Below are 57671 nucleotides of genomic sequence, written 5' to 3'. Positions count from 1 at the left end.
AGGAGGGGCGCAAGCGCGGTCGGGTTCCCGTCACCCGGCTACCAGGAGATCGCCATGAGTCTGTAACGTAGCGCTACACATCGGTTACACGGGGGTGGGTGACGTGGGCGGGCTCGCCGGCGAGGCGCAGCATCCCGGGACGCTGCCCGTGCAGCAGATGGGCGCCGGGGACCACGCGTTCCTGTGCTACGACGGCGACGCCCCCGGCTGGGACGTACTGGCCGCCTTCGTCTGGGCCGGACTGGTCCGCGGCGAGAAGGTCATCGTCCTCGGGCCGCCGCACCTGAGCGAGGCGGACGTCCGGGCGCGGCTCCAGGAGGCACCCGGGCTGGCGGCGGCCTCCGGCTACGAAAGGACGCAACTGGAGCTGAGCAGTATGCGGGAACTGATCCTGCCGCAGCGGCGGTTCACCGCCGACCGGCAGTGGCGGCGCATCACGGAGGAGGCCGAGGCCGCCCGCGCCGCGGGGTACAGCGGGCTGCGCACCTGCATCGACATGGGCTGGGTCGCCGATCTCGGCGCCGGACTGGACGTGATGATGGACCGTGAGCGCCGGGCCGGCCACCTGTTCGCCGACGGCTTCTACAGCGAGATCTGCGCGTACGACCGGCGCCGCTTCCCCGGGCCGGTCCTCGAAGCCATGTGCCGGGCCCACCCGCGGAACCTGCTGCCGCGGCTCGGGCAGTTGAGGTGCCTGTACGGCAACGGCACGCTGCGCGTCATCGGGGAGGCGGACCTGGCGACCGCCCCCCGGTTCGCCGAGGCGCTGTCCGCGCTGTTCCGGAACAGCGGGGCGTCCGGGCCGGTCACCGTGGACCTGCGGCGCACCGGGTTCCTGAGCGCCGAGTGCGCGGCCGAGCTCGTCCGCCGGATCGCCCGGTCCGCGCCCGAACGGCCCGTACGGGTCCGCTGCTCCGCGGGGCACGCGCTGCTGCTGCGACGCCTCGGCGTCGACCCGGCCGGCCTGGAAGTGACGGGATAGCGCCATGACCCTGCACCCGAGTGCCGAGGAAGTCCTGCTCCGTCGCCGCTTCGGCGCCGCGGACATCCCGCCGCTGCGCGTCCTGGTGGAGAGCTACGCCGCCTTCGCCGGGCTCCCCGAGCCCCGGCGCGGGGACTTCGTGGTGGCCATGGACGCCGTCGCCGCCAACGCCGTGCAGCACGGCGGCGGGCAGGGGCTGCTGGTCCTCGCCCGCGTCCCGGGCGAGCTGGAGTGCCGGATCAGCGACCGCGGGCCGGGCTTCACCGAGGAGGTCATCCCCGACCTCGCGCCCGGCCTCAACGGCTTCCGTCCCGGCCGCGGCCTGTGGCTGACCCGGCTCATCACCGACCGCCTCACGGTCGTCCCGGGCCCCGCCGGAAGCACCGTCACCTTCGCGATGAGCGTGGGCTGACGGGCCCCTGGCGGGACCCGCGCGGGGCCGGCCCGGCGGGGCCGGGAGGCGTCCCGGTGTCAGCCGGCCAGCGCCGCCGACACGACGGACTGGGCCTCCTGCTGCACGCGCGCCAGGTGCTCGGGGCCGTGGAACGACTCGGCGTACACCTTGTAGACGTCCTCCGTGCCCGAGGGACGCGCCGCGAACCAGGCGTTCGCGGTGGACACCTTGATGCCGCCGATGGGCGCGCCGTTGCCCGGCGCCTCGGTCAGGACCGAGGTGATCGGCTCGCCGGCGAGCGAGTCGGCGGTCACCTGGGCGGGGGAGAGGCGGCCCAGCGCGGCCTTCTCCTCGCGGGAGGCCGGCGCGTCGACACGGGCGTAGGCCGGCTCGCCGAACCGCTCGGTGAACGCGGCGTAGTGCTCGCTGGGCGTGCGCTCCGTGACCGCCAGCATCTCGGAGGCGAGCAGCGCCAGGACGATGCCGTCCTTGTCGGTGGTCCACACCGAGCCGTCGCGGCGCAGGAACGACGCGCCGGCCGACTCCTCGCCGCCGAAGCCGAGCGTGCCGTCGGCCAGCCCGTCCACGAACCACTTGAACCCGACGGGCACTTCGACCAGCTCCCGGCCGAGACCGGCGGCGACGCGGTCGATCATGCCGGACGACACCAGGGTCTTGCCGACCCGCGCACCGGCCGGCCACCGCTCGCGGTGGCGGAACAGGTAGTCGATCGCGGTGGCCAGGTAGTGGTTGGGGTTCATCAGCCCGCCGTCCGGGGTGACGATGCCGTGCCGGTCGGCGTCCGCGTCGTTGCCGGTGGCGATGGCGAAGCGGTCACGGGCCTCGATGAGCGAGGCCATGGCGTACGGCGACGAGCAGTCCATCCGGATCCTGCCGTCCCAGTCCAGCGTCATGAAGCGCCACGTCGGATCCGTGTGCGGGTTCACCACCGTCAGGTCGAGCCGGTGCTGCTCGGCGATACGGCCCCAGTACGCCACGGAGGCACCGCCGAGCGGATCCGCCCCGATGCGGACGCCCGCGCCGCGCACGGCGTCCAGGTCGAGGACGGACGGCAGGTCGTCCACGTAGGCGCCGAGGAAGTCGTACCGGCCCGTGGTGGGCGCCGCGAGCGCGCGGGCCCAGGGGAGGCGCCGGACGTCCTTGAGGCCACCGGTGATGATCTCGTTGGCCCGCTCCTGGATCCAGCCGGTCGCCTCCGACCCGGCGGGGCCGCCGCTCGGCGGGTTGTACTTGAACCCGCCGTCCGCCGGCGGGTTGTGCGAGGGCGTGACCACCACGCCGTCGGCCAGGCCGGAGGTGCGGCCGCGGTTGTGGGTGAGGATCGCGAGGGACACCGCCGGGGTGGGGGTGTAGCCGTCGGCCGCGTCGATGAGCACGGTCACGCCGTTGGCGGCGAAGACCTCCACGGCCGTCACCCGGGCCGGCTCCGACAGGGCGTGGGTGTCCGCCCCGAGGAACAGCGGCCCGTCGATCCCCTGCCGTTCCCGGTACTCGCAGATCGCCTGGCTCGTCGCCGCGATGTGGTCCTCGTTGAACGCCGCGGCGAGGGACGACCCGCGGTGCCCCGACGTTCCGAAAGCCACCCGCTGGGCCGGTTCGGCCGGGTCGGGATGCACGGCGTAGTACGCGGTCACCAGCCGGGCCACGTCGACCAGGTCCTCCGGTCGCGCCTGCTGTCCCGCGCGCTCGTTCGGCATGTGTTCGCTCCTCCGTATCGGTCCTGTGCGACCAGTACACGGACCATGATCGCCGGTCCGTCGTGTTCCGTGGGGATGCCCCTCCGTACGGATGTTCCCGTCGGGCATGCCCGGCGTGCGCCCCCGGCACGCCCCTCGGGGACCGATTCCGGCAAGTCGGGGCCGGGCCGGGGCGCGGGGCGCGGAGGCCGGGCGGGTGACCGCCGGGGCGGTGCACGGGAGGACACCGCCCCGGGCGGGCACCCGAACCCGCGGAGGTACAACATGCCCACGACCACGCATCCGCACGCCGCACCGCTCACCGACGGGGAGGTCACCCCCTCGACGCGCACCGACGCGCACCGGCGGGCAGGACCACAACGGTTTCTCCCGCCAGGACCTGCCCGAGGTCACCGACGGGACCTGGACGCGCTGACCCGCGCCCGGCCGTACGACCCGTCCGCACGGTCGTCCTGACTGGCTGCTCCCGCCCGGGAAGGAGCAGCATGGGGTAGAGGCGAGGCACAGCGGCACACGCTGGTGGCTTCCGCGTACGACAGGCGGTGCGCGCTTTGACCGGGCAGATCTTTGCGTCCTGCGGGGTGGAGCTCGCCGCTGTCTACGTCCCCGCCGACGGCGGTGGCGAGCTGCGGCTGGCCGAGACGGCCGGCGACACCCACGGGCCGTACGGGATCCCGCCGGCGTACGACCTCGGCGGGCGCTCCCCGGTCGCCGACGCCTGCCGCACGGGGCGGCCGCTGTGGCTGAGCGCGCAGGATCTCGTCCGCTACGGCGTGGACAGCCCGGTCTCCGTGGGCGCGCTGCCGCTCGGCGGCGGCGGGCACGGCGAGCGGGCGCTGCTGGGCTGCCTCGTCGTCGTACGGAAGGCGGAGGACGGGTTCCACGCCGACCAGCGGGCGCTGCTGGAGCTGTACGCCGACCAGACCGCCGCCGGGCTGGAGGCCGCCGCGGCCCGGGTCGCCGCCCCGGCCGAGACCGGCGCCCTCGCGGGCCCCGCCCTGCTGCCGCCGCGCGGCGGCACGTTCGCCCTCACCCTGCGCACGGGCCGCATGGAAGTGGACGCGCAGGTGCTCGCCCTGCTGGGCATCCCGCCGGGCGACTTCGACGGACAGGTGTCCACGCTGCTGGCCTGCGCCGTTCCGGACGACGTGCCCGCCCTGATGTCGGTCGTGGAACCGGACCGGCCCGACGCCCACCAGCAGCTGGCGTTCCGGATCCGCCGACCGGGCGGTGAACTGCGGTGGCTGGGACTGCGGAGCCGCGTGCTCGCCGGCCCCGACGGCCGGCCGGAGAGGATGCTCGGCGTGGTGGGCGACGCCTCCTACCTGCGCCCGACCCCCGACGAGGTCTCCCTGGTGCAGCGGCTGTCCACGGCCCTGGCCGCAGCCACGACCATCCGGGACGTCAGCCGCGTGGTCGTCGAGTCGCTGCGTGCACCCCTGCACGCCGACAGGGTGGCGGTCGCCGAGCTGGAGGGCGACCGCCTGGTGGTCACGCTGCTCGACCCGCCGGAGCCCGACGCATGGCCGGAGCTGTGGCGCTCCGAATGGCGCTCGGAGTGGCCCGACGCGTCCTGCCACTCCCTGCCGACCCTGGAGGGCGCCCTGCGGGAGGGGCACGTCGCCCTGTGGCCGCCGGGCACCGACCTGGAGCCGGGGCTCCTCGGCATCGGCCCCGGGGGCCTGGCCGTGCTGCCGCTGCCGGCGGACGGCCGCATGGTGGGCGTCTGCCTGGTCGGGTGGGACGGCGAGCACCGGTTCGGACCGGAGGAGCGCTCCCTGCTGACGGCGACCGCGGGACTGGTCGGCCAGGCGCTGACGCGCGCCCACGCGCTGAACGCGGGCCACGAGCTCGCCACGATGCTCCAGCGCAGCCTGCTGCCCCGCAAACTGCCCGCCCTGCCCGGGGGCACGGCCGTCGCCCGCTACCTGCCCGCGACGGTCGGCCTGGAGGTGGGCGGCGACTGGTACGACGTCATCCCGCTCTCGTACGGCCATGTGGCGCTCGTCATCGGCGACGTGCAGGGCCACAGTGCCGGGGCCGCCACGATCATGGGCCAGATGCGCACGGCCATCCGCGCCTACGCGGTGGAGGGCCACCCGCCCGACGTGGTCGTCGCCCACGCCAACCGGCTGCTGGTCGGCATGGAGACCGACCTGTTCGCCACCTGCTGCTACGTCGATCTGGACATGGAGGAGGGCATCGCCCTGCTCGTCCGGGCCGGGCACCTGCCGCCACTGCTGCGCCCGCCCGACGGGCCCACCGAGGAGACCGAGGTCGAGGGCGGACCGCCGCTGGGCGTGATGGCGGACGCCGAGTTCCCGCTGACCGAGGTGGGACTGACGCCCGGCACCGTCGTCGCCCTGCTCACGGACGGACTGGTCGAGTCGTCCGCCCTGCGCCTGGAGGACGGACTGCGCGCCGTGCGCGCGGTGCTCGACGCGGCGGACCCGGCCGACCTCGGACGCGTCGCCGACGAGCTCGTGGCGGGCACGCGGCGGCGCGACGACGACGTGGCCGTGCTGCTGCTGCGCTACGACGGCATGCGGGTGCGGCCGGTACGGGCCCGATGGGCGGTGTGGCGGCTGCCCGACGCGGTCATGCACGCACGGCGCTTCACCGGGCGCACGCTGCGCGCCTGGGGCGTGGAGGAGGAGGTCGACATGGCGCTGCTCGTCGTGTCCGAACTGGTCACCAACGCCATCGCCCACACCCGGGGCGAGGTGCGGCTCGACCTCACCCTCGCGGGGGACCGGCTGAGGATCGCGGTGAACGACGCGTCGCCCCGGGCCCCGGTCAAGTCGGCGAGCGTGGACTGGGAGGCCACCGGCGGACGCGGGCTGCTGCTGGTCGAGGCGCTGTCCACGTCATGGGGATCGGTGCCGCTCAGCGGCGGCAAGCAGGTGTGGAGCGAGCTGGCCCTGTCCCCCCGCGCACCGCTCGACGACGCCGCCGCGGACGGGCCGGGGAGGTGAGGGCCGTGCGAATGCCCCGCCGGCGTTCGTCCGGCGTCCTCGCGGCCGGGCTCGTCCTGGCCTTCGGTCTGGCGGCCTGCGGCCAGGCGGGCGAGGTGGACGACCGGGACGCGGAGGTGCCCCGCGACACCCGGGCGATCGGCCTGCTGTTCCCGGACAACACCAACCGCTTCGACCGGTTCGACCGCCCCCTGATCGAGCAGCGCATCGCCGAGCTGTGCCCGGAGTGCACCGTGGAGTTCGCCAGCGCCCAGGCCGACGTGGCCACCCAGCAGCAGCAGGTCGACGCCATGATCACCAAAGGCGTCGGCGTGCTGATCCTCGACGCCGTCGACTCCAGGTCCCTCCGCTCCTCGGTGGAGCGGGCCCGCGCGGCCGGCATCGAGGTCGTCGCGTACGACCGGCTGGTGGAGGGCCCCATCTCGGCGTACGTCTCCTTCGACGGCGAACGGGTCGGCAGGCTCCAGGGCGAGGCGCTGCTCGCAGCCCTCGGTGACGAGGCCCGCGGCGGCCAGATCGTGATGATGAACGGATCGGCGACCGACCCCAACTCGGCATGGTTCAAGAAGGGCGCCCTCGCCGCCCTCGAAGGCAAGGTCAGGATCGGCAAGGCGTACGACACCGCCGACTGGCGGCCGCTGAACGCCCACATCAACATGTCCGGCGCCATCGCCGCGCTGGGCGCCGAGAGCATCGACGGCGTCTACTCCGCGAACGACGGCCTCGCCTCCGGGATCATCTCCGCCCTCAAGTCCGCGAAGATCGACCCGCTGCCGCCGGTCACGGGGCAGGACGCCGAGCTCGCCGCCCTCCAGCGGATCGTCGCGGGCGACCAGTACATGACCGTCTACAAGCCGTTCCGGCTGGAGGCCGGCGCGGCCGCGGAGATGGCCGTCGCGCTGGTGCGCGGCCAGGCGCCGGACCGCATCGCGACCAGCACGGTCACCAGCGCCACCACCCGCGACATACCGGCGGTCCTGCTCACCCCCATCTCCGTGACCGTCGGCAACATCGAGGACACCGTCGTCGCGGACGGGATGTACTCGGTCGAGCAGATCTGCACCCCCAAGTACGCGTCCGACTGCGACAAGGCCGGTCTCACCCCGTGACAGCGAGGTGCCGCCGGAGGGAGTGGTTGACATGTCAGCACCGCCTCTGCTGGCGTTGCGGGGCATCTCCAAACGGTTCGGAGCGGTGCAGGCCCTCGCGGACATCGATCTGGAGGTCCGCGCCGGCGAGGTCGTCGCGCTGGTGGGCGACAACGGCGCCGGCAAGTCCACCCTGATCAAGGTGGTCGCCGGGGTGGACCCCGCCGATCACGGCACGATCGAGTGGGACGGACGGCCCGTCCACATCGGCCGCCCCCACGACGCCCAGCACCTCGGCATCGCGACCGTCTACCAAGACCTGGCGCTGTGCGACAACCTCGACGTCGTCGGGAACCTCTTCCTCGGCCGCGAGATCCACCGCGTCGGCATCCTCGACGAGGTGGAGATGGAGCGCCGCACGCTCGGGTTGCTGGACACCTTCTCCATCCGCATGCCCAGCGTGCGCCTGCCCGTCGCCTCCCTGTCGGGCGGGCAGCGGCAGACCGTGGCCATCTCCCGCTCGCTGCTCGGCGAGCCGAGGCTCGTCCTGCTGGACGAGCCCACCGCCGCGCTGGGCATCGAGCAGACCGCCCAGGTCCTCGACCTCGTGGACCGGCTGCGTGAAGGGGGGCTCGGCGTGCTGCTCATCAGCCACAACATGGGGGACGTCAAGGCCGTCGCCGACTGGATCGCGGTGCTGCGCCTCGGCCAGAACAACGGTTTCTTCGACGTGACGACCACCTCGCACGAACAGATCATCTCCTCCATCACCGGCGCCACGGACAACGCCGTGACCCGAAGGGCGTCGCGCGAGTGGGAGGCGGACCTGTGAGCGGGCCGTCCCCGGCCGACGGACGGCACGGCTTCGTGCGCCGCCTGCGCGACCGCGCCGACCGCTCCGCCGGGGCGTTCGCGGACCGGCTGCGCAGCGGGGAGCTCGGCTCCCTGCCGGTGCTGCTCAGCCTCGCCTCGATCTGGCTCATCTTCGTGAGCCTGAACGAGAAGTTCCTCTCGCCCCGCAACCTGTCCAACCTGAGCGTGGACATCGTCGGCACCGGGATGATCGCCGTCGGCATCGTCTTCGTCCTGCTGCTGGGCGAGATCGACCTGTCGGTGGGCTCGGTGAGCGGCCTGGCCGCGGCCGTGTTCGCCGTGCTGAACGTCCAGCACGGCATGTCGGAGGGCCTCGCCGTCGTGGTCGCGGTCGTGATGGGCACGGCCATCGGCGCCCTGCACGGGTTCTTCCTGGCGAAGGTCGGTGTCCCCGCGTTCGTGGTCACCCTCGCGGGACTGCTGGGCTGGAACGGCCTGATGCTCTGGATCCTCGGGTCGAGCGGGACCGTCAACCTGGACGAGGAGGGTCTGGTCGCCCTGCTGACCGGCTACTACTTCCACGACGTGGCCGTCGCGTACGGGGTGGCGGCGCTGGGCGTCGCCGGGTACTTCCTCGTCGCCCTGAAGGACGCACGGCGGCGCGTGGCCGCCGGGGTGCCGTCCCGGACGCCGGCCGGGATCGCCGTCCGCACCGCCGCGCTGGCCCTGATCGCTTTCGCCGCCGCGTTCGTGCTCAACCGGTTCCAGGGGCTGCCGCTGGCCCTGCTGATCTTCATGGTGGTGCTCGTCGGCCTCGACTACGTCCTGCGCCGCACCACCTACGGGCGCATGATCTTCGCGCTCGGCGGCGGGGTGGAGGCCGCCCGGCGGGCCGGGCTCGGCGTCGCCTGGATCCGTATCTCCGTGTTCATGGTCTCGGGGACCATGGCCGCGGTCGGCGGCCTCTTCCTCGCCTCCAGGGTCACCTCGGCCAGCCAGGCGTCCGGCGGCGGGAACCTCCTGATGAACGCCATCGCCGCCGCGGTCATCGGGGGCACCAGCCTGTTCGGCGGCCGCGGCAGGGTGTGGTCGGCGCTCCTGGGCGTCCTGGTCATCCAGTCGATCGCCTCCGGTGTCGCCCTGCTGGGCATCCAGGCGGCCGTGCAATACATGATCACCGGCGGGGTGCTGCTCGTCGCCGTCGTCATCGACGCCGTGTCGCGACGCGCCCAGAAGGCCCACGGCCGCGTGTGACCCTCGCGGCACCCGCCGCCGTACGGAGGTCCCGTACGGGCTCAGGCGCCGATGCGCACCACCGCGAGGGTGATGTTGTCCGGCCCGCCGGCCTCGATGGCGGCCTTCCACAGCTCGAAGGCGGCCCGGCCGTCGTCGTACACCCGCAGCAGGTTCTCCAGCTCGTCGTCGGGCACCGGATCGGTCAGCCCGTCGCTGCAGATGAGGAAGCGCATCCCCGGTGCCGCGGCGCAGGCCGCCACGTGCGGCGTGACCGCGGTGAACACGGGGCCGCCGCCGAGCGTCCGGGTGACGACCGACGTGGTGCGGCGCCCCGGCGGGGGCGGCGGGCTGTCGTCCGTGCTCACCTGGCGCAATTCCTCGCCCGAGGCGTCGTACACCCTGCTGTCGCCGACGTTGAACGCCAGCAGCGAATCCGCCAGGACCACGGCCCCGGCGACCGTGGTGCCCATCGTGAGCAACTCCGGCTCGGCCTCCGCCGTCGCGTACACCGCGCGGTTGCAGTGGTCCAGCACGCCCCGGACCGACTCCTCGTCCGCCAGCGTGGTGCCGAGCGCGGCGAGCCGGCGGACCACCAGGGCGCTGGCCACCTCACCGGCCGGCTGCCCGCCGAGCCCGTCGGCGACGGCCACGACGAGGGGCGTGCCCAGCGGGAACACCAGCGTCTGGGGGCTCTGCGTGACGGTGCCGCACAGCGTCCACGGGCCGATGACGAGGCTGTCCTCGTTGTGCTCGCGGACCAGCCCGGCATGGCTCAGGGCGGTCACGGCCGCGTACGCCACGATCGGTCGCCCCCTCTCTGTCGCGGTGCGCCGTGGGGGCGGGCGCTGTTCACCTCCCATTGTGACGCCGCGCGAAGAGGTGCACCGTGGTGCCATGGCAGAGGTGGCCGAACTCGTGCGTGCGCTCACGCCGCGGGCCGATCCGCTGCGGCTGCGCCGGGACGTGGAGCGGCTCGCCACCGGCCCCCGCAGCCGGACCCGCGCCCCCCTGGCCATGCTGCGGGCCGAGGCGTACGTGGCCCGGGAGCTGGCCGCGGCGGGCTGGCGCACCGAACGGCAGCCGTTCGACGTGCGGTGCCGCGTCGGTTCCACCGACGCACGCGGCCACCGGGCGCTCCCGCTGGAGTTCCGGCTGCACCGGCGGCTGACGGGCGCCAACATCCTGGCGCGGCTGCCGGGCGCGGACCACCGCCGCACCGTGGTCGTCGGCGCCCACCTGGACACCGTCGACGCCAGTCCCGGCGCCGACGACAACGCCTCCGGGGTCGCCGCACTGCTGGAGACCGCCCGGCTCCTCGCCGGGCTGCCGCGGCCGCCCGCCGTCACGCTCGCCGTCCTCGACATGGAGGAACTCGGACTGATCGGCGCCCGGTACGCGGCCCGCCGGCTGCGGCGCGGCGGGCGGGCCCTGGGGATGATCTGCCTGGAGTCGGTCGGCTGCTTCTCGCCCGAACCCGGCAGCCAGCTGATGCCGATGGGGTTCGACGCGGCTTTTCCCGGGGTGGCCGCCGAGGTGCGCTCCACCGGGCAGCGGGGCGACTTCACGCTGGTCGTGCACCGCCGCGCGACGGACGACGCGGCCTTGCTGTGGCGCCTCGCGGCGCACGCGGCCGACCCGCCGCTGCGCTGCGTCACCCTGCGCGACCCCCGGCCGCACGGCCCGCTGGGCGCACTGGCCGGTCTGGCCGTGCCCGCGCTGGCCCACCTGGACCGCAGCGACCACGCCGCCTTCTGGAACGCGGGCATCCCGGCGCTGATGCTCACCAGCACGGCGAACTTCCGCAACCCGCACTACCACCAGCCCACCGACACACCGGACACCCTCGACTACGAGCGGCTGACGGCGGTCGCCGTCGCCACCGCCGCCACGGCCGTCTCCTGGCCCGTGTCCACGGCCGGGACCAGGGCGGCCTGAATTGTCGATTAATCGATCACAACAGCCCGATGGGCGCAACAGCACGTGCCGCTCCGGACAGCCGGACCTACGGTCGGAGCACCCTGCCCGGCCCGCGGCAGGGTCCCCGGAGGAAGGACGCCCATGTCCGCACGTACGAACCGATGCCCCCTCGGAACGCTGCTCACGACCGTGATCGCCGCTCACGCCGCGCTGCTGCTCGCTGCGCCCGCCGCCCACGCCGCCCCCACGGCCGCCCGCGTCGACTGGGACGCCATCGCCTCGTGCGAGTCCAGTGGCAACTGGAAGGCCAACACCGGCAACGGCCACTACGGCGGCCTGCAGTTCACCCAGTCCAGCTGGGAGGCCGCAGGAGGCCGCAGGTACGCGTCCCGGGCCGACCTCGCCACCAGGAAGGAGCAGATCGCGACCGCCAAGAAGCTCGCCGCGCTGCAGGGCATGGGTGCCTGGAGCTGCGCCCGGCGGCGCTAGGGGGTGCCTCGTCGATCAGGCCGGGCGTCGCGAGCCCGGCCTGATCGACGAGACATCCCCTGGGCCGCGTCCTGTCATCGGTGCCGGCCGGGCCCACCGGACTCCCGCCGGACCCGCCGGGTCACCACGACAGGTCGTCCAGCAGCAGACCGGGCACCGGCTGCGGTCCGCCGTTCAGCGGCTGCTCGGTCCACATCACCTTCCCGGTCGGCGTGTACCGGGTTCCCCACCGCCCCGCGAACTGGGACACCAGGTACAGCCCGCGCCCGCCCTCGTCCGTCGTGGCGGCGCGCCGCAGGTGCGGGGAGGTGCTGCTGCCGTCGGACACCTCGCAGATCAGGTGGCGCTCGCGCAGCAGCCGCACGTGGATCGGCTCGGAGCCGTAGCGGATCGCGTTGGTGATCAGCTCGCTGAGCATCAGCTCCGTGGTGAAGCCGATGTCCCCCAGGCCCCACGCCGCCAGCTGCCTGCCGCACGCGGCGCGCACGGGGGCGACGGCCGAGGGGTCGGCGGGGACGTCCCAGTCCGCGACCCGGTCGGGATCCAGCAGGCGGGTACGCGCCACCAGCAGCGCGATGTCGTCCCTGCGGTGCGGGGGCAGCATCGCGCTGAACACGGCCCGGCAGGTCTCTTCCGCCGTCCGGTTCCCGTGGTCGGCCAGCGTGTCGTGCAGCAGGCGCAGCCCGGTGTCGACGTCCCGGTCGCGGTGCTCGATGAGGCCGTCGGTGTACAGCACCAGGCGGCTGCCCTCGGGCAGGTGCAGCTCGGCCGTCTCGAACGGCCCGCCGCCGAGCCCCAGTGGCGGGAAGACGGGCACCTTCGGAAAGTCCACGCTCCCGTCGGGCAGGACCAGCGCCGGGGCGAAGTGGCCGGCGGTCGCCACGCAGCAGTGGCCCGAGACCGGGTCGTAGATGGCGTACAGGCAGGTGGCGCCCGTGATGCCGTCCCCACCGCCGTCACCGCCCTCCTCCTGGTCGATGCGGGAGACCAGCTCGTCCAGGTGACCCAGCAACTCGTCCGGCGGCAGGTCGAGGGCCGAGAAGTTGTGCACGGCCGTGCGCAGCCGCCCCATCGTGGCGGCGGCGTGCAGCCCGTGCCCCACGACGTCGCCCACGACGAGCGCGACCCGGGCCCCGGGCAGCGGGATGACGTCGAACCAGTCGCCGCCGACCCCCGCCTGCGCCGGCAGGTAGCGGTAGGCGACCTCCAGCGCTTCCTGCTCGGGCAGCACCCGCGGCAGCAGGCTGCGCTGCAGCGTGACGGCCATCGTGTGCTCGCGGGTGAAGCGGCGTGCGTTGTCGATGGCCACGGCGGCGCGGGCGGCCAGCTCCTCCGCGAAGGCCAGGTCCTCCTCCTCGAACCGCTCCGCGCGCTCCGAACGCCAGAAGTTGGCCATCCCCATGACGACACCGCGTGCCTGGAGCGGCACCGCGATCAGCGAGTGGATGCCGTACGCCAGGGTCTCGTCGGCGCCCTCCGGGTCCTGGGCGCGCCAGCCGCGCGCGACCGTCAGGTCCGCCTCCAGCACCGCGTGCCCGCTCGCCAGCGCCGCCGCCATCGGCGTGGTCGGCTCGTCGAACAGGATCCGGTCGCCCACGGGCTGGAGCGGCGGATCCGCGCGGATGCCGCTCAGAGCGGCGCGCCGCATCTGCGTGTGCTCCTCGGTCGGCTCCTCACCGCGCAGCACCGGGTCCAGCAGCTCGACGCTGACGAAGTCGGCGAACCGCGGCACCGCCACCTCCGACAGCTCCTCGGCGGTCCGCTTCACGTCCAGCGTCGTACCGATCCGCACCCCGGCCTCGTACAGCAGCTTCAGCCGCTCGCGTGCCACCTCGGCCGTGCCCGACAGGGCGCGCAGCTCGGTGGTGTCCCGGAGCGTGGCGACCGTGGCGGAGGCCCCGCCGTACGGGGCGGTGTGGCGGGTGTTGACGGCGAGCAGCCGGTCGGCCGCCAGGTGGACCTCGTCGGTGACGGTGCGGCCGGAGGCCAGCAGTTCGGTGATGTCCTCGTCCAGGCCCAGCTCGGTGACGTGGCGGCCCTCGGCGTCGGCGGGCAGTTCGAGGAGCCTGCGGGCCTCGTCGTTGGCGAGGGTCAGCCGGCCGCCGCCCCCGACGAGGAGGACACCTTCGCGCACCGCGTGCAGCACCGCGTTGTGGTGTTCGTACATCCGGGTCATCTCGGTGGGGCCGAGCCCGTGCGTCTGCCGCCGCAGCCGCCTGCTCACCAGCGCCGAGCTGCCGACGGCCAGGGCCAGGGCGGCGGCGCCGGAGCCCAGCAGGATGGGCAGGTGGCGGTCCACCGCCGCTCCGACGTTCTCGATCGCCACCCCGGCGCCCACGAGGCCCACGACCTCGCCGTCGGCGTCGCGGACGGGGACGACGGCCCGTGCCGCGTCGTTCGGGGCGCCCTCGAAGATCTCCGCGAACGCCGTTCCCGCGGCGGCCCGCTCGACACCTTCGGCGCGCGTGCCGATCAGCGTGCGGTCGGTGTCGACGTACCGGATGCCGTCCGGCGCCATCACCGCGATGAAGTCGACGCCGGAGCCGAGGCGGGCGTCGTCGACGTGGCGCTGGAGTGCGGCCGCCGGATCGGGGGACGTCAGCGCCCGGGCCGTGCCCGGGGCGTCCGCGAACGACTCGGCGGCGGCGAGTGAACGGCTCTTGGCCTCCTGCTCGCTGCCCCGGCGGGTCTGGAACGTCACCGCGGCCACCGCGGCGGTGATCAGCAGCACCGCGACAAGGATCTGGAGCAGGAGCACCTGGCCCGCGACGCTGCGCGCGCCCAGCAGCGACCGGAACCCGTGGTCCTCGCCGGACCCCGGACCTCCGTCGCGGTCACCGTGTCCGGACCGGCCGGCGAAGGGGTGGCCCGACGCGTGCCTTGCTCGTCCGGAACGTCCGCTCATGCCCCATTTCTAGCACCGGATCCCTCGGGGCAGCGACCGTGTGGAGGCCGTGGGAGCCGCCTCCGTGTTCGCCGTGGCGGGCCCCGTCTTTTGTCATGAGCCTTGCAGTGCGACTCACCCCCTGCTATTCATCACCTCAGAAAGTTAGGAAAGTTTCCTTCCAGTCTCACGCTCCGTCGATGGCATTGGAGACCCCCCATGAGACGGATCCTTCTCCTCCCTCTGCTCCTGGCGGCCCTGCTGCTCGGGTTCGCCCAGCCGCCCTCGCCCGTGATGCACGCCGCGGCGGTCCAGCGCGCGCAGGAGCTCCGCACCCCGGTCGCGGCCAACGGCCGGCTCCGGGTGTGCGGCACCAAGCTCTGCAACCAGCACGGAGTCCCCATCCAGCTGCGCGGCATGTCCACGCACGGCCTGCAGTGGTACAGCCGGTGCCTGACCAGCGGCTCCCTCGACGCCCTGGCCCAGGACTGGAAGGCCGACGTCCTGCGCATCTCGATGTACATCCAGGAGGGCGGCTACGAAACCGACCCGCGCAAGTACACGGACCTGGTGCACTCCCTCATCGAGCAGGCGACCGCCCGCGGCCTGTACGCCATCGTCGACTGGCACATGCTCAGCCCCGGCGACCCGCACCACAACCTCGCCCGCGCCAAGACCTTCTTCACCGAGATCGCCCGGCGCCACCGCGCCAAGAACAACCTCCTGTACGAGATCGCCAACGAGCCCAGCGGAGTCGGCTGGTCCCGCATCAGGAGCTATGCCGAACAGCTCATCCCCGTCATCCGTGCCGAGGACCCCGCCACCCCGGTCCTCGTCGGCACGCGCGCGTGGTCGTCGTTCGGCGTCTCCGAGGGCTCCGACGAGCGGGAGGTGGTGGCCGCCCCGGTGCGCGCCGCCAACATCATGTACACCTTCCACTTCTACGCCGCCTCGCACCGCGACGAGTACCTCGCCACCCTCTCCAGGGCGGCCGACAAGCTCCCCGTCTTCGTCACCGAGTTCGGCACCCAGGACTATGCGGGGGAGGGCGCCGACGACTTCGCCATGGCGCAGCGCTACCTCGACCTGATGGCGAGCAAGAAGATCAGCTGGTCCAACTGGAACTTCTCCGACGACCACCGCTCCGGCGCCGTCTTCCGCAGCGGCACCTGCGCCACCGGCGGCCCCTGGGCCGGCACCGGCTCCCTGAAGCCCGCCGGTGTGTGGGTGCGCGAGCGGATCAGGTCCGCCGACGCCTTCGGCGGACGCTGACCCGGTGCCCCCGCCGCGTGTGCCGCACCGGCGGGGGCATCGCCACGCCGGGCGGGGCGCGGAACCGGCACGAACCTGTCCGCACGGGCGGCCCCCGCTCCCGAACCGCATCCTCGCGCCGGTGACGCGGTGACGCGGTGACGCGGTGACGCGGTGACGCGGCGAGGTGGTGAGGTGGTGAGATGGCGAGGCGGCGACGCCTTTCTCCCACCCGGGCGATACGGCCACGGAGTTGATCACCGCGCCCGTATCCTGCGGCCATGACCGATCACCTGACCGATCAACCGGCCGACCAGCTCCGGCCGATGCCCGAGGACTGGCAGCGTGCCCTCGCCGTGGTCGCCCACCCCGACGACCTCGAATACGGGTGCTCCGCGGCCGTCGCCGCCTGGACCGACGCCGGCCGCGAGGTCGCGTACCTCCTCGCCACGCGCGGTGAGGCCGGCATCGACGGCATCGACCCCGCCACCTGCGGACCCCTGCGGGAGCGGGAGCAGCGGGCCAGCGCCGCGGTCGTCGGCGTCCCGGTGGTGGAGTTCCTCGACCACCGGGACGGCGTCGTCGAGTACGGCCTCGCGCTGCGCCGGGACATCGCCGCCGCGATCCGCCGCCATCGCCCGGAGCTCGTCATCACGCTCAACCACCGCGACACCTGGGGCGGTGTCGCCTGGAACACCCCCGACCACGTCGCGGTCGGCCGCGCCACCCTCGACGCGGCGGGGGACGCGGGCAACCGCTGGATCTTCCCCGAGCTCACCGAGCAGGGCCTCGAACCGTGGAACGGCGTCCGCTGGGTGGCCGTCGCCGGATCCTCCACGCCGACCCACGCCGTCGACGCGGCGCCCGGCCTGGAGCGCGCCGTGCGTTCGCTGCTGGAGCACCGCGCGTACATCGAGGGCCTGACGGACCAGGACCCGGAGGAGTACTGCCGCACCTTCCTCACCGGCAACGCGCAGGCCGCGGCCGCGCGCTTCGGCGGTCGCCCCGCCGTGACCTTCGAGCTCTTCAGCCGCTGACCCCTGCCCCGCCCGCGCGAGCCCGGGCGGGGAGAAGCCCCGGAAGGCCCGGCGGTCTCCGGGGCCCGCCCCTTCCCTGCGAGGCAAGCGACCGCTTAGTATGTGGCCCAAGGTGGTTCTGCCCGACCCTTGTGGAGGCCCTCGATGCAGGCATGGCGCGTACACCGCAACGGCGAGCCGAGCGAGGTGATGCGGCTCGAAGAGGTGGACCGGCCCACGCCCGGGGACGGGCAGATCCTGCTGCGGGTCAGGGCCGCGAACATCAACTTCCCGGACGCGCTGCTGTGCCGGGGCCACTACCAGGTGCGCCCGCCCCTCCCCTTCACCCCCGGCGTGGAGATCTGCGGCGAGACGGAGGACGGCCGCCGCGTGATCGCCACGCCCGCCCTGCCGTACGGCGGGCTCGCCGAGTACGTCGTCGCCGACGGCGCCGCGGTCCTGCCCGCGCCCGACGCCCTCGACGACGCCGAAGCCGCGGCCCTGCACATCGGCTACCAGACCGGCTGGTTCGGGCTGCACCGCCGGGCCGGACTGAAGGAGGGCGAGACCCTCCTCGTCCACGCCGCCGCGGGCGGCGTCGGCAGCGCCGCCGTACAGCTCGGCAAGGCGGCCGGCGCGCAGGTCATCGGAGTCGTGGGGGGCGCGGAGAAGGCGGCCGCCGCGCGCGAACTCGGTTGCGACCTCGTCATCGACCGGCGCACCGAGGACATCGTCGCGGCCGTCAAGGAGGCCACCGGCGGCCGGGGCGCCGACGTCGTCTACGACCCGGTCGGCGGCGACGCGTACGCCAAGTCGGCCAAGTGCGTGGCCTTCGAGGGCCGGATCATCGTGGTCGGCTTCGCCAGCGGCGACATCCCGGCCCCCGCTCTCAACCACGCCCTGGTCAAGAACTACTCGATCGTCGGCCTGCACTGGGGCCTGTACAACCAGTACGACCCCGAGGCGGTCCGCCGCTGCCACGACACACTCACCGCGTACGCCGCCAAGGGCCTCATCAAGCCGCTGATCAGCGAGCGCGTCGCCTTCGAGGACGCGCCGGCCGCGGTCCAGCGCGTCGCCGACGGCGCCACCACCGGCCGCCTGGTCGTCCTCCCGGCCGCCACGGAAGGAGCAGCACGATGACCGACGCCGACGACCTGCGCCGCCTCACCCAGGAGCTGCTGGCCGCGCACCCGCCCGCCACAACCGGCCGCACGGACTTCCTCAAGGCCCGGTTCGACGCCGGTCTCGCCTGGGTCCACTACCCGGTGGGACTCGGCGGACTCGGCGCCCCCCGCGCCCTCCAGGCCGTCGTCGACGCCGAACTGGAGGCCGCCGGAGCCCCCGACAACGACCCGCGCCGCATCGGGATCGGCCTCGGCATGGCGGCTCCGACGATCCTCGCCTACGGCACAGAGGAGCAGAAGCGGCGCTTCCTGCGCCCCCTGTGGGTGGGGGAGGAGGTGTGGTGCCAGCTGTTCAGCGAGCCCGGCGCCGGCTCCGACCTCGCCGCGCTGGGCACCCGCGCGGTGCGCGACGGGGAGGACTGGGTGGTCGACGGCCAGAAGGTCTGGACGTCCAGCGCCCACGTGGCCCGCTGGGCGATCCTCATCGCCCGCACCGACCCGGACGCCCCCAAGCACCGCGGCATCACCTACTTCCTGTGCGACATGACCGACCCGGGCGTCGAGGTGCGGCCGCTTCGCCAGATCACCGGCGAGGCCGAGTTCAACGAGGTCTTCCTCACCGGCGTCCGCATCCCCGACGCCCACCGCCTCGGCGAGATCGGCGACGGCTGGAAGGTCGCCCAGACCACCCTGAACAACGAGCGCGTCGCCATCGGAGGCGCCCGCATCCCGCGCGAGGGCGGCATGATCGGCCCCGTCTCGCGGACCTGGCGCGAGCGCCCCGAACTGCGCAGCCACGACCTCCACCAGCGCCTGCTCGACCTGTGGGTGGACGCCGAGGTCGCCCGGCTCACCGGCGAGCGGCTGCGCCAGCAGCTCGTGGCGGGCCAGCCCGGCCCCGAGGGCAGCGCCATGAAGCTCGCCTTCGCCCGCCTCAACCAGGAGATCAGCGGCCTGGAGGTCGAACTCCTCGGCGAGGAGGGCCTGCTGTACGGCGACTGGACCATGCGCCGCCCCGAGCTGGTCGACTTCACCGGCCGCGACGCCGGCTACCGCTACCTGCGCTCCAAGGGCAACTCCATCGAGGGCGGTACCAGCGAGGTGCTCCTCAACATCGTCGCCGAGCGCGTCCTCGGCCTGCCCGCCGAGCCGCGCACCGACAAGGACGTCGCATGGAAGGACCTGGCGCGATGACCGACCTGCTCTACTCCGAGGCCGAGAGCGACCTGCGGGCCGCCGTGCGCTCCCTGCTCACCGGCCGCGCCGACCCCGCTGAGCTGGCCGGCCGCATCGAGCGCGACACGCCGTACGACCCCGCCCTCTGGCAGGCGCTCGCGGCGGACATGGGCGCGGCCGGGCTCCTCGTCCCCGAGAAGCTCGGCGGCCAGGGCGCGACCCACCGCGAGGCGGCCGTCGTACTGGAGGAGCTCGGCCGCGCGGTGACGCCGGTCCCGTACCTCACCAGCTCCGTCGTCGCGACCGGGACGCTGCTCGCCCTGGACACGAGCCGGGCCGCCGTCGACCTGCTCGGCGAGCTCGCCACCGGCAGCAGGACCGCCGTGCTCGCCGTGCCGTTCTCAGCCGGGCCCGGGTACGAGCCGGCGACCACCGGTACCGTCACCGGCGTGGCGGACGCCGCCCGCGCCGACGTGCTGCTCGTGGTGCGGCCCGACGGGCTGTACGCGGTCGACGCCGCCGACGCCTCCATCGTGCCGCAGACCCCGCTGGACCTGACCCGCCCCCTCGCCGCCGTGACCGCCGCCGACGCCGGAACCCGGCTCGCCGACGCGGACGCCGCCCGCGCGGCGGTGCACCGCGGGCTGCTCGCGGGGGCCGGACTGCTCGCCTCGGAGCAGCTCGGCGTCGCCGAGTGGTGCCTGGAGGAGACGGTCCGCCACACCCGCCAGCGCCACCAGTTCAACCGCCCGATCGGTTCCTTCCAGGCGCTCAAGCACCGCATGGCGCAGCTGTGGCTCCAGGTCGTGCACGCCCGCGCCGCCGCCCGCAACGCCGCCGACGCGCTCGCCACCGGCAGCGGCGACGCCCCGCTCGCCGTGGCCGTCGCCCAGGTGTACTGCTCACGGGTGGCCGTCCACGCGGCGGAGGAATGCGTCCAGCTGCACGGCGGCATCGGTATGACCTGGGAGCACCCGGCGCACCTCTACCTCAAGCGCGCCAAGGCCGACCAGGCCGCGCTGGGTGCGGCGGGAAGGCACAAGGAAGCGCTCGCCGAGCTGGTGGACCTCCCCGGGCCCCGGACCGGCTCGTAAGGACCGTGGTAGGCGCCCACCCCTCTACATGCTGTTTAATTGCGAATCGTTCGCAACAGCAGCTGATCTTCATGAGGGGTGTGGACCATGACCGCCCGATCCATACGCGGCATGGCCGCCGCGACGCTGGCCGGGGCCCTGGCCCTGACCGCGGCGGCCTGCTCGAACCCCGGCTCCGGCGGCAGCGGCCACGGCGCCGGCGACAGCGTGGTCGTCGGCATCGCCTACGAGCCCGAGACGCTCAGCCCCCTCCTCGGCTACGGCAAGGACGGCAACTCCAAGATCTTCGACGGGCTGCTCGCCTTCGACGGCGACATGAAGCTCAAGCCCGCCCTCGCGGTCGCGCTGCCCGAGGTGAGCGCGGACGGCCTGACGTACACCTACAAGCTCCGCAAGGGCGTGACCTTCAGCGACGGCAAGCCGTTCAGCGCCAAGGACGTCGTCTTCACCTACCGCACCATCCTCGACAAGAAGACCAACAACCCGTCCAGGACCGAGCTCGACGCCCTGAAGGACGTCAAGGCGGCCGGTGACGACACGGTCGTCTTCACCCTCAAGTACCCCTACGCGCCCTTCGCCGAGCGCACCGTCCTCGCCATCGCCCCCGAGCACGTCGCGGGCAAGCAGGACGTCAACTCCGGCCCCTTCACCACCCGTCCCGTCGGCACCGGACCGTACGTCCTCACCGGCTGGTCCAAGGGCGAGAAGATCAGCTTCAAGGCCAACCCCCACTACTGGGGCGGCGCACCGAAGGTGAAGAAGTTCACCATGGCGATCATCAAGGACGACGACGTCCGCGCCACCCGTCTGCGCTCCGGCGACCTCGACGGCGCGATCCTGCCGCCCAACCTCGCCAAGGGGTTCAGGAACGACGCCGACAAGAAGACCTACGAGGCCACCACCTACGACTACCGCACCGTGACCCTGCCGACCCACAACAAGGTCACCGGTGACACCGCGATCCGCCGCGCCCTCGACATCGCCGTCGACCGCGAGGCCATGGTCGACAACATCCTCGAAGGCGCCGGCAAGCCCGCCCACGGCCCCGTCCCCACCGGCAGCGAGTGGTTCACCAAGGGCACCGAACGCCGCCACGACCTGGCCGCGGCGGAGAAGATCCTCGACGACGCCGGCTGGAAGCGCGGCTCCGACGGCATCCGCGCCAAGGACGGCGTCCGCGCCGCCTTCCCCCTCTGGTACCTCTCCGGCGACAAGCTCCGCCAGGACCACGCCCTCGCCTACGCCTCCGACGCCAAGAAGGCCGGCATCGACATCCGGACCCAGGCCGGCACCTGGGAGGTCATCGAACCGCGCATGAAGCACGACGCGGTCCTCGCGGGCGGCGGCTCGCCCGGCGACCCCGACTTCGACCAGTACCAGCTGCTCAAGTCCTCCCTCGGCGGCGACGGCTTCAACAACATGGCGTGGTACGACAACCCTGTCGTCGACAAGGCCCTCGACGACGGCCGGAGGACCGACGACAAGGCCGCCCGCAAGGCCGCCTACGACACCGTCCAGCGCGAACTGGTGAAGAACCCCGGCTACACCTTCCTCACCCACATCGACCACGTGTACGTCGTCGGCGACGCCTGGGACGGGCTGTCCACCCAGGTCGAGCCGCACGACCACGGCCTCGCCGCCGGCCCGTGGTGGAACGTCGAGAAGTGGACGCCCAAGAAGTGACCGCCGCACGAACGGGCCGCCGCCTCCCCTGGGGAGCGATGGCCCGGATGGCGGGACGACGGGCCCTGTTCGCCGTCCCCGTGCTCCTCGTGGTGACCTTCGGCGTCTTCGCCGTCGCCGCCGCGTCCCCCTTCGACCCCGTCAAGGCGTACGCCGGCACCGCCGGGCTCACCGCCTCCCAGGAGAACCTCGACCAGCTCCGCGCCAACCTCGGCGCCGACCAGCCGCTCGTCCCGCGCTGGTGGAACTGGCTCACCGACGCCGTCAGGGGCCACCTCGGCGACTCCAGCGTGATGCGCCAGCCCGTCGCCGACGTCATCGGCGAGCGCATCGGCTGGTCCGTGCTGCTCGCGGCCACCGCCTTCGCCGTCGCCGTCCTGCTCGGCACCGCACTCGGCGTCCTGGCCGCACGGCGGCAGGGCGGCTGGCTCGACCGGTGCGTCAGCTCCGCCGCGTACACCCTGGAAGCCGCACCCGCCTTCTGGCTCGGACTGCTCGCCATCTGGTTCTTCGCCCTGGAACTCGACGTGCTGCCGGCCGGCGGACTGACCGACACGGCCAGCGACACCGTGACCCCCGGCCAGGTCGCCACCCACCTGGTGCTTCCCGCGCTCGTCCTCGGCATCTCCCAGCTGCCCTGGTTCTTCCTGTACGTGCGCCAGGGCGTCGCCCACGCGCTCGACGAGGACCCCGTACGCGGCGCACGCGCGCGCGGGCTGCGCGGACGCACCGTCCTGTTCGGACACGCCCTGCGCTCCGGGATGCTGCCGATGCTCACCCTCATCGGCTCCCGCGTCCCCGAACTGATCACCGGCGCGCTGCTCGTGGAGACGGTCTTCAGCTGGCCGGGCATCGCGGCCGCGACCGTCCAGGCCGCCACCTCCGTCGACTTCCCGCTGCTCGCCGCACTGACCGTGCTGGCCACCGCGGCGGTGCTGCTCGGCAACCTGCTCTCCGACCTGCTCTACGGACTGGCCGACCCCAGGGTGGGATTCGATGGCTGAGACGACCTTCCCCGGGCGCACCCCCCGGACCCCCGGCACCTGGACGTCCCGCGGACGCACCCGCCGCTCCACCCGCACCGTCCGCGTGCGCGTCTCCGCGGCCGTCGTCGCGGCGGTCGTCCTCGCCGTGCTCGTCGTACCGCCGCTGGTCCAGCTCGACCAGCAGGCCGTGGACCTGTCGCTGAAGCTGCGGCCGCCGTCCCCCGCGCACCCCTTCGGCACCGACGACGTCGGCCGCGACCTGCTGCTGCGCTGCGTCTACGGGCTGCGCGTCTCGCTCCTCGTCGGGCTCGTCGCGGCACTCGCCGCCACCGTCGTCGGCACCGCCGTGGGCGCGGCGGCCGCGGCCTTCGGCGGCTGGACCGACCGGCTCGTCATGCGGCTCGTCGACACCTTCGCCTCCGTGCCGCACCTCCTGCTCGGCATCTTCATCGTCGCCATGTTCCGTCCCGGCGTGTGGCCCGTCATCGTGTCGGTCGCGCTCACGCACTGGCTGTCCACGGCCCGGATCGTCCGCTCCGAGGTGCTGTCGCTGCGCTCCCGCCCGTACATCGACGCGGCCGTCTCCGGCGGCGCCTCCCGATGGCGCGTCACCTACCGCCACCTGCTGCCCGCGGTACTGCCGCAGGCCGGTCTGGCCGCCGTGCTCATGGTGCCGCACGCCATGTGGCACGAGTCCGCCCTGTCCTTCCTCGGCCTCGGGCTGCCCGCCCACCAGGCGAGCCTCGGCAACCTGGTGCAGACGGCGCGCGGCTCCCTCCTCGCCGGTGACTGGTGGCCCACCCTCTTCCCCGGCCTGTTCCTGATCATCCCGACCCTCGCCATCGCCGGCCTGGCCGGTGCCTGGCGGGAACGGCTCGACCCGCGCCGCCGATCGGAGCTGATGCTGTGAGCCCCGTCCTGTCCGTACGCGAACTCTCCGTACGCTTCCGCCTGCGCGGCGGCCGGCACATCGCCGCCGTCAGCGGCGCGAGCTTCGACCTGGCGGCGGGGGAGTGCCTGGCCCTCGTCGGTGAGAGCGGCTGCGGGAAGTCCGTCCTCGCCTCCGCGCTGCTCGGCCTGCTGCCCGGCAACGCCCGCACCGCCGGCACGGCCGTCATCGACGGCATCGACCTGCTCTCCGCGGACGAGCGCACCCTCGCCCGCACGGTCCGCGGACGGCGCATCGGACTCGTCCCGCAATCCCCGGCCGCCCACCTCACGCCCGTACGCACCGTGCGCGCCCATCTCGAGGAGACCCTGCGCGAGCTGACCGGCACGCCCCGCTCCGGCCTGCGCGCGGCGGCCGAGGCAGCGGCCGGCCGGGCCTCGTTCCCCGCCGGGCTCCTCGACCACTACCCGCACGAGCTGTCCGGCGGCCAGGCCCAGCGCGCCGCCACCGCCCTCGCACTCGTCGGCGACGCGCCCCTGCTGCTCGCCGACGAGCCGACCACCGGCCTCGACCGCGACCTCGTCGACCGCACGGCCGACGAACTGCGCCGCCACGCCGACGGCGGCCGCGCGCTGCTGCTGATCACCCACGACCTCGCGGCGGCCGAGCGGATCGCCGACCGGGTCGCCGTCATGTACGCGGGCCGCATCGTGGAACTCGCCCCCGCCGACCGCTTCTTCGGCGCGCCCGGACCCCGGCACCCGTACGCCCGCGGTCTGCTCGCCGCCCTCCCGGAACGCGACTTCACCCCCATCCCCGGCATGCCTCCCGAGCTCGGCGCCCTGCCCGACGGCTGCGCCTTCGCCGCCCGCTGCGACCGCGCGACCGACGCCTGCGGCACGCCTCCCCGCCTGGAGGACGGCGTCGCCTGCCACCACAGCGAGGAGCCCGCCCGTGCTTGAACTCGACACCGTCACCGCCGGGTACGACCCCCGCAGACCCGTCTTCCGGGGCGCCTCGCTGACCCTCCGGCCCGGCGAGGCGGTCGGACTGCTCGGCCCCAGCGGCTGCGGCAAGTCGACCCTCGCGCGGGTCGCCGCCCTGCTGCACCGCCCGGACGCGGGCCGTGTGGCCGTGGACGGCGAGCAGGTGCGCGGCTGGCGCCACCGGGCCCCGCGGGAGCTGCGCACCGCGATCGGCGTCGTCTTCCAGCAGCCCCGCCTCGCCGCCGACCCCCGGCTGACGCTGCGCGACCTGATCGCCGAGCCGCTGCGCGCGACCGGGCGCCGCGCCGGGGCCGCCGGCCGGACGACCGAGCTCGCCGCCGCGGTGGGCCTCACCGGCGACCTGCTCGCCCGCCGCCCGCACGAGGTCAGCGACGGCCAGCTCCAGCGCGCCTGCCTCGCCCGCGCCCTGGTGCTGCGCCCCCGCTGGCTGATCTGCGACGAGATGACCGCCATGCTCGACGCCTCCACGACCGCCGCCCTGGTCGCCGTCGTCGAGGCGTACCGCCGCGAGAGCGGCGCCGGGCTCCTCGCCGTCGGCCACGACCGGGTCCTGCTGGAACGCTGGTGCGACCGCACCACCGAGTGGGACGCGTGCGCCGGTACGCCGTGAAACCCGTCAACCCGCGCGATCCCGTCCCCGTACGAGCGAACCGGGTGTGAGCCCCGGGGAACCGGGCAGGCGCCGGTGAGGCCCTGCGGCACGGGCCCCATGAGCTGGAGGTACGGACCGGATGACCGACATGTTCAAGGTCGACGGACGGGGCACCGGGGACGGCTGGGAAGGATGGGAGGAACTGGCGCGGCTGCGTGACGAAGCGCGCCACCTCCGGCGGCAGGCGCGGAACCGTCCTTTGATCGCGCAGGCCCAGGGCATCCTCCGCGAGCGCTACCGACTGGAGGACGCCGAATCGGCCTTCGCGCTGCTGCAGATCGCGTCGCAGCGCTTCAACGTGAAGCTGCGGATCCTCGCCGACGCCCTCGTCCGGCTGCCGCGGCCCGACGAGGGGGAGAAGCTCTGGTTCCCCGGGCGGGTCCGGCAGGCGCCGCCGAGCCTGGACACGCTGGGCATCGACGACCCCGGCAACGCACCCCGCAGCGCCGTGCTGCGGGAGGTCCTCTCCCAGACCCTCGCCGTCACCGGTACGTACATGGGCGACGTGCAGATCGGGGACCACGAGCTCGGCGGATTGTGGATGGAGAACCACACGGGCCTCAGCGACGACTTCGTGAACTTCTTCGACTTCGTCGGCGGTGACGGCACCTCCTGCGCCCAGGCGGCGAAGGACGTGGCCCAGGTCACCGTGCGCGACGTCGCCACCGCGCCGGTGTTCACCGAGGACGCCCGCCGCACCATCCTCGCCGCCGGCAGCCGCGCCGCGCACAGCGTGCCGCTGGCCGTCGGCGGGCGCTGCGTCGGCATGGTCTCCGCCCACTTCGACCGCCCCCTCCAGGACCTGCACCCCGCCCAGCTCAAGGCCCTGGAGCTGACGGGCCGGCAGGCGGGGAGCTGGCTCGACTGGTACGACCGCACGGTCGTCCTCGACGCGCTGGAGCACCTGCACGAGGTGGCCCGCCACCCGGACGCCTCCCGCGTCCGCCGCCGCTGAGCCCCGGAGGGCCGCCCGCTTCCGGCCTGCGTCCGGTCGCTCCGGGCGGGCTGCGGGACCGGGCCGCCGGGCGGGGACAGTCGGGCGGGGACAAGCAGGCGAACACCGCACCACGCACCGGCGGCGAATCGGCCAACCCCGCTCCTGTGCGAGCGAGCTGGGGCTCACGGGGCCGCATACTCGTTCCGTCCCCCGCCCCCGCCACCCGGAGACCCGCCATGGCGCCGTTCTCCCGCCGGTCCGCCGTCGTCGCCCTCGCCGCCGCTGCCACCGCCGGCCTCGCCGGACCGGCCGAGGCACGAGCGGCCCCCACACCCCTGCGCCGCGCCCACGCCCACAACGACTACCTGCACGAGCGCCCGCTCCACGACGCCCTCGCCCATGGCTTCACCAGCGTCGAGGCCGACGTCTTCCTCGTCGGCGGCGACCTCCTCGTCGCGCACGAGCCCTCCCGGCTCGACCCCACCCGCACACTGCGCTCCCTCTACCTCGACCCGCTGCTCGCCCGCGTACGCGCCCACCACGGCAGCGTGTACCCGGGGTACCGACCCCCGTGCACCTGCTCATCGACATCAAGGCCGACGGCGCCGCCGCGTACCGGACGCTCCACCGCCAACTCGCCCCCTACCGCCGCATGCTGAGCACCTGCACCGGCGGATCCGTGCGCCCGGGTGCCGTCACGGCCGTCGTCTCCGGCGACCGCGCGGCCCGCGGCCCGATGGAGGCGCAGCGGGTGCGGTACGCGTTCTACGACGGCCGCCTCGACGACCTCGGCACCGCGGCCCCCGCCTCCTTCATCCCGCTCATCAGCTCCAACTGGACCCACGGCTTCGGCTGGCTCGGCACCGGCCCCTTCCCGCACGCCGAGCGCTCCCGGCTCCGGACGCTCGTCGCCACGGCGCACCGCGCCGGCCAGCGCGTACGGTTCTGGGCCACGCCCGACGCGCCCGGCCCCGCCCGCGACGCCGTCCGGGCGGAACTGCTCGCCGCCGGCGTCGACCACCTCAACACCGACGACCTCGCCGGGCTCGCCGCCTTCCTCCGCGCCCACCGGGACGCCCACGGCCGCCTGCCCGGCGGCCGGCGCGTCGGCGCGGGCGGTCCCGGCGCCGCGTAACGGCTCACCGTCAGGTAATACCCGTTCGGCCGACATGCCGTACGCCCGTCCGGCGCCGCCACTCCGCCAGACTGGCCGCCGAATGCCGCACGACCCACGCGGCAACGAGCCGAGGGGTGACACATGGCCGTATCCGTCTCCGTGGTGCTGCTTCTGCTGGTCCTGGCGGTGATCTTCCTCCGCAACGGAGGGCTGAAGATCTCCCACGCCCTCGTCTGCGCCCTGCTCGGGTTCTTCATGGCCAGTACGAGCCTGGCGCCGACCATCTACAACGGCGTCTCCGCCACGGCCGACGTCGTCAGCAGCCTCAAGCCATGACCTCTACGCGGCCTCCGGCCGCACGAACAGTCCGATGCCGTTCGGCACGGGGCGCTGCGCACCCCCACTGGGATGGTTGAGCACACTCACCTTCGTCGCCCCGTCCGGCCGCGCCACCAGCGTCGACGACCCTCCGCCGTCCAGGTTCACGGCGTCCGAGGCGCCCAGATCGCGCATCAGGCCCGCCAGTTCGGCGACGGTCAGTCCGCTGCGGAAACCCGCCCCGCCGTCCAGCGCGAGCAGCAGGAGCCGCGTACCGTCGCCGCCGGTCCCGGCGGCCGTCCGCACCGCGGCCGTCACCCCGTCCAGCCCGCCCAGCGGCTCACCCCCGCGCAGCACGGGATACCCGCCCACGGCGAAGCGGTACGCGACCGGGTCCGCCCCGGCCGCCGCCAACTTGTGACGGACCGTCACCAGGTTTCCGACCGTCAGCTTCCGCAACTCGCGCGCGCCCGCCTCACGCCCCACGACGACCTCGGTCCCCGCGGCGATCGCCCCGCGACCCGGTTCCTCCGCGACCGCGACGACCTTGCCGCCGCGGACCGTCACCTCGAACGTCTCCGCACTGCACGGCGCCGCGCGCCGGGTGTCCGTGCCGCAGGTCGCCCGCACCCGGGAGGCACTGCCCCAGTCCCGGGTGAACAGCCCCACGGACCCGACCGGCAACGCGTACTGATTGAGCCCGCCGAGCGGCAGCTCCCCGAACGGCGTCGACACGCTGCCCTCCAGGACCAGTTCACCGATCCGCGCCCTGCCGTCCTCGCCCACACCCAGCACCTGACGGGTGTTCGTGCCGGGGGGCAGCGCCGGCCCGAACCGCTGACCCTTCGGCACGGCGGCCTTCAGGGGGCGGCCGTCGGCGACCGCGGGACCGACCGGCGCGCCGGTCGCCTCGACGCCCGGGTGCTCGGTCTCCGTGACGTTGAAGAAGTCGCCGTTGATGCCGCCCGTGGCCCCCGCCCGGTCGGCGAGCACCGACAGCGCGGAGCGCGCCGCGACCACCCCCGGGTACAGCAGCCCCGCCGAAACCCGGGCGTCACCGAGGTCCGCGGAGAGCACATGGGCCCGCGCGGTGCCGTTCTCCGACGGGACGTCGACCGTGCGGTACTCGACGCCCGCCGCCACCCGTGACCAGACCGGTGCCGGTGTGGCGGGCGGAGCGGCTGCCAGGCCCGTGCCCAGCAGGGCGGCCACGACGAGCAACAGGAACGTGCGCATCCGCACGTGACGCACAGCAGTACCGCGCCGCATCACGCTCACGGGTCCCCCCCAGGGGTCAGGGCAACTACACAAGGTCTCCGAAGAGTTGCCCCACCCGTCGCCGCTACGAACCGACGAGCCGGGAACGGATCAGGAAACGTACGCCATCCGGGGCCTCCAGCGAGAACCCGCTGCCCCGGCCCTCCACCACGTCGACGATCAGCCGGGTGTGACTCCACACCGCGTACTGCGCCCGGGACATCCAGAACGGCACGGGCTCCGCCACCCCGGCCACCACCAGCCGCTCCAGCAGAACATCGGATTCACCCGTCCGGAACTCACCCGCCGGGTAGCACATGGGCGCACTCCCGTCGCAGCAGCCACCCGACTGGTGGAACATCAGCGGGCCGTGGGCGTCTCGCAGCCGCTTCAGCACCGCGGCGGCCGCGGGGGTCACCTCGACGCGCGGTTCGTGATCGGTCGTCACCATGCCCCCAGGAGAACCACACCGGACGTTGCGCCCACGTTGCGGCCCCCTCAGGTCCGGGCCCGGTTCCGCTCCAGCCAGACGCGGGAGTAGTCCACCGCCTCCACCAGGTCCAGCAGCCGGCACGGCGCCGCACCCACGACCCCCCGCCGTACGGCCCCGGGGCGGTCGCGCTCCAGGTCCGCTCCGAGGGCGCCGAAGTCGCCGTCGTCCAGGGCCACGTCCTCGTACGACCACCAGCGCCGCACCCCGTCCCGGCGGACCACGCAGCGGTAGGTGCGGCGCGGCGGCCGCGCCACCCGGTACTCACCGAGGTGGAAGGCCGTGCACCGGTCGTATCCCGTGCCCAGCAGCAGGATCCGCGCACGGAGCTCGTACAGCCGGGCCAGCGGCGAGTCCTCGCCGAGGTGGCAGTCCGGGCGGTGGCCGCGGACGACCGTCCCCGCGTGCGGACCCAGCGCCGCGAACGACGTCTGCGGGTGCGCGCTGCGCACCGCGCCCGCCGTCGTCCGCACGATCTCCGGCAGCACGCCCACCCCGTCCGACGGCATGGCCGCGGCGTCGTACGGTGGCATCGCCGCGCGCACCGCCGCCCGTTCCGCCTCGCCGAGCCCGCGCACCCGCTCCAGGTACGCGGCCGAGGTGTCCGAATTGCGTGCGGTGAACGCCGGCACCACGACCGTGCCGTCCGGCCCGAGCACGCCCCGCAGGGCCCGCAGCACCGCTGCGCCGCCGCCCGCGACCGGCCCCACCGCCCGCAGCGACGCGTGCACGAGAACGACCGAACCCGGTTCCACCCCCAGCGCCGCGAGCTGGCCACCGATCCGGGCCTCCGCATGCCGTCCGCCTCCGGCCACCGGCGCCCCCCCTTCTCCGCGCGACTCGTGCGGGTCATCGTAGATGCGGACCACCCGAAGCGGGACGGTTCTCCGTACCGCCCACGGGATCTCGCCGGCTCGCCTCCCGCAGGGGTGTCCCGCTGATCGGCCTGATCGACGAGACACCCCTAGGGTGATCGCATGATCAGCACACCCCCACGGACCCGGCCCGGAAGGCGTCGCGGCCGGCGCCTCGGCTATCCGGCGGCGGCTGCCGTCTTCGCCATCGGCATGGCGGGGACCACGCTTCCCACGCCCCTGTACGGCCTGTACCGCGAGGAACTGGGTTTCTCCGAGCTGATGGTGACGGTCGTGTTCGCCACGTACGCGGTCGGCGTGATCGCCACCCTCCTCCTGGCCGGCAACCACTCCGACGCGGTGGGGCGCCGCCCCGTCCTGCTGTGCGCGCTGGGCTTCGCCGCCGCCAGCGCGGTGTGCTTCCTGCTGGAGGGCGGGCTGCCGCTGCTCTTCGCCGGGAGGCTGCTGTCCGGTTTCTCGGCGGGGCTGCTGAGCGGGGCCGGCACGGTCACGGTGCTGGAGCTGGCGGCTCCGGAGCAGAAGTCCCACGCGGCCTTCGCCGCCACAGCCGCCAACATGGGGGGCCTGGGCTGCGGGCCCCTGCTGGCCGGGCTGCTGGCCGAGTACGCGCCCCTGCCCCTCACCCTGCCGTTCCTGACGCACCTCGCGCTGGTGGCGGTGGCCGGTGTCCTCGTGCTGCTGCTGCCGGAAACCGTCCGCGACCCGCACCGCCGCGCCCCGCTGCGACCGCAGGGCCTGTACGTGCCGGCGCCGATCCGCGGTGTCTTCGTCCCCTCGGCGCTCGCCGCCTTCGCGGGCTTCGCCCTGCTCGGCCTGTTCACGGCGGTGGCGCCGAGCTTCGTCTCGCAGACCCTCGGCGTGACCAACCTGGCCGTCTCGGGCCTCGTCGTCTTCTCCGTCTTCCTGTCGTCGACGGTGGGACAGTCGCTGACCGGACGCCTGCCCCCGCGGACGGCACTGCCCCTGGGCTGCCTGGTGCTGGTCGTGGGCCTGCTGTTCGTCGGCGCGTCGCTGTGGGTGAAGGCCCTGCCCCTGTTCGTCGCCGGCGCGGTCTTCGGCGGCCTCGGCCAGGGCACCGCCTTCCGAGCCGCGCTGACGGCGGTCGGCGAGGTGGCGCCCGCCGCGCACCGGGCCGCCACGGTCTCCTCGTTCTTCGTCGTGGCGTACACGGGCATCTCGCTGCCCGTCGTCGGCGTCGGCGCACTGACCATGTGGCTCGGCCTCCAGCGTGCCGGTCTCGCCTTCACCGCCTGTGTGACGCTGCTGGTCGCGGCGACCGTGCTGCGTCTGGTCCGCCGTCCCGCCGCCGCGGCGGCCCCGGGCCCGTGACGACAGCCGGCGGGACGCGGGCCGCGCGGAGGGCGGGTGACGCCGCAGGAGCGGGGGAGGGGGCCCCGGACGGGGCGGCCGGGGGAGCGCCGCCCCGGGAGGCCGGGGCGGTCCCGGAGGGTCAGGAACGCGGGCGGTCGGCCTGCTCGGCGCGCTCCGCCTTCTGCGCCTTGATCCGCGCCGCCTCCTTGCGGACCTCGGCCTGGGTGGCGCGCTCCTTCTGCAGCCACTCGGGGAGGTCGCGCTTCAGGGCGTCGATCTGCTCCGTGGTGAGGGGCTCCGTGATGCCGCCCCGGGCGAGGCCCGCGATGGAGACACCCAGCTTCGCCGCGACCACCGGCCGGGGGTGCGGGCCGTTGCGCCGCAGCTCCTGCAGCCACTCGGGCGGATCGGCCTGCAGGGCGTTCAGTTCGGTGCGCGAGACGACACCCTCCTGGAACTCGGTGGGGGTGGCCTCGAGGTACACACCCAGCTTCTTCGCCGCGGTCGCGGGCTTCATCGTCTGGGTGTTCTGGTGCGACGTCATGGTGTCAAGGGTATCGAGCGTGTGTGCTGCCTCCGACCACGACCGGTAGCCTGGGGTGGTGACAGGCTCGGAAACATCCCCCTCGTTCCGGCTGGCGTACGTCCCGGGAGTGACACCCACCAAATGGGTGCGGATCTGGAACGAGCGGCTGCCCGGCGTCCCGCTGGCCCTCGTCGGCGTGTCCGCCGCCGAGGCGGACGGCGTCCTGAAGGACCGCGGAGCCGACGCGGGACTGGTGCGGCTGCCGGTCGACCGGACGGTACTGAGCGCGATCCCCCTGTACACCGAGACGACCGTGGTGGTCGTCCCCAAGGACCACCTTGTGGCGGCGGTCGACGAGGTCTCCGCCGAGGACCTCGCCGACGAGATCGTGCTGCACCCCCTCGACGACACCCTCGACTGGGAAGAGCTGCCGGGACGCCCCGCGATCGAGCGGCCCGCCACGACCGCGGACGCCGTGGAGCTCGTCGCGGCCGGGGTGGGCGTCCTCGTGGTCCCCCAGTCGCTCGCCCGCCTGCACCACCGCAAGGACCTCACGTACCGGCCGGTCGTGGACGCGCCCCAGTCGGGGGTGGCGCTGTCGTGGCCCGAGGACGCCACCACCGACCTGGTGGAGCAGTTCATCGGCATCGTCCGCGGCCGCACCGTCAACAGCTCGCGCGGCCGCCCCCCGGCGTCGGTGGCAGCCTCGGCGGCGGCATCCGCACAGCCGAAGCGCAAGACCCCGGACGCCCGCGGCGCACGCCGGGGGCCCTCCGCGGGCACGTCGACCGGCAACGCCCCGCGGCGGAGCTCCTCCGGCGCGGCCAAGGGTGCCAAGGGGACCAAGGCCGCCAAGCGCGGCAAACCGCGCCGCCGCTCGTAACCCGCTGCTCCCCACCCGCGGCACGCACCGCCCCCGGGGTCGCCGGCCCCTCGCCGCACGAGCGGCCTCGCCGGGGCAGGCCCCCTGCCGGTGCCGGCGGCGATCCGCCGCGCAGGCACCGGCGCCTCGTCACATCACACCGGCACCGTGCCGCGCCGGCCCGCGGCGAACCTTCCGCCTCGGCCGTCGTGCCGCGCCGGCCCGCGCGGCCTCTGCGTCCCGGCCGCCCGCGCCTCGCCGGACCCACCCCGGATCGAGGGGCGCGCGGCCGGCCCCCCGGCGTGCGCCCCTGTGGGAATCCCGGGGGTGCGTGCGCCCTCGAACCCAGGGAAATCCCCGAGTCCGCCCCCGACGCTGCCGGCGGCTCCCGCCCCCTAGCTTCGTGCCACGGCCCCGGACCCTTCCAGGGCCCGCCGGACCACGGTCGGCTCACGACGGCGAGGAGTTGATGGGCATGCAGCAATACGGTCTCGCCCCCTTCGGAGCGAGCGAAACCTACGAGGGGGACCACGAGTTCGGAGCCGGGGCGCCGCACGAGTACCCGGAGGCCGAGGCGGAGTTCGGAGCCGAGGCCGAGGAGGAGCACTGGGAGGACCTCGGCGCCGCGGAGAGCCACGCGCTGCACGAGTCCCTCCCGCTGTCGATGGAGAGCCCCCTGTCCGAGGCCGAGGAGGAGCAACTGGCCGCCGAACTGCTGGAGATCGGCAGCGAGGCCGAGCTCGAACAGTTCCTCGGCAGGATGTTCCGCAACGTGTCGCGCGGAGTGCGCGGCTTCCTGCGCTCGCCGGTCGGCCGCTCCCTCGGCGGCATCGTGAAGAACGTGGCGCGGGCCGCGCTGCCCGCCGTCGGCGGCGCGCTGGGCTCGATGGTCGCACCCGGCATCGGCACCACCATCGGCACCCGGCTCGGCACCATGGCGGGCCGGCTGTTCGAGGTGGAGGCCGAGGGCGTCGACCAGGAGGAGTACGAGTTCGAGGTCGCGCGCCGTGTCGTCCGGCTGGCCGCCACCGCGGCCGGCAATGCGGCGCTCGACCGGCGCCCCGGGGCGCCGCAGGCACTCGCCGGCGACGCCGTGCTCTCGGCGGCCAGGCGCTACGCGCCGGGGGTGGCCCGCCGGTTCCGGTCCTTCGCCCAGCCCGCCCCCTGGAGCTGGCCGGCGCCCGCGCCGGGCGGCGCGGTGCTGCGGGCACCCGGCACGGGCGGCGGCGCGGCCCACCGCTGCTGCGGTCCCGGGGCCGCCCCGGGCGGTGTCCCCGGAGGCATCGCGGGAGGTGTCCCCGGAGCGGTGCCGCGGGCGGTCCCCGGCGCCCCGGTGCCCACCTCACGGGCCAGGTCCGGGCGCTGGGTGCGCCAGGGGCGCAAGATCGTACTGCTGGGGATCTGACGGTGCCGGCCCGGCCGGTGGCCGCCCTGCTCGAGGGCGAGACGCGGGCGCTCCTGACCCGGCTCGACCGGGTGAAGCCGTTCGTACTGCACGAGACGATGGTGCCCGCCGCCGCGCCGGCACCCACCGCCCAGGCCGCCATCGAGTCGTACCTCGCCCGCGGGCGACGGGACCTGCGCCGCCACGCCCGGCACTACCTGGCCTGGCTGGCCGGGCCGGGCCGGGCGGCCCCCGCCGAGGAGATGCAGCGCCGCTACGTCGCCGTGCGCCGCCGCTTCAACGACGTGCTCGCCCAGCTCGACGTGTTCCACGACGCCCTCACCCAGCGCAGCGAGAACACCGTCGGCGTCTGGCTCGCCGGACTCGACGCCGCGGCGGCCGACGCCCTGCACATCCCCGGCACCCCGGTCGCGGTGCCACCCGTCGTCTGCTACCTCGACCGGGGGCCGGGCGCCGCCATCCGCCGCGCCAACACGCGCATCCCGGGCAACGGCCGCACCCCGGTCGCCCTCGTCCGCATCCCCCGCGAGCGCATGGTCGGTCACGGCATCGGCGCCTCGCTCGTCCACGAGGCCGGTCACCAGGTGGCCGCACTGCTCGGACTCGTCCAGGCCCTGCGCGTACGGCTGTACGACATCGAGCGGCGCAGCCGCAGCGCCGCGGACCGGGCGGCCTTCGCCGCCTGGGGCCGGTGGATCTCCGAGATCGTCGCCGACCTGTGGTGCGTGGGAAAGCTCGGCCTCGCCGGGACGCTCGGCCTCATGGCCGTCGTCAGTCTCCCCCGCGCGTTCGTGCTCATCCCCGCGCCCCAGGATCCCCACCCCTTCCCGTACATCCGGGTACGGCTCTCCTGCGCCCTGGGCGACGCCCTGTACCCGCACCCGCAGTGGGCGGGCCTGGCCGCCCTGTGGTCCTCCTGTTATCCCCCCGAACGCGCCCCGGCCCCCGTACGCCGTCTGATCGGTGCCCTGGAGGCCACCATGCCGCGGCTGGCGGTGCTGCTGCGCGACCACCGTCCGCCCGCGCTGGGCGGGGCCACCCTCGGGCAGGCCCTCCCGCTGTCGTCCCGCACCCCCGAGCTGCTGCTCGCGCACCACCGCGAGTGGACGCGGCACCCCGCCCTCATGCGCGGCGCGCCGCCGACACTCGTCTTCGCGGTCCTCGGCCAGGCGAGGGCCGCCTCCCGCATCAGCCCCGAGGCGGAAAGCAGGCTCCTCGGCTCGCTGATCACCGGCTGGGCGCTGTCCGGCACGCTCACCCCACCGAGTCGAGGAGTCCCGTCATGGCCGACGTCCGTGACCACCCCGAACGGATCCCGCAGGGCGGCCGGGTCCGGCTGACCCTCTCCCGGAGCGTTCCCCGTGCGGCGGACCCCGGGGCCGAGCAGGACGCGCCCGTCGAATGGAGCGTCGACGGGGTGGGCCCGCTGCACACCATCAGCCATTCCGACCCCACGCAGGCGCACTGGGACGTCCCCGAGGACCAGCAGCCCGCCGCGTACACCGTGCGCGGCGCGTTCCTCGACACCGCCGAGGGCCGGCAGGTGCGCGACGAGGGGACGGCCGTGGTGGTCGTCACCCCCCGGCCCTTCGGCGCCCGCGACAGCATCCAGGTGCACCTGGGGCGGACCGACACCGAGCCGACGGACGACCAGGCGCTGTGGACGGTCATCCGGCGGAGCACGGACCGGATCTCCTACAACGCCTACGCCCGCTGGATCGACGCCATGCTGTGCACCGGTGACGACGCCTCGGTGGTCCCCTGGCCGCGCCGCGGTCCCGGACCCCGCGCCCTGCCCTTCCCCGGTGTCGACGGGTACCGCCTGCTGAAGGTCGCCACCGAGGTCTTCCTGCTCGCCAACTGCGGCGTCCACATCTCCTCCCGGGACCTCGGACGCCTCTTCACCGACCTCGACCTGGAGCAGGAACGGGAGCGGTACGCGAGCCAGGAGGCGGGCGGCGAGGCGTTCCGGCGCGCCATCGAGAGCCGCTGGCGCCGCTACATCTCCGCGGGACCCGACCCCGGGCCCGGCGGCGACCCCACGACCGACCCCGCCCTGCTGCCCTACCTCGGCGTCATCCGCCTCAAGCTCGGTGAACAGTCCATCGACGTCACCGAGGGGTTCGGCCGGCAGTGCTACGGCATCCTGCGGGACAAACTCACCTTCCCCTTCCTCCTCGAACTCATCTGGAGCTACTGGCACGAGGAGGGCATGCTCGTCCAGTCCATCGACGCCGTCGCGCGCCGCTTCCAGAACGTCCACGGCCACGGCGCCCACGACCCCCTCGCCCACATGGAGATCGACCCCCTCAGGGCGATCAACCCGCTGCTGTGGGGCTACATCCAGGACGAACAGCACCGGCTCACGGCGCTGCGCCGGGCGTACGAGTACGACCACCACTACGGCGTCACGGCGCTGGCCTCCGGCATGCCGGCGCTGCGCCCCGCCGACAGCCGGCCGCGCTTCCTCGAGGCGTTCCACACCCTGCTCGGCCTGGCCTCCGCCTTCTACAAGGAGGACGACGACACCACCGTCATCGCCGACGGCTTCCCGGTGCTCAACGCGCTCAAGGACGTGCACCTGCTGCTCACCGAAGGCCAGCACAACCAGTACGGGGACCTGCCCTGGACCGCCCGCCAGGAGATGCTGATGCAGCAGTGGCTGCTCGCCCGCCCCGAGATGCGGGAGTTCCTGCCCGGCCGGACGATGGTGGCCTATCCGGAGCCGTGGATGGAGCGCGTGGACACCATGAAGCGGCTGCAGGGCTGGTCGCCGGACACGGTCATCCACTTCCGCGACCTCGGGCGCTTCGGGGAGCAGATCCTGCTCGCCGTGCGCTTCGGCGACTGGACCGACGTGCACAACCGCAACCAGGCCGCCAACTGGGCCCGTTACTGGCGCACCGAGATCCAGGGGTACCTGCACTCCTACCGGGCCGTGACGGGCGTGGACCTGAGCGCCGAGCGGACGAGCGACGCCCGCGTCGAGGCGACCCCGCCCGCGGTGCTCCTCCACCGGCGGCTGCTCGACCGGGCGGACGGCCGGGGCCAGGGCTTCGGCCTGCCGGGGAACCCGTCCGTCTCCCGTGGCCCGTTCCCCGCCCGCCGTCGCGCCGACCGCCAGCTGCCGCCCCGCGCCGGCGCCCCCCAGTACCCGGGGCAGCGCCGCCCCGCGTCCGGCCCTGCGCAACTGCCACCGGGAGACCCGCGCCGGGGCGGCTGACCGCCCCGCCGCGCCCACCACCGCGGTCCCGGTCACCGTCCGGTCCCCGTCGTCCCCGCACCACCCGCACCACCCGGAAGGACCCGGCGTGATCATCGACTGCCATTGCCACGCGGGGCGCGGCCCCGCCCTGAGCGGCCCCTGGGACGCGGCACCCCTCGGCGGCTACCTCCGGCGCGCGGACGCCGCGGGGATCCGCCGCACCGTGCTGCTGCCCGCCTTCCACGACGACTACGCGGTCGCCAACCACCGGCTGGCCCGCATCGCGGCGGCCCGCCCGGGCCGCTTCATCCCCTTCGCGATGGTCCACCCCCGACGGGACGCCGGACGCGTGCACGCCCTGATCGAGCGGGCCGTCCGGCACTGGGGCTTCCGGGGCATCAAGGTCCACCGCCGCGACGCCCGCATCACACGCGAGGTGTGCGAGGCGGCCCGCCGGTACCGGCTGCCGGTGCTGTACGACCCGATGGGCGAGATCGCCCCCGTCGAACTGCTGGGCACCGAGTACCCGGACGTCGACTTCGTCGTGCCGCACCTGGGAAGCTTCGCCGACGACTGGGGCGCCCAGCTCGCCCTCCTCGACCACCTGGTCCGGCACCCCAACATCCACGCCGACACCTCCGGCGTACGCCGCTTCGACCTGCTCGTGCAGGCGGTGCGGCGCGCGGGGCCGGGCAAGCTCCTCTTCGGCTCCGACGGCCCCTGGCTGCACCCGGGACTCGAACTGGCGAAGGTACGTGCCCTCGGACTGCCGCCCGCGGACGAGGCCCTGGTCACCGGGGGCAACCTCCTGCGCCTCCTGCGCCGGTCCCGCGGCCGGCGTGTCCTGCAGCCGCCAGGGTCTGCGTGTACGACCCGGGCGACGGCAGGTGCACGGTCGCCTCGGCGGGCAACCCGCCACCGCTGCTGCCCGGCGCCGACGGCGCCGCCTCCTACGTCGAGCTGACGCCGGGAGCGCCCCCTGGGCGCCGGGGTCATCCCGCACGATCCGGCGCGGGTGACCGCCCCGGACGACAGCACCCTCTTCCTGTTCACCGACGGTCTGCTCAAGACGCGCACGGACGACATCGGCACCCAGCTCGCGCGGCTGAAGGACACCGTGGCCGCGTCGGCACCGGGACGGCGCGACGCCGCCGCCGTGGCCGCCGCCGGCCCGGGCGGCACCGACCGGTGCGACGAGACGGTGATGATCGCCGGCACCCGCCTGCCCCGGAACGCCGCCGGATGCGCCATCGAGACCTGGGAGCTGCCCGCCGACGGCAGCTCCGCCGGCATCGCCCGCCGGCTCGTCCGCGAACAGCTCGACCGGTGGGGCCTGACGGAACGGGTCGACGCCGCCGAACCGGTCACCGGCGAACTCGTCGGCAACGCCCTGCGCCACGGCAACGGACCCGGCCGGATCCGCCTGGCCCTCCACGACCGGCTGGGGCTCGAAGTCGCCGACACGGGCCCCGACCTGCCGCAGATCCAGCACGCGCCGCTGAGCGCGGAGGGAGGGCGCGGCCTTCAGCTCGTCAACATGCTCTGCCGCCGCTGGGGCTCGTGCCGCACCTCCTCCCGGCAAGGTCGTCCGGGCCGAGCACGACCTGCCGCTCGGCAGCCCTTCCGCCCGTGGGATGGTGGTCGCATGACGCTGGAGGACCTCGTCCGGCTGCGCCGGGCCCGTGACCTGATGGACCGCGCTTACGCGGAGCCGCTCGACGTTCCCGCACTGGCGCGCAGCGCCCACATGTCACCGGGCCACTTCTCCCGCAGCTTCCGCGCCGCATTCGGCGAGACGCCGTACAGCTACCTGATGACGCGCCGGATCGAGCGGGCCAAGGCGCTGCTGAGGCGGGGCGACATGACGGTGACGGAGGTGTGCTTCGCGGTCGGCTGCACCTCGCTGGGGTCGTTCAGCTCGCGGTTCACCGAGCTCGTCGGAGAGAGCCCGAGCGCCTACCGGGCCCGCCCCCACGACGAGGGCGCCGCCGTCCCGGCCTGTCTCGCGAAGATCCACACGCGACCGGTCAGGAACGGAGAAGCCAAGCGATCCCCCCGCCCGTAGCGTGAAGCGCATGGACATCACGCTTTCGCAGTGCTTCATCGCCGTCGACGACCACGACGAGGCGCTCGCCTTCTACCGCGACGCTCTCGGCCTGGAGGTGCGCAACGACGTCGGCTTCGAGGGAATGCGCTGGGTGACCGTCGGCTCGCCGGCGCAGCCCGGTGTCGGCATCGTCCTCGAGCCGCCCCTCGCCGACCCGAACGCCTCGCCCGCCGACCGGCAGGCCATGGCGGAACTCCTGGCGAAGGGCCTGCTGCGCGGGGTCGTCTTCAGCACCGACGACGTCGACGCCACCTTCGAGCGCATCCGCGCCGCGGGCGGCGAGGTGCTCCAGGAGCCGATCGACCAGCCGTACGGCGTCCGTGACTGCGCGTTCCGCGACCCCTCCGGCAATATGGTGCGCTTCGTCCGGTCCCGCACGAAGTGAGACGGGGCCCGGCCGGCCGGGCCTCCCGCGAGCCACGCGAACATCCCGCGAACCCGTGAACGATTTGCGAAGCTGATGACCAGCCGACCAGCCGACCAGGTGACGACCCGACGACCCGACGACCCGGCGTACCGCTCGAACGGCCGGACCAGCCGGGCGACGACGCCGGTACAGGGCCGCACCGGCGGTCCCGCCCGACACCATGGAGACACGATGAGCACGCGCACGAGGACGGACAAGCAGTCGCCCGCACTGCCGCACAGGGCCGACAGCCACGATCTGATCCGCGTTCACGGCGCACGCGAGAACAACCTCAAGGACGTCAGCATCGAGCTCCCCAAGCGACGGCTGACGGTCTTCACGGGCGTATCCGGCTCGGGCAAGAGCTCCCTGGTGTTCGACACGATCGCCGCCGAGTCGCAGCGGCTGATCAACGAGACCTACAGCGCCTTCCTCCAGGGCTTCATGCCCAACCTGGCCCGCCCCGAGGTGGACGTCCTCGACGGGCTGACCACCGCGATCACCGTCGATCAGCAGCGCATGGGCGGCGACCCCCGCTCCACGGTCGGCACCGCCACCGACACGAACGCCATGCTGCGCATCCTCTTCAGCAGACTCGGCACGCCCCGCATCGGCCCGCCCAGCGCGTACTCCTTCAACACCGCCTCCGTGAAGGCGAGCGGCGCGATCACCGTCGAGCGCGGCGCGAAGACCAAGGCCGAGAAGGCGACCTTCGAGCGCACCGGCGGCATGTGCAACCGCTGCGAGGGCCGGGGCAAGGTCTCCGACATCGACCTCACCCAGCTCTACGACGACTCCAAGTCGATCGCCGAGGGAGCGTTCACCATCCCCGGCTGGAAGTCGGACAACGTGTGGACCGTGGGCGTCTACGCCGAGTCGGGCTTCCTCGACCCGGACAAGCCGATCCGCCGGTTCACCAAGAAGGAGATGCACGACTTCCTCTACCGGGAGCCGACCAAGGTCAAGGTCAAGGGAGTCAACCTCACCTACGAGGGCCTGATCCCCAAGATCCAGAAGTCGTTCCTGTCCAAGGACAAGGAGGCGATGCAGCCCCACATCCGGGCTTTCGTGGAGCGGGCGGTCACCTTCACGACCTGCCCCGAGTGCGACGGCACCCGGCTCAGCGAAGGGGCCCGGTCCTCGAAGATCGGCGGGATCAGCATCGCCGACGCCTGCGCGATGGAGATCCGCGACCTCGCCGAATGGGTCCGCGGCCTCGAGGAACCGTCGGTGGCGCCGCTGCTCACCGCCCTGCAGCACACCCTCGACTCGTTCACGGAGATCGGCCTCGGGTACCTCTCGCTCGACCGGCCCGCGGGTTCCCTCTCCGGCGGCGAGGCGCAGCGCGTCAAGATGATCCGCCACCTCGGCTCCTCGCTCACCGACGTCACGTACGTCTTCGACGAGCCCAGCATCGGTCTGCACCCGCACGACATCCAGCGGATGAACGACCTGCTGCTGCGGTTGCGGGACAAGGGCAACACGGTGCTCGTGGTGGAGCACAAGCCGGAGACGATCGCCATCGCCGACCACGTCGTCGACCTCGGCCCCGGCGCCGGCACGGCGGGTGGCACCGTCTGCTTCGAGGGCACCGTCGAGGGGCTGCGGGCGAGCGACACCGTCACCGGCCGCCACCTCGACGACCGCGCCGGACTCAAGGAGACCGTGCGCAAGCCCACCGGCGCGCTGGAGATCCGCGGCGCGACGGCGAACAACCTGCAGAACGTGGACGTCGACATCCCGCTCGGCGTGCTCTGCGTCGTGACCGGTGTCGCCGGGTCCGGCAAGAGCTCGCTCATCCACGGCTCCATCCCGGGCTCGGAGGGCGTGGTCTCGGTGGACCAGGCGCCGATCCGTGGCTCGCGCCGCAGCAACCCCGCGACCTACACCGGACTGCTCGACCCGATCCGCAAAGCGTTCGCCAAGGTCAACGGCGTCAAACCGGCGCTGTTCAGCGCCAACTCCGAGGGCGCCTGCCCGACCTGCAACGGCGCCGGTGTCATCTACGTCGACCTGGGCGTGATGGCCGGCGTCGACACCCCCTGCGAGGACTGCGAGGGGAAGCGGTTCCAGGCGTCGGTGCTGGAGTACCACCTCGGCGGCCGCGACATCAGCGAGGTGCTCGCGATGTCGGTGACCGAGGCCGAGGAGTTCTTCCGCGCCGGTGAGGCCCACTCCCCGGCCGCCCACAGGATCCTCGAACGGATGGCGGACGTCGGGCTCGGCTACCTCACCCTCGGCCAGCCCCTCACCACGCTGTCCGGCGGCGAGCGCCAGCGGCTGAAGCTGGCCACGCACATGGGGGACAAGGGCGGCGTCTACGTCCTCGACGAGCCGACCACCGGCCTCCACCTCGCCGACGTCGCGCAGCTGCTCGGCCTGCTCGACCGGCTCGTCGACTCCGGCAAGTCGGTCGTCGTCATCGAGCACCACCAGGCGGTCATGGCGCACGCCGACTGGATCATCGACCTCGGCCCCGGCGCCGGCCACGACGGCGGCCGGATCGTCTTCGAGGGAACGCCCGCCGATCTCGTCGCCGCCCGTTCCACGCTCACCGGCGAGCACCTCGCCGCCTACGTCGGCGCCTGACCGGCTCCGCCCAGGGGCGTCTCGTCGGCCGGGCGGGCCCGGCCGACGAGACGCCGTAGGGCGTGTCCGCAGCGTCCCGTCTGCCGGGAGGGAGGACGGGACTGCTTCACGGCCGCTCCCCAGGGGGTGTCCCGCAGGTCGTGCCGGGCTCGCGACGCCCGGCCCGCCACCTCACCGCGTTGTCGACGGTCGCCCAACCCTCCGCGTCGACTTCCTCCTCCGGCGTGCGATGCGTCCCCTCGGCCCTGACGGACCTGGGGAGGCCCCATGCACCGAACGCCGCTCACTGATCCGGCCTGACCGACGAGACCGACGAGACCGGCTAGGCGGTGAACCCCGGGCCCTGGAACCTCGCTCCGGCCTCCCGGACCTCGATGGCGTAGCGCCCGGGGGATTCGCCGCCGGGCCGGAGCCGGGGGATCCGGTACGTCCGCCGCTGCTGCCCGGCGTCCTCCCGGACCGAGCCGTGCGGGTGGCGCGCGTCCTCCTGCGGCCGGTCCGTGCCCGGTGCCGGGCGGTCCGGCCGCAGGGAAGGCGCCCACGGGCCCGGGCCCATGGCGCCGTTGCCCAGCAACGAGGAGGCGACGAGGAGACCGCCCACCGCGCCCACGGAGCAGGCCCCTGCCAGGCGTGCCCGCCTGCCGGCCACGAGCCGCGGCCACGCACGGCCTTCCGGCCGCCCCGACCCTCCTGCCGACCCTGTCCCTCCGGCCGCGGCTGCGGCCGACGGCACGGGGTTCCCCGGGTACACCGGCCACACCGGGTCCGGCCGGGAAGTCCCCGGACCGGTCGGGCGTGTCCAGGGGTCCGACGGCTGGACGGATCCGGAGCCGCGCGCCCACAGCGGCTCCACCACCACGGCCGGCGGCGTAGCGGGCTCGGACACAGGGGGCGAGGTCACGGCGGCCGCGCGTGCAACGGTGCGCGGACCGCTGCCCCAGCCGTGCTCCTCCACGCCGCCCGCCCCCGTCGTCGCTTCCTCCGCCCGCCCCCCGGCGGGGCGGAGGAACCCGTCCAAGGACCCGGCGGCCCCGTACGGCCGTGGCTCGAGGCTGTGCAGTTCGGCCCGGGCGGCGTCCAGCGCGTCCAGCACCCTCTGGAAGGACTCCATGATCGACTGCTCCGGACCGGAACCCGTGCCGGGCCGTCGCAGGGGATCGGTCAGCGGTTCGTTCTCGTCAACGTGCACGTGCAGCGCTCCTCAACGGACATCCACGGCCGGTGCACGGACGCGTGCCTCCGTGGTGGTGCCGGGGGCCGAGACCACCCGGTGGTTCGTCGTCAGGGAGTACGCAGGGCGGCCCGGCTTGTCTCATCGGGCCGCGGTGACCGCGCTCCTTCAGCGCGTCCCGGGCAGACCGCCCAGGTGCGGAAGGTGGTGGCCCATGCGCTCGCGCTTGGTCCACAGGTAGGAGAGGTTCTCCTCGCGCGGCGGGATCAGCAACGGCACCCGGCCGCTGATCCGGATCCCGTGCCGCTCCAACGCCTCGCTCTTGCGCGGGTTGTTGGACAGCAGCCGTACGGACCGCACCCCGAGGTGGTCGAGGATCCCCGCCGCCGCTCCGTACTCGCGGGCGTCGTCCGGGTACCCGAGCGCCAGATTCGCCTCGACCGTGTCGAGTCCCTCCGCCTGGAGCCGCATCGCCCGCAGCTTCGCCAACAGGCCGATGCCGCGCCCCTCGTGGCCCCGGAGGTAGATCAGCACCCCCCGCCCCTCCGCGGCGATGGCGCGCAGGGCCGCGGAGAGCTGCTCACCGCACTCGCAGTGCCTGGAGCCGAAGGCGTCACCCGTCAGGCACTCGGAATGCGCGCGGGTGAGGACGTCGTCCCCGGCCCCGACATCGCCGTACACCAGGGCCATGTGCTCATCGCCGCGGTCGGTGTCCAGGTAACCGACCGCGAGGAATTCGCCGTATTCGGTCGACAGTTGTACATTCACCACGTGCTCGACGCCCGATGACCGTGTGGCTGTCTGCGAAGTGCCATCGATATCTATCATGGCGGGATCCTATCGGGTAACCTCGCGCCAGGAGCAAGGAATTGACGAAATGTTTCGCTCTCGAAAGAAAGGGGCGGGGTGTATGAATGTGACCGAGCCGCACATGACCGGGACCGGTATGCTCGCACTGGACACGACCACGGAGGACGCCGGGGCGGTGCGTGCGGAGGTCGCCGTGCTGCCCATCGGGAGTTTCGAACAGCACGGCCCGTTCCTCCCCTTGATGACCGATACCGTCATCGCCTGCGCCATCGCCCGGAGGATAGCCGGCGCCTACCCGGTGCACCTGCTCCCACCTGTGACGATCTCCTGCTCGCACGAGCATGCCGACTGGCCGGGGACCGTCAGCATCTCCGCCGCGACGCTGTACGCGGTGGTACGGGACATCGCCGTTTCACTGCGCGGCTCGGGCGTGGAGAGTCTGGTCCTGGTCAATGGGCACGGCGGCAACTATGTCGTGCGCAACATCGTCCAGGAATCCGCCGGAACGGATATGCGCATGGCTCTTTTCCCCGGCTCGTCCGATTGGGCGCAGGCGCGTGAACGGGCCGGTGTTGAGACGCCTTCCCACAGCGATATGCATGCCGGTGAAGTGGAGACCTCCATACTGCTGCACGACCATCCGGAATTGGTCCGGCCCGGTTATGAGACCTCCGATTTCGTGTCCGACGAACGGAAGCATCTGCTTTCCCTCGGTATGCGGGCCTACACGGAATCCGGCGTGATCGGGCGCCCGTCACGGGCATCGGCCCAAAAGGGCAGGGAATTGCTCGCGGCCCTGGTCGACGCGTTCGCGGAGTACCACTCCCTCCTCGCCCCCGCGGACACGAGCCGGAGGACCCGGTGACGGCCCCCGCGGCGCGTACCGCCGCCGCCGTCGTCGTGGACGCGGCCGAAGCCTGGGAGCGGCTGCGCGGCATCCGGTCCGACGGCGACGCCGAGGCCGCCGGACTGGTCCGCGCCGCGGACGGCAGGGCCCACTGGCGGCACGGCACCCCCGAGGCGGACGCCCTGGCCGACCGCTATCTGCCCCTGTGCCTCGCGGGCCCGCACGTGACCTTCGCCCAACTGGGCCAGAGCCTCGACGGGTTCATCGCCAGTCGCACCGGCGACGCCGACTACGTCACCGGCGAGGAGGACCGGGAGCACCTGCACCGCCTGCGTGCCCTGGCCGACGCGGTCGTCGTGGGAGCCGGCACCGCCGTCGCGGACGATCCCCGCCTCACCGTGCGGGCCTGTACCGGGGACAACCCGGTCCGCGTCGTCATCGACCCGCACGGCCGGGTACCGCTGGGACACGGGCTCTTCCGCGACGGGGCCGCGCGGACCCTCTGGCTGGTGGGTGCGGGCGCCGGGCACGAACCGCGCACCACCGCGCGGCCGGACGGTGTGGACGTCGTCGTCCTGCCCGGCCGCGAGGCGTTCACCCCGCGCCACCTGGTACGGGAACTCGCGCGGCGCGGCCTCGGCCGCGTCCTGGTCGAGGGCGGCGGGGTCACCGTGTCGCGGTTCCTCCACGAGGGCGCGCTGCACCGGCTCTACCTCACCGTGGCCCCCGTCCTCCTCGGCGACGGTGTCCGCGGGCTCGGCTTTCCGGGGCCGGAGCTGATGCGCGACGCGCTGCGCCCACCCACGCGGAGCACCCGGCTCGGCGAGGACACCCTCTTCGAACTCGACCTGCGCACGCCGCGCCCCGGCGAGCCACTGGACGAGGAGCACGCCGGCACCGGGCAGCGCGGCGGCGAAACTCAGTAGCCCGTACACCACCGCGACGGTCAGTCCCTGCGCCGCGCCCATGCCCGCGCCCGCGAAGGCCCAGGCGGTGACCCCCTCCCTGGGGCCCCAGCCGCCGACGTTGAGCGGCAGGGCCATCGCGAGCAGGGCCAGCACCATCAGCGGCAGCAGCTCGGCCGCCGGCGCCGCCGACCCCGCGGCGCGGGCGGCGAGGAGGAACATGGCGAGGTACCCCGCGAGCACCGCGAGGGACGCCAGCAGCACGCCCGGCCGGACACCCTGGCGGAACAGGCCGAGGCGCGCCCCGTCCCGCTCCGCACCGGATCGGTCGGCCGCGAGCGTCGCCGCCCGCCGGAGGCGTCCCGCCCGGTGCGCCCACGGGGTGCGGCTGCCGGCGGCCGCCGGGCACCGTGAACCGTCCGGCCCGCCGGGCGCCGCGCACCCCGTCCCGGGGGCGTGTCCGCGAAGTCCCGCCCCTCCGGCGGCACCTGGCACGCCCGCTCGCTGCGTCGCCGCTCGCCCATGCCCCCTGCCGCCGCCCGGGCCCGGGGGTGCCTCCGACGCAGTGGCTCCGTCCTCCGTCGCGCGATCGCACCCACCGGACGCCGCCGGCCCCGCCCTGCGGGCGGACGAAGCAGCTGTGCGGGCGCTCCGCGGCGCAGGTCCCGGCTCGGCCCCCCGCCCCGCGCTCGCCCTCCGGCGGCGCCGTACCACCACCACCGCCCCCAGCACTCCCAGCACGGCGGCCGCGGCCACCGCACCCGCCACCGTGGCGGCGTCCCGTACGGCGCCGGCCAGGGCCGCCCGTACCGGGGAGGGCTGGGCGACCAGCAGCACCACACCGGCCGCGACGAGCACCAGCTGGCCCGCGGCCCGCTCGACGACGACCGCCCGCACCGCCCGGCCGACGTCCCCGGCGCTCCGCCCGTGCCGGACCGCGCGGTGCACATCACCGAGGACACCGCCCGGCAGCGCCGCGTTGAGGAACAGCGAACGGTAGTAGTCGGCCACGGCATGCCCGAGCGGCAGCCGGACGCCCAGGGCGCGCGCCACGAGGCACCAGCGCCAGGCACTCAGCACGGTCGTGCACAGGCCCAGTCCGACCGCGGCCAGCAGCGTGACGCCGTCGAGCGCCCGCAGCCCGGCGACCACGGCACCCGCGCCGTGCCACCACACGACCAGTACGAGGATCACCGCTCCCGCCGGGACGCCGAGCCGCGCCCGTACCGCCCGCGCGCTCATGCGGCGGCGTCCGGCGGCCCGGGCAGGGCCAGCAGGTCACTGTGGTGCACCACCACGCGGAGCTCACCGGCCTCGCAGGCGTCCAGGCGCCGCCGCAGGTACGCGGTGGCCCGCGGCGCGAGGTCCGGCCGTTGCTCCCGGGCCGCACCCACCCAGCCCCGCAGCCACTGCGCCATCAGGGCCGTGTCGGCGCCACCGCGGAAACCCGGGCCGAGGCGCCACGGGCTGGGCTGCACCCGCACCGCCATGCCGTGGCGGGTGAAGATCTCGCGGGCCGCCGCGACGGCGTCGGGCCCGAGGAGCCGCCGGCCGCGTTCCAGACGGCGCTGGTGGTCGTTGAACGCGCTGCCGATCGCGGCGTCCAGCGGATCGGCCGGCATCAGCTCGACCCGCCCGGCGACCGAGAGTGCCAGCAGCGCCGGGCAGCCGGCCCCCGCGCAGGCCGCCGCCAGCCGCTCCACCTCCTCGCGCGTCAGCAGATCCAGCAGGGCGGACGCCGTCACCAGATCGGTACGGGTCCCGGACAGCTCGGCCGCGGTCAGCCCGGCCAGGTCGCCGCACCGCGTCTCCACGGTGACGCGGCCGCCGTCCGCGCCCCTGCGCGGCATCCGGGTGGCGGCCAGGGTGAGCAGATCGGGGTCGTGGTCGTGCAGGATCCAGTGCTGCGCGCCCGCCAGCCGCGGTGCGAGCCACCGCCCCATGGAGCCGGTGCCGCATCCCAGGTCGCGGATGACCAGCCCGGACTCCTGCCGCGGCACGTGCCGCAGCGGCCCGAGGAGGGCGACCGCCCGCGCGGCGGCATCGGCCTCCTCCCGCAGGGCCAGCCACTGCGGGGCGAATCGGGTTCCGGCGGGCGTGGTCACGCGGCCTCCTGGGTGTCGTACCGGAGGTGCTCCAGCACCTTGGCCAGACTGCGGGCGGTCGTCTCCCAGCCGGCGAGCGCGGTGCGCCGCCGGCGCGCGGCCACCTTGGCCCGGTGCCGCTCGGCGGGTTCGCCCAGCCAGCGCCGCAGCGCCGCCGCGAGCGCCGCCGGGTCGTCCGGCGGTACGAGGAAGCCGGGCACACTGCCGTCGGGGGCACGACCCACCGCCTCCGGGAGCCCGCCCACGGACGTCGCCAGCACCGGGACCCCGCGTGCCAGCGCCTCGGTCACGACCATGCCGTACGTCTCGGCACGGGAGGCGAGCACCAGGAGGTCGGCGCCCGCGTAACTGGCGTTCAGCATCGGGCCGCTGCGCGGACCGGTCAGCTGCACGCGGTCGTCGAGACCGTGCCGCGCGATCCGCTCGCGCACCACGTCGACGTAGCCCGGGTCCTGTTCCAGTCCTCCCACGCAGACGCAGCTCCACGGCAGGTCGGTGACGGCCGCGAGCGCCTCGACCAGTTCCGCCTGACCCTTGCGCGGGGTGACCGAGGCGACGCACAGCAGCCGGGGAGCGCTGCCGGTACCGCAGGCGGGACCCGGGCCCGCGCCGGGCACGGCGCCGGGCGCACTGCCGGGCGCGAGGGGGGCGACGTCGGCGCCGGGCGCGGCGACGTGGACCCGCTCGGAGGGCAGGCCGTGGTGGTCCACCAGCCGTTCGGCGGCCCAGTGGCTGGTGGCGACGACCGCCGCCACGGCGTGCAGCGTCCGGCGCTCCCCGGCGTCCCGCTCCGCCGCGAGCGCCGGAGCGAGTCCCGTCTCGTCGGCCAGTGGCAGGTGGACGAGTACCGCCATGCGCAGCCGCCCGGCCTCGGGCACGACGACGTCGGGTGCGGCGCAGGCGACGAGCCCGTCGAGGAGGAAGAGGGTGCCGTCCGACGACTCCCGCAGCAGCCGCGCCAGTTCCGCGCGGGCGGCCGGCGCGGGGGAGGGCCAGTCACCGGCGACGACGTGCTCGTGCACCTGCCAGCCGACGCCGGGCAGGTCGCGGCACACCCTGCGGTCGTAGGTGTTGCCGCCGCTCGGCGCCGCCGGGTCGTCGACCGCCCCGGGCATCACCACGCGGACCGCACGCGCGTGCCGCGGTGCTGCGGACGCGGCGCCGGCCGACGGGGTGGACGGGGAGGCGGCGGACGAGAAGGCGGCCGGGGCCGCAGCGTACGGCGGAGCGGTCGAGGCCGCGGACGACGGGGCCGAAGAGGCGGTCGACGACGAGGACGACGAGGACGACGAAAACGACGAAGGCGACGAAGACGCGGACGACGGCGAGGCCGGGGAGGCCGACGCGGCCGGCGGGGGCGCGGGTGAAGCGCCGGGCGACGCGGGGCCGTTCACAGGGCACGCTCGTAACTCGCCCACGCGATGTGGGACTCGTGGAGGGTGACCACGATGCCGGCCAGCCCCTTGGCGCCCTCGCCCAGCGCTCCGGCGTACACCCGGTCGGCCAGGCGGTCGGCGATGACCTTGGCCAGGTACTCCGTCGAGGTGTTGACGCCGGTGAACTCGGCCTCCTCGTCGAGGTTGCGATAGTTGAACTCGGCCACCACCGCACCCAGCTCCTTGGTGGCGAGCCCGATGTCGACCACGATGTTGTCGGCGTCCAGCCCGGCACGGCGGAAGGTGGCGTCCACGAGGTACGTGGCTCCGTGGAGGCGCTGCGCGGGTCCGAAGACCTCGCCGCGGAAACTGTGGGCGATCATGAGGTGCTCACGGACGGTGACACTGAACAACGGCATTGACCTCCGGTCCGAACCAGGCCGCTGCCTGCGGCCCCTGCGATGTGAGTACGGTCGCGGCGCCCCGCGCGTTCAGCACGCTCCGGCGGCGCCGTCCGGGTCGTACCTGACCCGGTGGCAGAGTCCCGGCAGACTCCCGCCGGCGATCCGGGCCATGGTGGACGGCAGTTCCTCGAAGGCGGACTCGCCGCTGATCAGCGCGTCGAAGGCGGGGTCCGCGAGCAGGTCGAGCGCGAGCGCCAGCCTGTCCGCGAAGGTGCGGTGCGCCCGGCGGGCCGGCGACACCCGTCCCACCTGGCTGCCGCGCAGCACCAGCCGGCCGGAGTGGAAGGCCTCGCCGAGCGGCAGGCTGACGCGCCGGTCGCCGTACCAGCTCAGCTCCAGGACCGTCCCCTCCGGGGCGAGCAGTTCCAGCGCACGGGTGAGGCCCGCCTCCGTGGCACTGGCGTGCACGGCGAGGTCGCAGCCGTCCAGGGCCTCCCCGGGCAGCGCGAAGTCGACACCCAGGGCGGCCGCGACGGTGGCCCGCGCCGGGTCGGCGTCGACGAGCTGGACGCGGACGCCGGGATACCGGGCGAGCAGGGCGGCGACGGAACAGCCGATCATCCCGGCCCCGACGACGGCGATCCGGTCACCCACCAACGGCGCCGCGTCCCACAGCGCGTTCACCGCCGTCTCCACCGTTCCGGCCAGCACCGCACGCCCGGCGGGCACGGAGTCCGGCACCGGTGTCACGGCTCCGGCCGGGACGACGTACCGGCTCTGGTGGGGGTAGAGGCAGAAGACGGTGCGGCCGACGAGCTCCGGCGGCCCCTCCTCGACCAGACCGACGTTGAGATAGCCGTACTTGACCGGGCCGGGGAAGTCACCCTCCTGGAACGGCGCCCGCATCGCGGTGTGCTGGCTCTCCGGTACGCCGCCGCGGAAGACGAGGCTCTCGGTGCCCCGGCTCACCCCCGAGAACAGGGTGCGGACCTGGACGTCCCCGGCGGCCGGCTCCGGCAGCGGGACGTCGCGTATCTCGCCGTGGCCAGGGGAGCGCAGCCAGAAGGCGCGCGCGGTGCGCTGCATCGGTTCTCCTGTTGAACGCTGGGATGGTGGAGCACGTTGTGAGGGTGACGAAGCCGCGCACACGGTACGCGGCGGCCATCGACTCTGTCACAGGTCCGGAGGGGTGCCCCGTGTTGGTGGGCGACATGTCCGATGCACGTCCGCTGCGTGTCGAGCCTGCCCTCGGGGCGGCCGCGCAACTCGTCCTGCTGGCCCTGCTGGGCACGCTGACGGGACTGGGGCCGGCGGGATGGCTGGCGGGGCTGGTGTTCACGTTCGCCAGCTGGGCCGTGCTCACCCGCGCCCTGCGCAGGTCGTGGCCCCGGCACATGCCCTTCGGCCCCGCCAACGGCGTGACCCTGACCCGGACGACGCTCGTCGGCGGTGTCACGGCGCTGGTCGCCGAGCTCTTCGTCGGCCGGCCGCCGGCCGTCGTCCTCGCCGCGCTCACCGCGGTGGCGCTGGCCCTCGACGCCGTGGACGGCCGGGTCGCCCGGCGCACCGGGACGGCGACCGCCCTGGGTGCCCGCTTCGACATGGAGGTGGACGCCTTCCTCATCCTGGTGCTGAGCGTCCAGGTCGCGAGGTCGCTGGGCGTGTGGGTGCTCGCGATCGGCGCCATGCGGTACGTCTTCGTCGCTGCGGCCCGGGTGCTGCCGTGGCTGAACGGGCCCCTGCCCCCGAGCACGGCCCGCAAGACGGTGGCCGCGGTGCAGGGCGTCGTCCTCCTCGTGGCCGGGGCCGGCGTCGTTCCGGCCGCCGCGGCGTACGCGGTGGTCCTGGTGGCGCTCGCGCTGCTGGTCTGGTCGTTCGGCCGTGACATCCGGTGCCTGTGGTGCCTCAGGGTGACCCGCGGCGCCGCGCCGGTGCGGGCGGCGGCGCGCGAAAGCGTATGACCGCCGCCGCGTCCGCACCCGCCCGGCACCCGCGGCCGCGTCACGACCCGTACCCCGTGAGGAAGCGCGTCACGGTCCGTACGCCGTGAGGAAGCGGTCGCGGAAGGCATCCATCCGCCACACCGGGGCGTCCGGCCCCGGCTTGAGGCCCTCCTGCCAGTCCCATCCCGACACCCGGTCGAGCACCGCGGGGTCCCGGGCGACGATCGAGACGGGCACGTCCCTGCCGTAGCGGTCCCGGGTGACGGCCGGCACGGGCTGGTGGTCGCCCAGGAAGACGAGCACGGTGTCGTCGTCCCCGTATTCCGTCACGTACGAGATCAGGCTGTTCAGCGAGTACTCGATGGAGCGGCGGTACTCGGCGCGCACCAGGTCCGGGTCCCGCCACACGTCCGCGGGGTCCTTACCCGCCGCCTCGACGGCGTGGTAGACCGAGCCGTCGCCCACTTCGTCCCAGCCGATCAGCCGGGGGACGGGTGCCCAAGGGTTGTGGCTGGAGGTGAGGATGATCTCCGCCATGAGGGGCGGCCGGTCCGGTTTGCCGTGCTCCAGGCGCCGGAACGCCGCCAGGCTGTACTGGTCGGGCACCGGCGACCAGCTGAACTTCGGCCCCCGGTAGCCCAGTTCCCGGGAGTCGTGGACGTGGTCCAGGCCGTAGAAGCGCCCCTCGGGCCAGGCCCGGGTCACGCCGGGCATGATGCCGACCGTCCGCCAGGCGCCCGTGCGCCGGAACGCGCCGGTGAGGGTGAGGCGGTCACTGGAGGTCAGGTCCCGGTAGCGCTGCTGGTTGTGGATCCACAGCCCCGACGCGAAGGTGGAGTGGGCCAGCCAGCTGCCGCCGCCCGTCGTGGGCGAGGAGAGGAACGCGCTCCGGGAGGAGAACCCGGCCTCGCGCAGCCGGCGGGACCCGTCGGCGAGGACCGTGCCGACCTGCGGGGCCATGTCCGGGTCCTGGATCGCGTTGCGGCCGTAGCTCTCGATGAAGACGAACAGCACGTCCTTGCCGCGCAGCCCGGTCAGCAGCCGGTCGGCCGGGACGTTCCGGAAGGCGTCCACCGCGGACTCCTCGGCGAACGCCTCCCGGTCCGCGATGCCCGCACGCACCTGGCGGGCACGGCTCTGCACGAGTCCGGCCGCGTCGCTGGACGCCACCTCAGCGCCCGCGATCTGCACACCGAGGGCTGCGCAGAGGACCCATACGGTCCCGGTGGCGACCGTGGCGTGGGTCGCCGCGGCACTGTGCCGGACGACGAGCCGGCTCAGCCGGACGACCGACAGCGCCATCAGCACGAGCACCGCGACGACGAGGAGCACCACCCCCACCACCACGCCGACCGCGCCCGCGCGGCCTATGGAATCGCCCAGGAACGCCTCGGCGTCGTCGAGCAGCACCCAGTCGAGAACCAGGTCGAACGGCCGGGCGAACACGGAGCGGAAACCCATGTCGAGGAACTTCAGCACCGTCAGCAGCCCCAGCAGCACGCCGGCGAGCACCGCCGCCGTCCGCCGCGCCCCTGCCCGCAGCACGAGCACCAGCGCGACGCCGCATATCGCCTCCACCGGTATGCGCGTGAACGCGCCGGGGGACAGGCGGGCGGGATCGTCCGGCAGCAGCAGGGCGCCGAGCACCAGCGCGGCGGCCAGGCCGTGGCGCACCCGCCCCGTGCGGTGCCGCCCTTCCGGCACGCCGCCCGGGCCGGGGGCCGCGCCGCCCGGTGGCCGGTCCTCCTCCGGGGGCGGCGTGCCGGCTCGGGACGGTTGTGCAGTGGTGCGGATCGACACCTGGGGGGTCCTCTCCCGTACGTGACCTGATGGCACGGCGGGCCGGACCCGCAGGCCCGGGCCGCCGTGGTGAGTACGGCTGGCCGGCGGTGTCGGTTCAAGCGGCGGTGCGAGGGGCGGTGCGGCCGGTGCGGCGAGCAGGGCGGCCGGCGGCTCAGCGGGGCGTCAGGGCACGCTCGACGGAGGCCACGACCGCGCGCGGGTCGTCCACCTCCACCACGAGCCGTGCGTAGCGTTCGTCCGCCAGCTCGATCACGACGGCTCCGGCCGGGTTCCTGACGTCCCAGAAGACGCGCTCGCCGTCGTGGCGGAAGCTTCCCGCGGTGATGACGCCGGGCACGTGCGTCCCGCCGGTGCGGATTCCCTTCGGCTCCCGGGCGATACCGGGGTCGTGGGTCGCCCCGCGCACGTTGGCGAGTGGGATGTCGAGCCGGCTCCTGAGGGCCCAGAGCCGGTCGAGGCCCTCCACCTCCACGACGAGGGAGCGGTTCTCCACGGTGACCTTGGCCATCTTCATCCTCCTCGGACGGGCTGGACCCGTGCTGCGAGTGCGAGCGCCGGACGGGCGTCCGGTGCCGTGGTGCGGCCGCGCAACCGCAGGCCCAGGACCGTCGCGCCCAGAGCGGCCGCGAGAGCGGTGGCGGCGGGGGACTCCTCGCCCGACCGGGCGAGCACCTCCCCGAGGGCACGGTCCAGCGCACCGCACGCCTCCGCCACCAGAGCGGCCACGTCGGAGTCGTGCGGTGCCTGTTCGGCGGCGGCCAGGGTGAGCAGACCGGCGGCCGGACCGGCGTCGAAGCCGCCAGCGGCGGCCGCGAGGGCCGTGGCCAGGTCGGCGGAGCCGGCGAGGGCGGCGGCGCACGGCAGTACCTCGTCGTCGAGGTGACGCCGCAGGGCGGCCAGGTACAGGCCCCGCTTGCTGCCGAACACCTTGTACAGGCTGCCCCGGTGCACGCCGAGCCGGCCGACGAGGTCGTCGACGGACGTGCCTTCGTATCCGTGCCGCGCGAACACGACGGCCGCCTGCGCGACCGCCTGATCCTCGTCGAAACCCCGTGGTCGTCCCATGCCGGGAGCGTAACGAGTAAAAGAACGATCAGTCAAGAACGATCGTTCTTCAATGCGTGTTCACCGGGCGGTCATCGGCGGCCGGTGGTGGGGTACGTGTGAAGCCACGGATCGGCAGCGGAGAGCAGGGAGAGTCCAGTGCGATTGGTCGGGGTACGCAGTTACGGCGATGTCGAGGTGGCGGTGCGGTCCGGGTCCCAGGGGAACCCGCCCCCGTTCGCCGCCGGCGCCTCCGCGGCGTACGAGTGGGCCATGGGTGCCTCCTCGCGTTCGCCGGTCACCGGAGTGGGGGCGGAAGGGGTGCCCGAGATGGGTCTCCTCACCGCAGAGGTGGACGCGGCCGTGGTCCGGCTGGAGGACCCCGTGCTCCCGGAGGACGACCGCGCCTACACCGAGGGCGCGCGCGACGCGCTGTCCTGGCTGTGCGGCTACCGCGAGGACGCCCCGTAACGGCAGCCCCCGCGCCGTTCCCCGCGCCCGCGCCCGGGGTGCGGCTGCCACCGGCGCCCTGACCCGATCCGGCGACCGCATCCTCCGTCGACTCATCACATTTATGGCGTGCGCCTGTCACGGCGACATGGCGCGCCGTCCGCCTGCCCAGATTCCAGGCGTGAGGCATGTCCCCCGGTGCGCCTCGGCAGGTGTGCAGTGCATCCGGCCGTCCGCCGCTGGACTACCGCTCCATCGAACGGAGACCCCGGATGAAGCCGTCCGCACGCCGCCTGTCCGCTGCCCTCCTCCTGTTGCTGCCCCTGGCGGCAGCGCCGGCCGTCGCTGCCGAACCCCCTCCCGAGCCGCCGGCCCGCACCGTCCCCGCGCCGCTGAGGACCCAGCCGTCGGCCATCGCGGGCCGGTACATCGTCGCCCTGGACGCGAAGGCGGTGACGGCCACCGTCACCCGGCAGGTGGGCGTCACGCCGCTGTACTCCTACTCGAGCGTGTTCAGAGGCTTCGCCGCCAGGCTCGACCCGGCCCGGCTCGCGGCGGTACGGGCGCTTCCCGAGGTGACGTCGGTGGAGGAGGACGCGGTGGTCACCGCTACCCCGGTGCCCGCCAAGGGGCTGCGCGCGCCCGCCTCCAGCTGGGGCCTGGACCGGATCGACCAGCCCTACCTGCCGCTCGACAACACCTTCACCGTCGGCACCACCGGCTCCGGCGTGGGGGCGTTCATCCTCGACACCGGCATCGACTACCGGCACCCGGAGTTCTCCGGCCGCGTCCAGGCGGGCTTCGACGCGGTCGGGGACGGCCGCAACGGCCAGGACTGCAACGGCCACGGCACGCACGTCGCCGGGACCGTCGCCGGCGCCACGTACGGCGTGGCACGCAGGGCCGGCCTGGTCAGCGTCCGCGTCCTCGACTGCGAGGGCAAGGGCTCCAGCGCCGGTGTCATCGCGGGACTGGACTGGGTCGCCCAGCACGCCCGCCAGCCCGCCGTGCTCAACGCCTCTCTCGGAGGTCCGCGTTCCGACGCCGTCAACAGCGCGGCCACCGCACTGTCCGACAGGGGGGTCCTCCCGGTGGTCGCGGCGGGCAACGACGCCGTCGACGCCTGCACCGTGTCGCCCGCCAGCGCTGCCCGGGTCGTGACCGTCGGCGCCACCCAGCACCTCGACCAGGAGACCGGCTTCTCCAACTTCGGCCCCTGCCTGTGGATCTACGCACCCGGTCAGCAGATCGTCTCCGCGCGGCTCGGCGGCGGCAGCGTCGCCCTCAACGGCACCTCCATGGCCAGCCCCCACGTGGCGGGCGTGGCCGTCCTCCACAAGGCCAGGAACCCGAGCGCCACACCGGAGCAGGTCGCCGTCCGGCTGGCCGAGCAGTCCGTGAAGGACGTGCTCCAGGTCAGCAAGGGCTCCCCCAACCGGCTCCTGCAGACCGGCGGCCTGTGACCGCCGCGTGCACGGGGCGGGGCCGCCGCCCGCCCGCCCGGACCGGGGCGCGCGGGTGGCGGACCGTCCGCGTGCCTGCCGGACCGGGTGCGGCCGCCCCTGCGCCGAACCGGTGACGCCGGCCGGGCGGGCGCGCGGCGCTTCCTCCGGGAGCGGGGACGCGCAGGTGGCGGCGGGGTGGTCGCCGGGCATGCGCGCGCACGGTTCGGGCGAGGACGCCGACGGCACCGCGGCCCGCCCGGAGCGGGCAGCCGCGGACGCGTTCGGCCGTCTGCTGGCTCGCCGTCCTCACCGGCCTGGCCCTGCTGTACTCCCGGGTCACGCACCACCGGCGCCGCGCGTGGACCTCCGCGGTGCCGTGGGGCTGGATGCTCGTCGGCTGGGGCCTGTTCAACCTCGTCGAAGGGCTGCTGGACCACCACATCCTCGGCATCCACCACGTCCGCTCCGGCCCTCACCCATTCTGGTGGGACCTCGGCTTCCTCCTCCTGGGCGCGGTGTTCGTGGTGGCCGGGTGGCTCCTCCAGCGCCGGGGCCGTCCCCTGGACCACGGGGGCGACCCCGGTGA

At 74.2% G+C, this 57671-nt stretch carries 50 protein-coding genes and 4 pseudogenes; 37 read left to right on the top strand and 17 right to left on the bottom strand.

From position 1 onward, the window contains the following. Nucleotides 1–103 precede the first annotated feature (103 nt). Entirely contained in the window at nt 104–982 is an 879-nt protein-coding gene (locus IH00_RS0126935) for an MEDS domain-containing protein (protein WP_039947470.1), read from the top strand. Between the two features lie 4 nt (nt 983–986). Next, nucleotides 987–1394 (top strand): ATP-binding protein, encoded by a 408-nt coding sequence (locus IH00_RS0126930; RefSeq protein WP_031078014.1) that lies wholly within the window; start codon nt 987–989, stop codon nt 1392–1394. A 59-nt stretch (nt 1395–1453) separates the two neighbouring features. On the opposite strand, the gene pgm is transcribed toward IH00_RS0126930, so the two are convergent. Continuing rightward, complete coding sequence (pgm, locus tag IH00_RS0126925; RefSeq protein WP_031078013.1) at nt 1454–3094, bottom strand: phosphoglucomutase (alpha-D-glucose-1,6-bisphosphate-dependent); 1641 nt, start codon at nt 3092–3094, stop codon at nt 1454–1456. A 542-nt stretch (nt 3095–3636) separates the two neighbouring features. On the opposite strand from pgm, the gene IH00_RS0126920 reads away from it, so the two are divergent. The 4 genes from IH00_RS0126920 to IH00_RS0126905 are packed head-to-tail and all read left to right on the top strand — an operon-like array spanning nt 3637 to nt 9224. Beyond that, nucleotides 3637–6069, top strand: coding sequence for a SpoIIE family protein phosphatase (locus tag IH00_RS0126920; RefSeq protein ID WP_324615803.1), 2433 nt, complete (start codon nt 3637–3639; stop codon nt 6067–6069). 11 nt (nt 6070–6080) lie between these two features. After that, nucleotides 6081–7178 (top strand): substrate-binding domain-containing protein, encoded by a 1098-nt coding sequence (locus IH00_RS0126915; RefSeq protein WP_031078010.1) that lies wholly within the window; start codon nt 6081–6083, stop codon nt 7176–7178. Nucleotides 7179–7200: 22 nt separating this feature from the next. Further along, complete coding sequence (locus tag IH00_RS0126910) at nt 7201–7989, top strand: ATP-binding cassette domain-containing protein (protein ID WP_078887987.1); 789 nt, start codon at nt 7201–7203, stop codon at nt 7987–7989. Further along, on the top strand, nt 7986–9224 hold the full coding sequence (locus tag IH00_RS0126905) for a sugar ABC transporter permease (protein ID WP_052411668.1): 1239 nt from the start codon (nt 7986–7988) through the stop codon (nt 9222–9224). Before IH00_RS0126910 ends, IH00_RS0126905 begins: the two co-directional genes overlap by 4 nt. A gap of 41 nt (nt 9225–9265) precedes the next feature. On the opposite strand, the gene IH00_RS0126900 is transcribed toward IH00_RS0126905, so the two are convergent. Further along, the gene (locus IH00_RS0126900; RefSeq protein WP_031078002.1) at nt 9266–10006 is read right to left on the bottom strand and encodes a PP2C family protein-serine/threonine phosphatase; all 741 of its coding nucleotides are present in this window, start codon (nt 10004–10006) and stop codon (nt 9266–9268) included. Between the two features lie 94 nt (nt 10007–10100). Between IH00_RS0126900 and IH00_RS45295 the strand changes: the two genes are divergently transcribed. Both IH00_RS45295 and IH00_RS0126890 read left to right on the top strand, forming a co-directional pair. Next, nucleotides 10101–11141 carry a M28 family peptidase gene (locus IH00_RS45295; protein ID WP_052411667.1) on the top strand — a complete coding sequence of 347 codons (1041 nt, stop codon included), beginning with the start codon at nt 10101–10103 and terminating at the stop codon, nt 11139–11141. A 123-nt stretch (nt 11142–11264) separates the two neighbouring features. Then, nucleotides 11265–11612, top strand: coding sequence for a transglycosylase family protein (locus tag IH00_RS0126890; protein ID WP_052411666.1), 348 nt, complete (start codon nt 11265–11267; stop codon nt 11610–11612). A gap of 121 nt (nt 11613–11733) precedes the next feature. Here the strand turns inward: IH00_RS0126890 and IH00_RS0126885 are convergent, their stop codons facing one another. Then, nucleotides 11734–14517, bottom strand: a complete 2784-nt coding sequence (locus IH00_RS0126885) for a SpoIIE family protein phosphatase (RefSeq protein ID WP_031077997.1) — start codon at nt 14515–14517, stop codon at nt 11734–11736. A 198-nt stretch (nt 14518–14715) separates the two neighbouring features. Here IH00_RS0126885 and IH00_RS0126880 point away from each other — a divergent pair, with 198 nt between their 5' ends. From IH00_RS0126880 to IH00_RS0126820, 13 genes and pseudogenes are all read left to right on the top strand, one after another. After that, nucleotides 14716–15768: a glycoside hydrolase family 5 protein gene (locus tag IH00_RS0126880; protein ID WP_031077995.1), complete on the top strand. Its 1053-nt coding sequence runs from the start codon at nt 14716–14718 to the stop codon at nt 15766–15768. A 260-nt stretch (nt 15769–16028) separates the two neighbouring features. After that, complete coding sequence (locus IH00_RS0126875; RefSeq protein WP_107064522.1) at nt 16029–16784, top strand: PIG-L deacetylase family protein; 756 nt, start codon at nt 16029–16031, stop codon at nt 16782–16784. A 144-nt stretch (nt 16785–16928) separates the two neighbouring features. Continuing rightward, nucleotides 16929–17906 (top strand): NADPH:quinone oxidoreductase family protein, encoded by a 978-nt coding sequence (locus IH00_RS0126870; RefSeq protein WP_031077991.1) that lies wholly within the window; start codon nt 16929–16931, stop codon nt 17904–17906. Beyond that, nucleotides 17903–19084 (top strand): acyl-CoA dehydrogenase family protein, encoded by a 1182-nt coding sequence (locus IH00_RS0126865; RefSeq protein WP_031077988.1) that lies wholly within the window; start codon nt 17903–17905, stop codon nt 19082–19084. The genes IH00_RS0126870 and IH00_RS0126865 overlap by 4 nt, the downstream gene beginning before the upstream one ends. Further along, entirely contained in the window at nt 19081–20160 is a 1080-nt protein-coding gene (locus IH00_RS0126860) for an acyl-CoA dehydrogenase family protein (protein WP_107064521.1), read from the top strand. The genes IH00_RS0126865 and IH00_RS0126860 overlap by 4 nt, the downstream gene beginning before the upstream one ends. Nucleotides 20161–20247: 87 nt before the next feature. Further along, nucleotides 20248–21843, top strand: a complete 1596-nt coding sequence (locus tag IH00_RS0126855) for an ABC transporter substrate-binding protein (protein WP_031077984.1) — start codon at nt 20248–20250, stop codon at nt 21841–21843. Nucleotides 21844–21881: 38 nt separating this feature from the next. Further along, the gene (locus IH00_RS0126850; protein ID WP_031077982.1) at nt 21882–22847 is read left to right on the top strand and encodes an ABC transporter permease; all 966 of its coding nucleotides are present in this window, start codon (nt 21882–21884) and stop codon (nt 22845–22847) included. Further along, entirely contained in the window at nt 22840–23739 is a 900-nt protein-coding gene (locus tag IH00_RS0126845; protein ID WP_031077979.1) for an ABC transporter permease, read from the top strand. Before IH00_RS0126850 ends, IH00_RS0126845 begins: the two co-directional genes overlap by 8 nt. Further along, on the top strand, nt 23736–24680 hold the full coding sequence (locus IH00_RS0126840) for an ABC transporter ATP-binding protein (RefSeq protein WP_031077977.1): 945 nt from the start codon (nt 23736–23738) through the stop codon (nt 24678–24680). The genes IH00_RS0126845 and IH00_RS0126840 overlap by 4 nt, the downstream gene beginning before the upstream one ends. Continuing rightward, nucleotides 24673–25335 carry an ABC transporter ATP-binding protein gene (locus tag IH00_RS0126835; protein WP_031077975.1) on the top strand — a complete coding sequence of 221 codons (663 nt, stop codon included), beginning with the start codon at nt 24673–24675 and terminating at the stop codon, nt 25333–25335. Before IH00_RS0126840 ends, IH00_RS0126835 begins: the two co-directional genes overlap by 8 nt. A 121-nt stretch (nt 25336–25456) precedes the next feature. After that, on the top strand, nt 25457–26332 hold the full coding sequence (locus IH00_RS0126830) for an ANTAR domain-containing protein (protein WP_234334972.1): 876 nt from the start codon (nt 25457–25459) through the stop codon (nt 26330–26332). A 218-nt stretch (nt 26333–26550) separates the two neighbouring features. Beyond that, a pseudogene (locus IH00_RS37720) lies at nt 26551–27449 on the top strand (phosphatidylinositol-specific phospholipase C/glycerophosphodiester phosphodiesterase family protein). A gap of 123 nt (nt 27450–27572) precedes the next feature. Continuing rightward, nucleotides 27573–27767 carry a hypothetical protein gene (locus tag IH00_RS0126820; RefSeq protein WP_031077973.1) on the top strand — a complete coding sequence of 65 codons (195 nt, stop codon included), beginning with the start codon at nt 27573–27575 and terminating at the stop codon, nt 27765–27767. A 3-nt stretch (nt 27768–27770) separates the two neighbouring features. On the opposite strand, the gene IH00_RS0126815 is transcribed toward IH00_RS0126820, so the two are convergent. From IH00_RS0126815 to IH00_RS0126805, 3 genes are all read right to left on the bottom strand, one after another. After that, on the bottom strand, nt 27771–28985 hold the full coding sequence (locus IH00_RS0126815) for a phosphodiester glycosidase family protein (RefSeq protein ID WP_031077972.1): 1215 nt from the start codon (nt 28983–28985) through the stop codon (nt 27771–27773). Between the two features lie 106 nt (nt 28986–29091). Then, nucleotides 29092–29457, bottom strand: a complete 366-nt coding sequence (locus tag IH00_RS0126810; RefSeq protein WP_031077969.1) for a DUF779 domain-containing protein — start codon at nt 29455–29457, stop codon at nt 29092–29094. Between the two features lie 47 nt (nt 29458–29504). Continuing rightward, nucleotides 29505–30311: an AAC(3) family N-acetyltransferase gene (locus IH00_RS0126805; RefSeq protein ID WP_052411673.1), complete on the bottom strand. Its 807-nt coding sequence runs from the start codon at nt 30309–30311 to the stop codon at nt 29505–29507. A gap of 162 nt (nt 30312–30473) precedes the next feature. Here IH00_RS0126805 and IH00_RS0126800 point away from each other — a divergent pair, with 162 nt between their 5' ends. Next, nucleotides 30474–31700: an MFS transporter gene (locus IH00_RS0126800; protein WP_039947457.1), complete on the top strand. Its 1227-nt coding sequence runs from the start codon at nt 30474–30476 to the stop codon at nt 31698–31700. 121 nt (nt 31701–31821) lie between these two features. Here the strand turns inward: IH00_RS0126800 and IH00_RS0126795 are convergent, their stop codons facing one another. Continuing rightward, nucleotides 31822–32226 carry a DUF5997 family protein gene (locus IH00_RS0126795; protein WP_031077964.1) on the bottom strand — a complete coding sequence of 135 codons (405 nt, stop codon included), beginning with the start codon at nt 32224–32226 and terminating at the stop codon, nt 31822–31824. Between the two features lie 58 nt (nt 32227–32284). Between IH00_RS0126795 and IH00_RS0126790 the strand changes: the two genes are divergently transcribed. From IH00_RS0126790 to IH00_RS0126755, 9 genes and pseudogenes are all read left to right on the top strand, one after another. Beyond that, nucleotides 32285–33091 (top strand): LysR substrate-binding domain-containing protein, encoded by an 807-nt coding sequence (locus tag IH00_RS0126790; protein ID WP_078887994.1) that lies wholly within the window; start codon nt 32285–32287, stop codon nt 33089–33091. 454 nt (nt 33092–33545) lie between these two features. After that, nucleotides 33546–34475: a hypothetical protein gene (locus IH00_RS39070; RefSeq protein ID WP_158827941.1), complete on the top strand. Its 930-nt coding sequence runs from the start codon at nt 33546–33548 to the stop codon at nt 34473–34475. Nucleotides 34476–34492: 17 nt separating this feature from the next. After that, on the top strand, nt 34493–35815 hold the full coding sequence (locus IH00_RS0126780; RefSeq protein ID WP_234334971.1) for a hypothetical protein: 1323 nt from the start codon (nt 34493–34495) through the stop codon (nt 35813–35815). Continuing rightward, nucleotides 35758–37698: a hypothetical protein gene (locus tag IH00_RS0126775; RefSeq protein ID WP_052411663.1), complete on the top strand. Its 1941-nt coding sequence runs from the start codon at nt 35758–35760 to the stop codon at nt 37696–37698. The genes IH00_RS0126780 and IH00_RS0126775 overlap by 58 nt, the downstream gene beginning before the upstream one ends. 88 nt (nt 37699–37786) lie before the next feature. Next, the gene (locus IH00_RS40585; protein WP_078887993.1) at nt 37787–38644 is read left to right on the top strand and encodes an amidohydrolase family protein; all 858 of its coding nucleotides are present in this window, start codon (nt 37787–37789) and stop codon (nt 38642–38644) included. A 240-nt stretch (nt 38645–38884) separates the two neighbouring features. Next, a pseudogene (locus IH00_RS45290) lies at nt 38885–39253 on the top strand (ATP-binding protein); the annotation flags it as partial. A gap of 72 nt (nt 39254–39325) precedes the next feature. Next, a complete protein-coding gene (locus tag IH00_RS0126765) occupies nt 39326–39745 on the top strand; it encodes a helix-turn-helix domain-containing protein (RefSeq protein WP_031077953.1) in 420 nt (139 codons plus the stop codon). 10 nt (nt 39746–39755) lie between these two features. Further along, nucleotides 39756–40172, top strand: a complete 417-nt coding sequence (locus tag IH00_RS0126760) for a VOC family protein (RefSeq protein WP_031077951.1) — start codon at nt 39756–39758, stop codon at nt 40170–40172. A 213-nt stretch (nt 40173–40385) separates the two neighbouring features. Continuing rightward, nucleotides 40386–42782: an ATP-binding cassette domain-containing protein gene (locus IH00_RS0126755; RefSeq protein ID WP_031077949.1), complete on the top strand. Its 2397-nt coding sequence runs from the start codon at nt 40386–40388 to the stop codon at nt 42780–42782. A gap of 322 nt (nt 42783–43104) precedes the next feature. Here IH00_RS0126755 and IH00_RS0126750 read toward each other — a convergent pair whose 3' ends face one another. After that, nucleotides 43105–43971, bottom strand: a complete 867-nt coding sequence (locus IH00_RS0126750; RefSeq protein ID WP_031077947.1) for a hypothetical protein — start codon at nt 43969–43971, stop codon at nt 43105–43107. A 150-nt stretch (nt 43972–44121) separates the two neighbouring features. Further along, on the bottom strand, nt 44122–44781 hold the full coding sequence (gene ribA, locus IH00_RS0126745) for a GTP cyclohydrolase II (RefSeq protein WP_031077945.1): 660 nt from the start codon (nt 44779–44781) through the stop codon (nt 44122–44124). Nucleotides 44782–44863: 82 nt separating this feature from the next. Here ribA and IH00_RS0126740 point away from each other — a divergent pair, with 82 nt between their 5' ends. Both IH00_RS0126740 and IH00_RS44300 read left to right on the top strand, forming a co-directional pair. Then, on the top strand, nt 44864–45628 hold the full coding sequence (locus IH00_RS0126740) for a creatininase family protein (RefSeq protein WP_031077943.1): 765 nt from the start codon (nt 44864–44866) through the stop codon (nt 45626–45628). After that, nucleotides 45625–46536 (top strand): RibD family protein, encoded by a 912-nt coding sequence (locus IH00_RS44300; RefSeq protein ID WP_031077941.1) that lies wholly within the window; start codon nt 45625–45627, stop codon nt 46534–46536. The genes IH00_RS0126740 and IH00_RS44300 overlap by 4 nt, the downstream gene beginning before the upstream one ends. A gap of 36 nt (nt 46537–46572) precedes the next feature. On the opposite strand, the pseudogene IH00_RS40580 reads toward IH00_RS44300, so the two are convergent. The 5 genes and pseudogenes from IH00_RS40580 to IH00_RS0126715 all read right to left on the bottom strand — a co-directional run. Further along, a pseudogene (locus IH00_RS40580) lies at nt 46573–47757 on the bottom strand (lysylphosphatidylglycerol synthase transmembrane domain-containing protein); the annotation flags it as partial. Beyond that, nucleotides 47754–48620, bottom strand: coding sequence for a methyltransferase domain-containing protein (locus tag IH00_RS0126730; RefSeq protein ID WP_031077939.1), 867 nt, complete (start codon nt 48618–48620; stop codon nt 47754–47756). The gene IH00_RS0126730 and the pseudogene IH00_RS40580, both read right to left, overlap by 4 nt. Further along, nucleotides 48617–49735, bottom strand: coding sequence for a glycosyltransferase family 4 protein (locus IH00_RS0126725; RefSeq protein ID WP_052411662.1), 1119 nt, complete (start codon nt 49733–49735; stop codon nt 48617–48619). Before IH00_RS0126725 ends, IH00_RS0126730 begins: the two co-directional genes overlap by 4 nt. A gap of 275 nt (nt 49736–50010) precedes the next feature. Beyond that, a complete protein-coding gene (locus IH00_RS0126720; RefSeq protein ID WP_031077935.1) occupies nt 50011–50409 on the bottom strand; it encodes a 6-pyruvoyl trahydropterin synthase family protein in 399 nt (132 codons plus the stop codon). Between the two features lie 78 nt (nt 50410–50487). Next, nucleotides 50488–51486: a zinc-dependent alcohol dehydrogenase gene (locus IH00_RS0126715; RefSeq protein ID WP_031077933.1), complete on the bottom strand. Its 999-nt coding sequence runs from the start codon at nt 51484–51486 to the stop codon at nt 50488–50490. Between the two features lie 125 nt (nt 51487–51611). Here IH00_RS0126715 and IH00_RS0126710 point away from each other — a divergent pair, with 125 nt between their 5' ends. After that, complete coding sequence (locus IH00_RS0126710) at nt 51612–52361, top strand: CDP-alcohol phosphatidyltransferase family protein (protein ID WP_031077931.1); 750 nt, start codon at nt 51612–51614, stop codon at nt 52359–52361. Nucleotides 52362–52430: 69 nt separating this feature from the next. Here IH00_RS0126710 and IH00_RS0126705 read toward each other — a convergent pair whose 3' ends face one another. The 3 genes from IH00_RS0126705 to IH00_RS0126695 all read right to left on the bottom strand — a co-directional run bounded on the left by IH00_RS0126705 (nt 52431) and on the right by IH00_RS0126695 (nt 55211). Next, nucleotides 52431–54143: an alkaline phosphatase family protein gene (locus IH00_RS0126705; RefSeq protein WP_324615802.1), complete on the bottom strand. Its 1713-nt coding sequence runs from the start codon at nt 54141–54143 to the stop codon at nt 52431–52433. A 154-nt stretch (nt 54144–54297) separates the two neighbouring features. Further along, complete coding sequence (locus IH00_RS0126700) at nt 54298–54654, bottom strand: hypothetical protein (RefSeq protein ID WP_031077928.1); 357 nt, start codon at nt 54652–54654, stop codon at nt 54298–54300. Between the two features lie 2 nt (nt 54655–54656). Then, nucleotides 54657–55211: a TetR/AcrR family transcriptional regulator gene (locus IH00_RS0126695; protein WP_031077925.1), complete on the bottom strand. Its 555-nt coding sequence runs from the start codon at nt 55209–55211 to the stop codon at nt 54657–54659. A gap of 138 nt (nt 55212–55349) precedes the next feature. Here IH00_RS0126695 and IH00_RS0126690 point away from each other — a divergent pair, with 138 nt between their 5' ends. The 3 genes and pseudogenes from IH00_RS0126690 to IH00_RS0126680 form a co-directional block, all read left to right on the top strand. Next, nucleotides 55350–55661, top strand: a complete 312-nt coding sequence (locus IH00_RS0126690) for a hypothetical protein (protein ID WP_158827939.1) — start codon at nt 55350–55352, stop codon at nt 55659–55661. A 251-nt stretch (nt 55662–55912) separates the two neighbouring features. Next, nucleotides 55913–57103: a S8 family peptidase gene (locus IH00_RS0126685; RefSeq protein WP_031077922.1), complete on the top strand. Its 1191-nt coding sequence runs from the start codon at nt 55913–55915 to the stop codon at nt 57101–57103. Between the two features lie 266 nt (nt 57104–57369). Continuing rightward, nucleotides 57370–57671, top strand: a pseudogene (locus tag IH00_RS0126680) (DUF2243 domain-containing protein); the annotation flags it as partial.

Origin of the sequence: Streptomyces sp. NRRL S-118, assembly GCF_000716335.1 — a bacterium.
Lineage (GTDB): Bacteria > Actinomycetota > Actinomycetes > Streptomycetales > Streptomycetaceae > Streptomyces.
Note: the sequence above shows the minus strand (reverse complement) of the source record. Positions and strands in the feature narration are given on the sequence as shown.

Coding starts and splice junctions, on each gene's coding strand:
- IH00_RS0126930 (WP_031078014.1), top strand. CDS start 987: ATGACCCTGCACCCGAGTGCCGAGGAAGTCCTGCTCCGTCGCCGCTTC.
- pgm (WP_031078013.1), bottom strand. CDS start 3,094: ATGCCGAACGAGCGCGCGGGACAGCAGGCGCGACCGGAGGACCTGGTC.
- IH00_RS0126915 (WP_031078010.1), top strand. CDS start 6,081: ATGCCCCGCCGGCGTTCGTCCGGCGTCCTCGCGGCCGGGCTCGTCCTG.
- IH00_RS45295 (WP_052411667.1), top strand. CDS start 10,101: ATGGCAGAGGTGGCCGAACTCGTGCGTGCGCTCACGCCGCGGGCCGAT.
- IH00_RS0126890 (WP_052411666.1), top strand. CDS start 11,265: ATGTCCGCACGTACGAACCGATGCCCCCTCGGAACGCTGCTCACGACC.
- IH00_RS0126885 (WP_031077997.1), bottom strand. CDS start 14,517: ATGAGCGGACGTTCCGGACGAGCAAGGCACGCGTCGGGCCACCCCTTC.
- IH00_RS0126880 (WP_031077995.1), top strand. CDS start 14,716: ATGAGACGGATCCTTCTCCTCCCTCTGCTCCTGGCGGCCCTGCTGCTC.
- IH00_RS0126875 (WP_107064522.1), top strand. CDS start 16,029: ATGACCGATCACCTGACCGATCAACCGGCCGACCAGCTCCGGCCGATG.
- IH00_RS0126870 (WP_031077991.1), top strand. CDS start 16,929: ATGCAGGCATGGCGCGTACACCGCAACGGCGAGCCGAGCGAGGTGATG.
- IH00_RS0126865 (WP_031077988.1), top strand. CDS start 17,903: ATGACCGACGCCGACGACCTGCGCCGCCTCACCCAGGAGCTGCTGGCC.
- IH00_RS0126860 (WP_107064521.1), top strand. CDS start 19,081: ATGACCGACCTGCTCTACTCCGAGGCCGAGAGCGACCTGCGGGCCGCC.
- IH00_RS0126855 (WP_031077984.1), top strand. CDS start 20,248: ATGACCGCCCGATCCATACGCGGCATGGCCGCCGCGACGCTGGCCGGG.
- IH00_RS0126850 (WP_031077982.1), top strand. CDS start 21,882: ATGGCCCGGATGGCGGGACGACGGGCCCTGTTCGCCGTCCCCGTGCTC.
- IH00_RS0126845 (WP_031077979.1), top strand. CDS start 22,840: ATGGCTGAGACGACCTTCCCCGGGCGCACCCCCCGGACCCCCGGCACC.
- IH00_RS0126830 (WP_234334972.1), top strand. CDS start 25,457: ATGACCGACATGTTCAAGGTCGACGGACGGGGCACCGGGGACGGCTGG.
- IH00_RS0126820 (WP_031077973.1), top strand. CDS start 27,573: ATGGCCGTATCCGTCTCCGTGGTGCTGCTTCTGCTGGTCCTGGCGGTG.
- IH00_RS0126815 (WP_031077972.1), bottom strand. CDS start 28,985: ATGCGCACGTTCCTGTTGCTCGTCGTGGCCGCCCTGCTGGGCACGGGC.
- IH00_RS0126810 (WP_031077969.1), bottom strand. CDS start 29,457: ATGGTGACGACCGATCACGAACCGCGCGTCGAGGTGACCCCCGCGGCC.
- IH00_RS0126800 (WP_039947457.1), top strand. CDS start 30,474: ATGATCAGCACACCCCCACGGACCCGGCCCGGAAGGCGTCGCGGCCGG.
- IH00_RS0126795 (WP_031077964.1), bottom strand. CDS start 32,226: ATGACGTCGCACCAGAACACCCAGACGATGAAGCCCGCGACCGCGGCG.
- IH00_RS39070 (WP_158827941.1), top strand. CDS start 33,546: ATGCAGCAATACGGTCTCGCCCCCTTCGGAGCGAGCGAAACCTACGAG.
- IH00_RS0126775 (WP_052411663.1), top strand. CDS start 35,758: ATGGCCGACGTCCGTGACCACCCCGAACGGATCCCGCAGGGCGGCCGG.
- IH00_RS0126765 (WP_031077953.1), top strand. CDS start 39,326: ATGACGCTGGAGGACCTCGTCCGGCTGCGCCGGGCCCGTGACCTGATG.
- IH00_RS0126760 (WP_031077951.1), top strand. CDS start 39,756: ATGGACATCACGCTTTCGCAGTGCTTCATCGCCGTCGACGACCACGAC.
- IH00_RS0126755 (WP_031077949.1), top strand. CDS start 40,386: ATGAGCACGCGCACGAGGACGGACAAGCAGTCGCCCGCACTGCCGCAC.
- ribA (WP_031077945.1), bottom strand. CDS start 44,781: ATGATAGATATCGATGGCACTTCGCAGACAGCCACACGGTCATCGGGC.
- IH00_RS0126740 (WP_031077943.1), top strand. CDS start 44,864: ATGAATGTGACCGAGCCGCACATGACCGGGACCGGTATGCTCGCACTG.
- IH00_RS0126725 (WP_052411662.1), bottom strand. CDS start 49,735: ATGCCCGGGGCGGTCGACGACCCGGCGGCGCCGAGCGGCGGCAACACC.
- IH00_RS0126715 (WP_031077933.1), bottom strand. CDS start 51,486: ATGCAGCGCACCGCGCGCGCCTTCTGGCTGCGCTCCCCTGGCCACGGC.
- IH00_RS0126710 (WP_031077931.1), top strand. CDS start 51,612: ATGTCCGATGCACGTCCGCTGCGTGTCGAGCCTGCCCTCGGGGCGGCC.
- IH00_RS0126700 (WP_031077928.1), bottom strand. CDS start 54,654: ATGGCCAAGGTCACCGTGGAGAACCGCTCCCTCGTCGTGGAGGTGGAG.
- IH00_RS0126695 (WP_031077925.1), bottom strand. CDS start 55,211: ATGGGACGACCACGGGGTTTCGACGAGGATCAGGCGGTCGCGCAGGCG.
- IH00_RS0126685 (WP_031077922.1), top strand. CDS start 55,913: ATGAAGCCGTCCGCACGCCGCCTGTCCGCTGCCCTCCTCCTGTTGCTG.